This is a genomic window from Pseudomonas sp. 31 R 17 (assembly GCF_900004915.1).
GTDB classification, from domain to species: Bacteria; Pseudomonadota; Gammaproteobacteria; order Pseudomonadales; family Pseudomonadaceae; genus Aquipseudomonas; species Aquipseudomonas orientalis_A.
In genome coordinates this window covers 42,440-96,243 of sequence record NZ_CVTN01000083.1, presented here as the reverse complement: position 1 = coordinate 96,243, position 53,804 = coordinate 42,440, and the positions used below count along the sequence as shown (strand labels likewise).

Genomic DNA, 53,804 nt, shown 5'->3' with positions numbered 1-53,804 from the left:
CCGGCGAGCGTTCAGCGACGGACACCCGCCGTCACGAAGGGCGCCACATGCAATGGCTGAGGGAGGCTGAAGCAGGGGCCAACTTCGCACCGGTCAACGTGCTGGCGCTGGGCAGAGGTGAAGCGGGCGGGCCGACGGCTATCGCCTTTGCCTTGCCGGAAGTGTCGGCCAGGGTGAAATTCGACCGTGGGCAATCCCGAGCCGTCGATTTGTCCTTCAAGCCTGCGCAACCGGTAACGCAGGCTCAGATCGAGGATATCCACAAGCGTCTGTCGCAGTACTCACCGCAGTTCCGGCAGGACCTGGCCGTCATGGCACCGTCGGCTGACCTGCAGGAGCAGTTGGCGATGTTGCAGCGTTTCATGGCGGCGCATCCTCCTTCAGCGACGAAGCTGGATGACTATCACGCCATCGGCCAGTCGCTGGAAACATGCATGACCCAGCACACCCTGATGAAAGCCGGTTTGCGTCAGCTGGCGTCGGTCGAATCCAGCGTGACAAGGGTGGGGCTGCAGGACAACGGGCGATTTGCCTGGCTGGACGATGTCGCGCCGGGCAACAAGGCCGCCATCGTGCAGTGGCTCGGGGAGGACCCGCAGTTCGCGCGGATCATCCAACAACTGCAGCAGGGTGAAGGCACCTCTGTGACGCTCGGCATGGAGCTCAAACCGCAGGCTCTGCGCACGATCGAGCGTCGTCACCTGGCGGGCGAAAGCACCGAGCCGTTGATCAAGCGAGCGCTGAAAGATCCCGACAACCTGCGTGTGAAAAGCATGAGCATGAACTACACCGCGACCCAGACCCATGGCATGTCATTGCCGGCCCTGACCACGCTCAGTTTTTTCAGCAGCGCGTCGCTCAGTCACACGCAAAAGCACGTCAACGTCGACTTCGAATACGGAGCCAATGCGGACAAACCGTTGCGCATGAACCTGAACGATACGTTGAGCCCCCTGCCACGCCACGACCTGACCATCGACTTGGCGGACCAGCGTATAAGAACGCCGAATGCGGTGGCCTGAGGCAGCCAGGATGAAAGCGGCTTGACGTAAAGCAAGCCGCCTCGTTTACAGATAAATCACACCGTGCATATACAGCACGGCTTTACCGGAGATGATGACCCGGTCACCCTGCAGCTCGCAGCGCAATTGGCCTTTGCGCGTGCCGCCTTGCTCGGCGGTCAATTGCGACTTGCCCAGGCGCTCGGCCCAGAACGGTGCCAGCGACGTATGCGCGGAACCCGTGACCGGATCTTCATTGACCCCCACATTCGGGCCGAACCAGCGCGAAACAAAGTCAAAGCGCGTGCTCCTGGCGGTGACGGCAATCCCGCGTTTGGGCAGGCCCCTGAGCCTTGCGAAATCCGGCGCGAGTGCCGCCACTTGTGCTTCATCTTCCACCAGCACGATATAGTCATCGGTGCTGAATACCTCGGCGTTTTCGATCCCCAATGCACTAAGCATTCCGCTTGGCGGCTCGCAGCGCTCGGGTTGCCTGGCCGGGAAGTCCATGGCCAGTTCATCGCCATTGCGCGTCACCCGCAGCTCGCCGCTGCGCGTGGCAAAGCGCAACACGGCGGGCGCGTCCGGCAACTTGTGAATCAGCACCCACGCCGCTGCCAGAGTGGCGTGACCACACAGGTCCACTTCGACCTCCGGGGTAAACCAGCGCAGTTCATAAAGATCACCACGGGGCACGAAAAACGCGGTTTCCGACAGATTGTTTTCAGCGGCGATGTGTTGCAGTTGCTCGTCCGTCAGCCACTCGGTGAGCGGACATACCGCTGCGGGATTGCCGCCGAAGGCGTGCTGGCTGAAGGCGTCGACTTGGTAGATGTCCAGTTGCATCGGGAGCGCTCCGTGGTGGGGGGAGGCTGGACACTAACAGCGGCTCCCGGGGGCGTCAAAATACAGATGGGAAGTATTTTTGAGCGTAAGCACCTTGGCGAGACTTTCCTGCGGGCATAAAAAAACGGCCTACCTTTCGGTAAGCCGTTTTTAGTACTTGGTGGCTACACAGGGACTTGAACCCCGGACCCCAGCATTATGAATGCTATGCTCTAACCAACTGAGCTATGTAGCCAAGTGGCGCGCATTATTCGCGTAGAACGGGAATGCGTCAAGGGCTTTTGTTAAGTTTTTTTCTACGCTTTCAACTGTTTAACGAAAAACAGGCTAAATGGCGACGAGTGGCGGGGTGAACGGCGGGGGGCTTTTCAGGCTGCGGTCTTTTGCCGCCGCTTACGTAAAGCGTCGGTCGAGTTGGGCAGATATCCTTTTCGCCCAACGTTTTTTATAGCGGGGGCTTACGGCTGCGGCGGGTTGTGGGTCACGCGTTTAAGTTGTTCGCGCGCCCGTGACAAGCGTGAGCGTACGGTGCCGATGGGAATGTCCAGCGCATCGGCGGTGTCCTGATAGCTGCCATCGGTTTCGAGCGAAGCGTATAGCGTCTTGCGCATTTCCACCGGCAGGTGGTCGATGGCGTTCAGGGTTTTTTCCAGGCGTCGGTTGACTTCAAATTCCCAATCCAGGCTGTTGCGTTCCTCCTGACCATGCCACAACGATTCATCGAACTCGCAATGCACGGGTTTGGCATACATGCGCCTGAAGTGGTTGCGGATCAAATTCTGAGCGATCCCGCACATCCAGGTGCTGAGCGTGGCCTGGCCGCTGAAACGTTCTCGGTTGCGCCATGCTTCCAGGTAGGTCAGTTGCAGCAGGTCGTCCGCGTCTTCGGGGTTGAGCACGCGTTTATGAATGAAACGTCGCAGTTTCTTTTGCTGGTCGTCCGTCAGTTGAACCATGAACTGAGGCGAACTGCCGACGAGGTGAGCGAGATCACCAATAGGTATTTTCATGTTGTTTTTCCTCCGGAAAGGCTCGATCGAAATGGTTTCGATAGGAACCCCTTTTGCACTGGCTGTGCCAAACGGGAAAAACACATAACTAGTTGATTTGTATAAATATATATTATTGCTCGTACAGCTGTTTGTGCCGTAACTTGCAAAAGGTTCGATGTGGATGTGCAAGTATTTTCATGCCCATCGGCTTGAAACGTTTTGATGGAACTGGACCGCAGCGGCTTGCCACATAGGGACACAAACTTCCCATTCTGGCCCGCCCATGAAAGTCGAATCCTTCAACGATGTGCAGCAGATCCAACCCCTGGACAAGCCCAGTGTCAGCACTGTCGAAGCGCCAAGCCGTTCGCTGGCCCTGGATGACATTGCGCAGATTTTCGCCGAAGAAGTGACACTTAATGCGCAAGCCCTGGGCCTGCGATCCATTGGCGCGAAAGTTTCGCCTGTGGCGGAGTTCGTGCATCTGTATGAGCAACTGGGTCACCCTGGCCAAACCACGCTGGAAACCATTGTTCGCCGGCTTCGGTTCGAGTTGCTGCGCAAGCCCACGGTCGAAAAACTGGTCAGCCTTGCCGGCAGTGATCCCGCTCGTGCCTTCGTGGTGCTTGGGCTTATCGCCAGCGAAGCGAAGACCAATGGATTGAGGATCGAAGAGGACCTGGCACGCGGCGCGCTCAGAGAGCTCAAGCGTGATTTCGGCGGCCCGATCCAGGCAGGTCTGAATATCGCCCTGGCATTGAAACAAGCCAGCGCCGACCCGCAGGAGCGTCAGGACGTGCGTGCGCTCTATTACGCCTCTGTGGTCGTGCGCCAATCCTTGGCGTTGATGCTGCAAACGCTGTTGAAAATGTACGGCCCGACGGATTTTTCCAGGGGCGTCGGCCTGATGACTCAGGCGCTGAACGGTGACATAGCAGCCCACACACAATCTGTGCCCACGGAAAAATTGCGCCTCCTGCTCAAGGGGTTGGGCGAGTGTCGCGAGTTGCGCTCGGTGCTGGGCAACTGCGAGGCGTTGATCCAGCGCCTTAACGTTGAACAGAATGCGGTGGATCTGTTGCAGCGTTTTCTGGGCTACGCCAGTACCGGCATCGATTCGGCCGAGGTGCAAAGGCTGGCCAGTGAATTTGGCGGCACGCTGCTTGGTGCCAGGCTGCGTTCACTCAACGAATTGTCCAGGGAGATAAAGGCCCTGCCCCTGGCCTGGTGGCTTGATGCTCAATCCCAGGCCAGCGCCGTGAAAGCCTTCAAGGACGTGATGCTTGAGTGGGCACGCGAAGAACGCGGCCCCCTGAAATTCCCCGGCGAGACGAGGACGTACGGGTGACACTGCTGTCGTCGATCAATGGCGTGCTGCTCAAGGTGGCGCGGCGTGCCGAAGTGCTCGGCGCGGTGGTGGTCATGGCCATCGTGTTTATCTTCATTGTGCCGTTGCCCACCTGGCTGGTGGACATCCTGATCGCGTTGAATATCTGTATTTCCTGCCTGTTGATCGTACTGGCGCTCTACCTGCCGGGGCCGTTGGCGTTCTCGTCGTTCCCATCGATCCTGCTGCTGACCACCATGTTTCGCCTGGCGTTATCGATTGCCACCACGCGCTTGATCCTGCTGGAGCAGGACGCGGGTGACATTGTGGAAGCGTTCGGTAATTTCGTGGTGGGCGGCAATCTGGCGGTGGGCCTGGTGATCTTCATGATCCTGACCATCGTCAACTTCCTGGTGATCACCAAGGGGTCGGAGCGGGTCGCTGAAGTGGCCGCCCGCTTCAGCCTGGATGCGATGCCGGGCAAGCAGATGTCGATCGACAGTGACTTGCGCGCCGGGCTGATCGACGGTGCACAGGCGCGGGACAAACGTGAGCAGCTATCGCGCGAAAGCCAGTTGTTCGGGGCTATGGACGGGGCCATGAAGTTCGTCAAGGGCGACGCCATTGCCGGTTTGATCATCGTGGTCATCAACCTGCTGGGGGGCTTCTCGACCGGGATGTTCCAGCACGGCATGAGCGCAGGCGAGTCGATCGCGCTGTATTCGGTCCTGACCATCGGTGACGGCCTGATCGCGCAGATTCCCGCGCTGCTGATCTCCCTCACGGCCGGCATGATCATCACCCGCGTGGCGCCGGACGGGCGCAAGGGCGTCAGCAACATGGGCGCCGAAATTGCCCGGCAAATGACCAGCGAGCCCAAGAGCTGGATGATCGCGTCGGTGGGCATGCTGGCCTTTGCCACGCTCCCCGGCATGCCCACCGTGGTGTTCATTCTGATTTCGATGATGACCGGTGCCCTGGGCTACTACCTCATGCGCCAGCGTCAGCGCGAGGAGGCCCCTGCGGCGGCGGACGAGAAAGCGGTGCGTCCGGAAGAGAACGGCAGTGAAGACTTGCGTGGCTTCGACCCGTCACGGCCGTATCTGCTGCAATTCAACAGTCAGATGTTCGGGGCCCCGGAGGTCATCGACATCGTGCAAAAAATTCGTCAGGCCCGAAATGCGCTGGTTGCCAATATCGGCTTGACGCTGCCGCCGTTCGAAGCCGAGTTCAGTGAGTCACTGGCTGTCGATGAGATGCGCTTTTGCGTGCATGAAGTCCCGGTCGTGACGGCCACTTTCAGTGACCGTGTCGCGGTCGAGTACGCCGCCCTCGCGCAGCCTCCGGAGCGGGGTGAAAGAGGGCTGCCTGAACGGGACGAAGCCGATTGGCTGTGGCTCAGCCCTGATGATCCGTTGCTCGACGATCCGCAGGTCGAGCGTTTCAGTGCCCACAGCCTGGTCATCGAACGCATGAAGCGGGCGATGTTGCTTAGCGGGCCAAGGTTTCTTGGCATCCAGGAAAGCAAGTCGATCCTCAGCTGGCTTGAACACAACCAGCCGGAACTGGTGCAGGAGCTGCAACGCATCATGCCGCTTTCACGTTTTTCTTCAGTGCTGCAGCGCCTGGCGGCCGAGGGCGTGCCATTGCGTGCCGTACGGTTGATCGTCGAATCGCTGATCGAGTACGGCCAGCATGAGCGCGAGCCGGATGCCCTGGCCGATTACGCCCGTATCGCGCTCAAGTCGCAGATCTTTCACCAGTACAGCGAGGCCGATGGCCTGCACGCGTGGCTGCTGTCGCCGCACACCGAGAACATCCTGCGCGAAGCCTTGCGCCAAACCCAGAGCGGCGTGTTTTTCGCCCTCGATAACGACAGCAGTGCTGCGCTGGTCGGCCTGCTCAACCAGGCGTTTGCACTACGGCCGAAAACCAAGAGTGTGCTGCTGGTGGCCCAGGACCTGCGCAGTCCCTTGCGCGCGCTGTTGTTGGATGAATTCAACCATGTGCCGGTGATGTCATTCGCCGAGCTGGGGAGCAATTCCAAGGTAAAGGTCCTGGGCCGATTCGACCTGGGTCAGGACGAGCTGCTGCGCGGGGCCGTGGCATGAACCCTTTATTGATATGCCCGCCGAGGGTGGCCCCATGATGTTCGAGCTGCGAGTGCTGGATGGCTTGCACCAGGGCGCCGCGCTGCCGTTATTTGGCGAGCAGTGGAGCCTGGGCGCCAACCCGGACGCTGATCTGTTGTTGAGCGATCCCGAGGTCGTCGAGCATCACGCACGTTTGCGCTTGGCCAATGATCGTTGGTCGGTGCAGGCCGAAGCCGGACTCATCAGAGACAGCGATGGGCAGGTATTGGCGCAGATCGGCGAGCTGGCGCTGAACACGGTCTTCTTGATCGGCTCCGTTCGCTTGTGTGTCAGCCTTGCCGATCAGCCCTGGCCTCCGGCGCCCGTGGCTGTACCGCCGTCTTCCGAGCCTGGGGGGCAGGCCCCGCTGGCGTTGAAACTGTCATCGATTCCATCGTCCCAACAAAAGCGTTTGCTCAGCCTGGCCCTCGCGTTTGCCGTGCTCATGGCGGCGGTCGGCATTATTTTCAGTGGAGAGCGCAATGCTCAGGCATCGCTGATGCCGCCATTGATTCAAAAGCCTGAACTGGCCTCGCCGTTCGAGGTGCGCCAGCAGTTGTTGAAGATGCTCAACGATCGGGAATTAAGCCAGCGGATCACTTTGCAAGTGATCAATGGGCAAGTTGCGCTCAGTGGGGACGTTTCACAGGACGATGTGGATCTGGTCGCGCGCATGCTCAGCCGTTTCGGCGAGCAGTTCGATAGCGCAGTACCGGTGATCAGTCGTGTGCGCGTGCGGGATGGAGCCCTGCCCTTCAAAATCGTGCAGATCGTGGGCGGGCCCAATGGTCACGTGGTTCTGGAGGAGGGCAGCCGACTTTTTGTCGGTGATGAAGTGGACGGCTTGCGCCTGGTGCTGATCGACAACAGCAAGGTGGTCTTCGATGGCGTACAGCGTTATGAGGTGCGCTGGTGAACGCGCAGTTGCAAGCGCGCCTCGACGCCTGGCAGGAACGCCAGGCGCGCTCGTTGGCCAGTTTCTCGCCTGTAACAATGCGGGGCCGAATCCAGCGCGTAAACGGCATGTTGCTGCAATGCCGGCTGCCTCAGGCGCGCATCGGTGATTTGTGTCAGGTGGAAAAGAAGCCAGGCGACTACATGCTGGCGGAGATCATCGGGTTCGATCAACAGGACGCCGTGCTCAGTGCCTTGGGCAACCTTGAAGGCGTGCAGGTGGGGGCCGGCGTGGAGCGTCTTGGGGTCTCGCATCGGGTGCAGGTCAGCGCGGCATTGCTGGGACAGGTGCTGGATGGTTTCGGCCGGCCGATCACGGGAGAAGGTGTCAGTGCGTTTGTCCAGACGCACGTGTCTGACTCAAGCGCAGTGTTGTGCGAGGCACCGTTGCCCACCGAGCGACCACGCATCAACCGCGCGCTCGCCACCGGGGTGCGTTCGATCGACGGCTTGCTGACGCTGGGCGAAGGCCAGCGTGTAGGCCTGTTCGCCGGGGCAGGCTGCGGCAAGACCACACTATTGGCCGAGATCGCCCGTAACGTTGATTGCGATGTCATCGTGTTCGGCCTGATTGGCGAGCGGGGCCGGGAGCTGCGTGAATTCCTCGATCATGAACTCGACGAGCAACTGCGCGCCAAAGCGGTAATGGTGTGTGCAACGTCCGATCGTTCCAGCATGGAGCGGGCACGTGCAGCCTTTACGGCCACCGCGTTGGCTGAAGGCTTTCGGCGCAAGGGCAAACGGGTATTACTGCTGATTGACTCCCTGACCCGTTTCGCCCGCGCCCAGCGTGAAATCGGCCTGGCCGCCGGCGAACCCCTCGGACGCGGCGGCCTGCCGCCTTCGGTGTACAGCCTGTTGCCGCGCCTTGTAGAGCGCGCCGGGTTGACCCGCGAGGGTGTGATCACTGCGATCTATACCGTACTGATCGAGCAGGACTCCATGAACGATCCGGTAGCCGACGAAGTTCGCTCGCTCCTCGACGGGCATATCGTACTGTCCCGTAAGTTGGCCGAGCGTGGGCACTATCCGGCGGTGGATGTACTGGCCAGCCTTTCGCGAATCCTGAGCAACGTCGCCGAGCCTGCGGATATCCAGGCGGGTACGGCCTTGCGACGGTTGCTGTCGGCCTATCAGCAGATCGAACTGATGCTCAAGCTGGGCGAATACCAGCCTGGCAGCGATGCGCTGACTGACCTCGCCGTGGACAGTCGCCAGGCTGTCGATGGTTTTTTGCGCCAGGACTTGCGTGAGCCCGCACCGATGGAAACCACGCTGAGACACCTCAAGGAGCTGACCGCCGATGTCCCATTCTGACGTGCTGCTCGGTGAAGTCGAGACGCTGCGTCGCCTGCGCCGACACCGGGCTGACCGGGCCGAGCGTGCGCTGCGTGAAGCGAAGCGGGCCCAGCAGGCTCTACTTGCGCATATCCAGCAGGCTCAGGATGCGCTTGAGCGAACCCGGCAGGAGGAGGCGCAGCAGAGTGCTCAATTGCTCAACCAGCACCAGGGGCAGGTTATTACCTTGCAGGCCCTGAAATCCTGGGGAAGACAGGAGCGTTCATTGTCTGCCAATACCCAGCGCGAAATGGGGCAGCTAGAGGCATTGAGGGGGCAGCGCGAAGAAAAGCAAGCCAGCGTCGGCAGTGCCCAGAAACACGTCACTGAATGCCTGCGGCAGGTTGAAAAGCTCCAGGAATTATCCCTTTTACTGGTGCAGGAGCCGACATGACCCAGGTTTCTGATAAACCCGCTGAGCGTCCACGCCTGCGTGAAACACGAGAGGACCGTGAGTCTGGAACCGTAGGCGTGGCGCCTGCGGAGTTGACGCGGTTGTTTGCTCAGCTGTGGACTGATGCAGGTGACGGTGAGGGTGCTGGTGCGAAGGCCTCACGGTCGGCGACGCAGCGTTCAGGCAGTGCGGCCATGATCGAGGCGCTCACCGAACAACTGACGCCTCGTATGCAAGCCGTCTCGCAGTGGCCACTTCAAGCCACGTTGTATTTGCCTCGTCTGGGACGAATCAACGCCCGCGTGCGCCGCGAACAGGGCGCCTGGAGTATCGACCTGGAGGCGCAGGAGGATGCGACGGCGCGTTGGCTCAGCGGCGTGCGCAAACCCTGTGAAGATCAGCTCGCAGCGGCGCTGGGGCAACCGGTCAGCCTGCACCTGTCCACTGTCGGCTGCGCATGATAATGCGGCCGCTGAGTTTGCGTTCGGTCAAGAGCGACACGGTGGCGGCGCGTCATCAACTGGGCCGTGGCCTTTGCCTGCCGTTTCAGGTGGGCGGACAACGGGGGCAATTAAGACTCGAACCGGGCCGTGCTCCTGCGACGGGTGAGGTCACGTGCCTTGAAACCTCGTGTGGTGTGCTGGCGCTCGCTGAAGCGGCGCCGTTGCTCAGCCTGTTGGGTGAATGCCCGGTGACATTGGCCCCGTCCGGCAATGATCCGGACTCCTGGTTCTGGGCGCTGTTCCAGCATCACCTGAGCCCTCAGATAAGAGCGCTGCTGGGTTATGTGCGGTTGCTGGAGGCCCCGCGGCCCAAGGCATTTGGCTGCCGACTCACTGTGGCGCTGGGGGCGGCCCGGGTCGAGGGCTATGTGTGGCTGCTCCCCGAAAGCTTCCTGGCGCTGTGCGACGCCGGGCCATGGCGTACCACGGCCGGGCCGCTGCCGCCGGCGTTTCCATTGGTCATTGCGGTGACCCTCGGGCGTTTGCAGTTGCCCATTGAGCAAGCCCGCAGCCTGGGGGCCGGCGATGTGGTGCTGCTTGAGCAGACGTTTTTTCGTGCCCAGGGAGATGGCTACCTACAGGTGGGTACTCAGCGTTTGCATGGATGCATCGACGATAACAGCGGGCCGTTGTGCCTGACCCTTACTTCAATCGAGGACGCGTCTGTGGACGAAGAATTCATAACCCCCCACTATCCTGGGGACGAGGAGGGCGAGCCCGTGGTGGATGTATTCGGCCACGAACCGTTCGATGAGCTGAGCATGGCACTGAACGTGCGCTGCGGCACGCTGAGCCTGACCCTGGGCGAGTTGCGCAACCTCGCGCCCGGTGCGGTGCTGGGCATTGCCGGCTATGCGCCGGGGATGGCGGGTCTCTATTACGGTGATCGGCCGATTGGCCAGGGCCAGTTGGTGGAAGTCGACGGGCGCCTGGGTTTGCAGCTGTCCCGTGTGATGTTCGGACGATGACATTTCAGGGGATAGATCCCCTCGTCCTGGCTGTATTCGTCGCCGCGTTGTCGCTGATGCCCATGCTGTTGATCATCTGCACATCGTTCTTGAAGATCGTCATTGTGTTGATGATCACCCGCAATGCCATCGGCGTTCAGCAGGTGCCGCCGAGCATGGCCGTCAACGGCATCGCGCTGGCGGCCACGCTGTTCATCATGGCGCCGGTCGGTTTCGACATCGCCGAGACCGTCAAGGTCACCCCTCTGGACACGAGCAGCTTGACGATGTTTCTACAGACAGGGCATGAGGCCATCCAGCCGTTGCGCGCATTCATGCTGCGTAACGTGGACCCTGACGTGCTGACGCATCTGCTGGAAAATACGGCGCGCCTGTGGCCTCCAAAAATGGCGCAAGAGGTACAGCGCGAAGACCTGATCCTGGTGATCCCGGCATTTGTGCTGTCGCAACTGCAGGCGGGGTTCGAGATCGGCTTCCTGATCTATATTCCCTTCATCGTCATCGACCTTATTGTCTCCAACCTGCTGCTCGCGCTCGGCATGCAAATGGTCTCGCCGATGACCATCTCACTGCCGCTCAAACTGCTGTTGTTCGTTATGGTGTCCGGTTGGTCGCGCCTGCTGGACAGCCTGTTTCTTTCCTATCTCTGAGCGGCTTATGGAACCGATCGTACTGTTCAAGCAAGGCATGTTGCTGGTCGTGGTGTTGTCGGCACCGCCATTGATTGTGGCGGTGGTGGTGGGTGTCATGACGTCGCTCGTACAGGCGCTGATGCAGGTCCAGGACCAGACGTTGCCGTTTGGTATCAAGCTGGTGGCGGTGGGAATCACGCTGATCATGACCGGGCGCTGGATTGGCGTGGAGCTGATCCAGCTGATTAATCTGACCTTCGACATGATCGGCCGCTCGGCCCTGAACTGAGGTATCGCCAGTGCTGTTGTATCTTGAGTACCTGCCCAGCCTGCTCATCGGGATGGCGCGTATTTACCCCTGCGCCATCTTTGTGGCCGCGTTCTGTTTTCAACATATACGCGGCAGGCTTCGGGCCACCATTGTGATGGTCATGGCGCTGCTGCCGGCGCCGGGTATCCATGCGGCGTTGGAAGGGCGGGATTACTCGGCGTTGGTATTGGGCGGGCTGGTGCTCAAGGAAGTTGCCCTGGGATTGTTGCTGGGGGTACTGCTGTCCATGCCGTTCTGGTTGTTCGAGGCGGTGGGAGCGTTGCTGGACAACCAGCGCGGCGCTTTGGCCGGTGGCCAACTCAACCCTTCGCTGGGGCCGGACGCCACGCCGATGGGGCATTTGTTCAAGCAACTGGCGATCTTCCTGCTGATGACTACCCTGGGGTTGGGCGCGTTGACCCAGTTGATCTGGGACAGCTACCTTATCTGGCCTCCCACCGTGTGGTTCCCGCTGCCAGCGGCGAATGGCATGAGCCTGTTTGTCGACCTGCTGGGCGACACCTTCACGCACATGATGCTCTATGCCGCCCCCTTTATCGCGGTGTTGCTGTTGCTGGAATTCGGCATCGCGCTTTTGGGCGTCTACAGTCAGCAGCTACAAGTCAGTACGTTGGCGCCACCGGTCAAATGCCTGGCAGGCGTCGGTGTCCTGCTGCTCTACTTTGCGCTGCTGCAGGACCTGATCGTCGGACGCATGGGCCTGCTGGGCGACCTTAAACACTCGCTCGGATTTTTGTTCAAGGCGCCGTTGTCATGAGCGACTCGGGCGAAAAAAAACACCCGGCGTCAGCCAAGAAGCTGCGCGACCAACGCAAGAAAGGCCAGGTCGCGCAAAGTCAGGATATTGCAAAGCTGCTGGTGCTGACGGCCATCAGCGAGATTGCTCTATTCACCGCCGAGACCAGCCTGCAACGTTTCCAGCAATTGATCCTGCTGCCGATGTCGCGCCTGTCTCAGCCCTTTACGCGAACGTTGGAAGAGGTCCTGTTCGAAGGCCTGGTGGTGTTTTTCTCATTCGCCCTGTTGATGGTCGGCGTTGCGATTACCACGAAGCTGGTCAGCAGTTGGATGCAGTTCGGCATGCTGTTTGCGCCCGAGGCCTTGAAGTTGGATTTCAATCGACTCAATCCGCTCAGCCAGGTCAAGCAGATGTTCTCTGCCCAGCAGTTGATGAACCTGTTGATGAGTGTCGCCAAGGCCTGCTTCATTTCGCTGATCCTGTATGTGGTGATCCGCCCTTCATTGGGTACGTTGATCAACCTGGCCAACAGTGATCTGCAGAGTTACATCCTGGCGTTGATTGCGTTATTCCGCCACCTGTTGCATGTGTGCCTCGGCATGTTGCTGGTGCTGGCGCTCATCGACCTGGTGCTGGTGAAGCACTTTTTTGCCAAGCGCATGCGTATGACCCAGGTGGAGGTCGTAAAAGAGTACAAGGACATGGAGGGCGACCCTCACGTCAAGGGCCAGCGGCGTTCGCTGGCCTATCAACTGGCGCAGGAGGAGCCGAAGGTCAAGCTGCCCAAGCTGGAGGAATCCGACATGCTGGTGGTCAACCCGACACACTTCGCGGTCGCCCTGTATTACCGCCCGGGTAAAACCCCGCTGCCCTTGCTGGTCAGCAAGGGCACGGATACCGAAGCCCGCAAGCTGATCCTGCGCGCCAAGGCAGCCGACGTTCCGGTGATCCAGTGCGTATGGCTGGCCCGCACGCTTTACACGAAAAAGCTGGGGGCAAGCATCCCCCGCGAAACCTTGCAGGCGGTGGCACTCATCTACCGTACCCTGCGCGAGCTGGATGATGACGCCAAGCGTGAAACCCTTGAGTTGCCGGAGCTTGAGCGGCGTTGATCAGCGGTTTGAGACCCTGTCCAGGGCTTGCAGATTGGCCAGTGACAGCATCCGGCTGAGGATACTGTCGAGCGCGCTGTTTGTTGCGGGCAGCGCGTGCCAGATTACCAGGGCGTCCTGGGCGTCGAGGTAGACAAAACAACCATTGAACGCCAGTGCCTGCTCAAAACGCCGCTCCAACACACGCTGCAGTTGCCCGGCCTGCACGGCTTCGCAAGCCACCTGCAGGGCCAGCCCCGGCCGCGTTCCTACCTGCAGCGCGCAGACCTTGATCCCGGGCGCCAGTGGCAAGTGAGCGGCATTGCCGCTCACCAGAGAGTCCAGGAATACCTGGCGTTGATTGTCGGGCATGGGTTGAGGCCTCAGCGTTCCAGCGATACCGTCTGGTAATCCGACCGCTCGCCGGCGGGGCCGGGCTCGACACGCATCTGCGGTGGCCACCAGATCACCATCTTGTCCTTGGTCGATTGCGGGCGCGAGCATGAATCACCTTTGCAGGTGGGAACGCAGCCGGTGATGAGCATCGCTGCGCCGATCAGGGTCATGTACAAGAGTCTGAGTTTCATGGCGTAGCCTTCTGGGCAGGAGTAATCAAGGAAGGGCGCGGCACACTGAGGTGTTCGTCCTTCACCACGGGACGCATGGCGATAAAGACTTCGGCCTCTTCACCCGGCTTGAGCCAGGCGTGCGGCCACACGGTGACCGCCAGGGTCTGCGAGTTGCTGCATTCCTTTTCGTCGATACGTACATTGCGTTTGAACTGATTGCGCAGCACCACGACCGCCACGTTGTATTCCGGGCCGGCGAACCACTGGCTGCGTTCGTTGTTGAGTGCCAGCAAGTCACGGGTGCTGCACAAGGTGTTGAGCCCCAGCGGCATCGGCGCTGCTTTGAAGGCCTTGGGCACTTCCCCGCTGACCAGGCGTGCCAGGGTACCGATGATGTCACTGCGCTTGATCACCGGCTCATGGGGGGAATAGCGCCTGGCCAGTGGCGTGAGTGCGGCTTGCAATTCGGCCTGGTCGGCCTGCGGCAGATAGCGCGACGGGTCGTCCTGGTCGCCGATGACCCGCGGTGTGAGGATAAACAAGCGTTCACGCCGGTTGTTCTTGCGTTCGGTCGACGAAAACAGCGCCTTGCCCAACAGCGGAATATCCCCCAGCACAGGGATCTTGTTTTGTTTGTCGGCACTCTCGGTGACATGGAAACCGCCGACAACCAGCGAACGCTTTTCCTGTATCACGGCCTGGGTGCTGACCTTGCCTCGGCGTACGTCAAGGTTGTCAGGGTTGCGGTCGGGGTTGCTCTCGTCGAAATTACCGTCTTCTATATCCACCGCCAGATGGAGCTGGTTGACGCCGCGGCTGGTGGTGACCCTGGGCACGACCTGAAGACTGGTGCCCACGGTAATGGGCAAGATGGTTACGTAATCTCTGCCGGGGGTGAGGTATTGGGTGCGGTTGAAGTCGATCACCGCCGGTTGGTTTTCCAGCGTCAGCACCGAAGGGTTCGAAACCATGGTCGCCAGCCCCTTGGCTTCCAGTGCGCGGATATCAGCGTAGAAACGGTCACGGTTTCCGATCGACAGCTGCGATGAGCTGCCCGGCGCCATGTTCACGCCGCCCCGAAAGCGGCTGTTCTGGAAGCCCCAGTTCACGCCGAATTCGCGCAACTGCGTGCGCTCGATATCGAGAATGATTGCATCGATCTCGATCAGCTTGCGCGCAACGTCAAGCTGAGTGATCAGCTCACGGTACATGCCCTGGCGTTCCGGCGAGTCATAGATCAACACGGCGTTATTACGTACATCGGCTTCGACGCGTATACGGCTGTTGGACACCGGGGCGCGCGGGGTCAACGTCGGCCCCGGGTCCAACTGCCCTGGATTGCCATTGGCGCCGAACATTTGCCCCAGCAGCGGATTGGCCAACCGAGGTACGTTGGGTGTGAGAGGGGTTGGTTGGGACGTAGGGCGTTGGCTCAGTCCAGAGAGCGACGAGGTGGACCGGGGTTCCAATAGCTGCCGCAAAATCGTGGCAACCCCGGGGACGATGAGCTTCTCGCCGCGGTAATCCACATGACGGTCCGCCGCATTGGCAAACTTCAACGGATAACTCAGCACGCTCAGCTTTTCATCCGGCGAGCGGCGTTGGCTGCTGAACTGCTTGATCTGTTCGATATAGCGTTTGGGACCGGAAACCAGTACCACTCCGTCCTCCGGCAGCTCACCCCAGCCGAAACGGCTATCGAGCAGGCCGATATCGGTCAGCGCCTGCTTGAGATCTGAAATCGTCTCTGACGAGACCTCCAGGCGTGCGGACTCCTGTTGATCCAGGGTGCTGATGTGAAGGGTGTTGTTGTAGAGGTACCATTGAAAACGGTGTTCGACGCCCAGCCTGTCCAGCATGGATTGCGGGGTGTTAGCGCGGATCTTGCCGTTGACGTCCCCCTCCAGCAGGCCCTCGATCTGCAGTTGCGTGCCAAAGGTCTGGGCGAAGTCTTCGAGTACCTCGCGCAGAGGTTTGTGTTCGGCCTCGTAGGCGTAGGCGGTGTTTTTCCATTCGGCGGGGATGGCGGCAAGGGCACTTTGCACCGGGGCGAGCAAGCAGGCGAGCGCGAGCAGGCATGCCAGTTGGGGACGCCTGGATGAAGTTTCAGACAGGTTGGGGCCCAAGCTGTTGTGCTTGTAAATGTTGTTATACATAGGTGTTTCCCTGATTACGCAACAACGAACGTAGCGAAGTAGGTCTGAGTGGATGGGCCGGCTTGTTCAGGCGTGCGAAGGTGGCACGCCAGGTATCGCGTTGGTTGAGCAGAGATTCGATACTGCGCTGCAAATCCTGCTCGTCGCAGGGCTTATACAAGCAATGAATCAACCAGAGTTCACCACTGGCTGGGCATTGAGCGAGCGCACCCTGATAGTGAGCCAGGCTGATCGCTCCCTGTCGCATCCAAGTTGCCAGCGTTGATTTATTCGGCGCTTGATGGGTCAGTTGAGCACTTAGCAGTATGGCGTCGGAACAGTGACGTAAGATAATTTCGTCATCGCTCTCGAATAAACTGAGTTCCCCGGAGCCACTCTTCAAATACTCCGCAAGTGATTTTTTCACTTACTGTGCGCTGTCCAGGCCGGACTTAAGTAACATGAAATTTACGCGGGTTTGCTCATTGACGAGATATTCGGTTTTACGCTGTTTTGCGATAAGTTCGTAAAACAAAGCGGTGTCTTCTTCTGAACCCGAAAAGTTTTCGGCTGCATAGTTTACTTCCCTGTCAACGAATTTTGCGTCTCTAACAAGCTTGTCTTTAAGGCCATCGAAAAAGTTCATGTGAAATGCCTTTGTGGGTGTGTACTCCTTTATGGCTTTTATTTCGAAATGGTTCCATTTGTAGCTATTTATATGTCATGAAATGTGTCCCTGCCGCTTTCTACCGGGAGGCTTTCATCGTTTTTCATGACGGCGTTGACCATGGATATCCAGTCAATACGAAAATCCCCCTCGTCGGTATTCAATATCAGCGTTTGAGGCTTGATCGTATTTTCCGCGCGTAGCGTCCAGTGAACATCACCGCCGCTGTCGAGGTATTGCCTCACTGTCTCAAGTTCATGTGGATGACAAACCAGTGTCGCCTTAATCGCAGGAATATGGCAGGCCAGCAGTTGCTTGATCAGGGCTCCAATCCGTTGTGTGTGGGGCGTTTCTTCGAGCAAGAGCTGAATAGTCTGGTTGGCAATTGAAGTGGCGTAGTGTTCGAGGTTGTCACACAAGGCCTGGCGCTCGGCTTCCCAGCGCTTGAGCTGGGCATCGGCACGCTGCCATATTTCAAGCCCCGCCTTTTCAAGCAGGTGTTTGCGTTGTTCGTGTGCCTCTCTCAGCAATTGTTTGGCTCCAGCCCTTGCCTGCTCTATCACGTCGCCGGCCTGGGTATAACTTGCCAGGGCTTCGCGGGAGATCAGGCTTCCCGCCAAGGGGGGCGCTCCGCCAGGTGAGTTGATTGTGCGCCGACATAACATTGTTAATCTCCTTGCGCCCATGATTCGTAAGCGCCGTCGCTGTGGCTTGGCGCGCCTATTCGCCAGACCACTGCATGCCAGAGGGTATCGAGACGGCTACGCGAGCCATTGAGCATCAGGGGCTTTTCTTCCAGAAAAAGCACACGCTGGCGAGGGAAACGCAGTCTGATCCGTTGCCAGGTAGCAGCGGTTATCCAGGCGCGTAGCAACCGCAATGGGTCATTATCAGTCTGCACGATATCCAGGGGCAGAGCCTTGGACAGGCTTTTACACCACAGGAGATGGTGCTCATCCAACGCCGTTGCACTGGCAGGACGGCAGATCCCGTCAACCAGTGCCAGCCCCAGGTCCAGCTGGGCTGCTGGAGCAATTACGAGTTGAAGTAAGGCTGGGTCGGGCATGGGCGGCAGGCAGGGAGCGATACCGTAATGCGTGCCTGTGACTACCAGCCCGCTGCGATGAAGTTCTACAAGCGTTGTATATATATCTGTGTTTTTCCAGTCGTCATGTGCATATAACCAAGGGGCCGCCCACCACTGGGTCCATGCGAGATTACTCATTGCTTGAGTGAACAGGAGCGTCAAGGGATGGCCCATGTGTGCGAGCCGGCGTCATACGTTGCTTTCGCCTCTGCCAGAACATGCCTGCCGACACTATAAATACCAAAGCGAGCAACGAGACCGTCACACTGGTTTGCCAAAAACCCAGGTCATCCCCCGGAACCAGAAAAGGCCCGAAGTAAACCAAACGTTGTTGCTCCAGATAGGCTGTCGCAGGTACGAACACGACTGTTATTTTTTGCGGGTTATCGACCGCCGTGGCCATACCCGGAATGCTACTGGCAACCATCCTGCGAACACGTGCCCTGATGTTGTCGGGGTCGAGCCGCGGATCATGTTTGATGAACACCGACGCTGAGGCGGGTTGCACAGGTTCACCAGGCGCAACGCGTTCGGGTAGAACTACATGTACTCGGGCCACGATAACGCCATCAATGTTCGATAAAGTGGTTTCCAGTTCTTGGGACAAGGCATAGATATAGCGTGCTCTTTCTTCCAGCGGCGTAGAGATCACGCCTTCTTTACGAAAGGTGTCGCCCAACGTAGCGCGTGCTGTTCGAGGAAGCCCCACGGCCTCCAGCGTTCGTACGGCGCGCGCAATATCGGTGACATTGACGACCACGATAACGCCATCTTTTGCGGGAACCTTCGTGGCACGAATATGTTTGTCGGCCAGCTCTGCTATAACTTCATTGGCCTCTTGTTCCGTTAATTGGCGGTGAAGCTCGACACGGTCGCTGCAGGCGCTCAGTAGAAGTGCGAAAGACAGTGTTAAGACAGTAAGCAACGTGCGATTCATTTTTACCTACTGGAGGTTACTGATTTTATCGATGCTCTGAGCGGTTTTACCAACGCACTTCGTCAACATATGCTGAAGCAGCACCGCATTGGAAAGTTGATGCGGGTATTTTCGAGCCTCTATAGATTTATCTTTGCCAGCCAATGCGCGCAGGCTCCTGCTCATGCGATGGGTCAAGGAGTTCAGCGTGTCTGTTGCCTCGGATAACAGGTTCGGTGATTGTGCAGGGCTGGGCGTACTCGCCACTGGTGAGGGGAGCATCATTGAGTTAAAAAAATCTACATCCGAGCTTAAGTCGGGCGTGTCATGCGTCGTTTGAAGTGTACCGAGACCCTTGTCGCGTATGCTTTCTACGATCATAGAACTCCCCTTACTCCAAGCCATGAGTAAACTTATTCGTCGTTGGCAATGACGTTATTGCGTTTGAAGTGACTGTCCCGATGCTGCGCGCCGGGACAGTGTATAGGCATTACTTTATGAAAGCCGGATAGTATCGGTGACGCCTTTTTTACCGTTGGTCTTTTCCGCTTCTGCTTTTTCCATCGCGGTTTCTATGCCATCCCTCCGCTTTTTAGCGTCAATTTGCTTAAAGGCCGCTTGTGCGTCCGCGTCAGAGAGTCCGCCGCCGTAGCCGCCGAACGAGGAGGAACCATAGGGGTTAATTGGGGAAGTCATATTTTTCTCCGTACATAACGTTAGTTTCACTGAACTCGGCGATGCCTGGGTAGTCCGGAACCCTGCCAAAGCCGTTCCATAATTTATGTGGTTCAAAAAATTTATACGTTCCATGCATAGTTAGCGGTGGATTTTTAATATGTAACTTTTCTATACCGGGCGCATGACGGGTGCTCTCAGCTCAGCGATACACCCAAGTGTTTCATCCGGTGATAGAGCGTTCTTTTCGCCACCCCCAATTCTGTCGCCACACTGTCGACACAATGGCTGTTTTGACGAAGGGACTGCTCGATCAGCGACTTCTCCATCTGGTGCAGGCGGGCTTTCAGGTTCATCTCTATTGTCTGCCGGCTGGTCACGGTCGTTGAGAGTGGAGGCAGGCCCAATACAAAGCGCTTCGCCGTAGATCGCAGCTCGCGGACATTGCCGTTCCAGGGGTGACACAGCAACTGTTGTAACAAGTGGCTGCTGGGAGGGGGAGGGTAGACCAGTTTGAAGTGATCCGCTTCTTGCTCAATCATGTCGAGGAACATAGGGATGATTCTCTCTCGCCGATCCCGTAAGGACGGGAGGTGAATGCTGACGACATTCAAGCGGAAGTAGAGGTCGCGCCGAAAGGTGCCTTGCTCGACCATCTCATGCAGGGCGCGTTGGGCGGATGCTATGACGCGCATATCCACTGGGATGAACCGGGTCGAGCCCAAACGCTCGACTCCACGAGATTCCAACACGCGTAACAGCTTGGCTTGCAGCGTCAGCGGCATGCTGTCGATTTCATCGAGATACAAGGTGCCCAGATGGGCCGCTTCAACGAATCCAGCCCGGGATTGCATGGCCCCCGTATAAGCGCCGCTGTTTACGCCGAACAACTGGCTTTCGGCAAGGCTTTCCGGAATGGCGGCGCAGTTAACGGCAATGAAGTTTCCCTTACGATGGGACAAGTGATGAATATGTTGCGCCAACGTATCTTTACCCGTTCCTGTTTCTCCCAGCAGCAGAATATCTATATCGAGAGCGGCTGTGTTGCTTACAGTCGTTTCGATGCTCGGGTAATCAGAGAAGTTGATGTCTGCTATAAGACTATTCTGATTGAGCGTCGACATATTGATTTTCTCCAATGCGGTGGCCGCAGGATGAGGGCTATTTCCATATGAACTCAGTTAAACAGGATTTTTTTGGAGTGTCATGAACTAGTCAGGACGTTGAATAGCGGGCGGGATCTACATTGCAGGTAATGAAAAAAAGTTCAAGTCTTACTGTGCGAGTTTGGCCGCTTTAGGTGTAGGGCGAGGCTTAACGTTGCAGGGAATTGTTTTAAAGAGGCGTTTTTTCACTAAGATTTTTGATCGAATAGTTTCAATTGAATTTTTAAAATTTATGAGCAAATTTCTCATTCATGGAATTTTTTAATTTTATCGTTAGCGAAATTCAGTCGCCCACAAAAAAGCCGATGCAATGCATCGGCTTTAGGTGCGGTATAAACCGCAGGTAACCTTTACACGTTGAAGCGGAAATGCATCACATCGCCATCTTTAACGATGTATTCCTTGCCTTCCAAGCGCCACTTACCTGCTTCCTTGGCGCCCGCTTCGCCCTTGTACTGGATGAAGTCGTTGTAAGCGATCACCTCAGCACGGATAAAGCCTTTTTCAAAGTCGGTGTGAATCACACCAGCGGCCTGCGGCGCGGTGGCGCCGACCTTGACGGTCCAGGCGCGGACTTCTTCTACGCCGGCGGTGAAATAGGTCTGCAGGTGCAGCATTTCGTAGCCGGCGCGGATCACGCGGTTCAGGCCAGGCTCTTCCAGGCCCAGGGCCTCAAGGAACATGTCCTTTTCTTCGCCGTCATCGAGCTCGGCGATTTCCGCTTCGATCTTGTTGCACACCGGGACCACGATGGCGCCTTCTTCGTCGGCGATGGCCTTGACCACGTCGAGCAGCGGGTTGTTCTCGAAGCCGTCTTCAGCGACGTTGGCGATGTACATCACCGGCTTGGTGGTCAGCAGGTGGAAGCCCTTGATCACCGCTTTTTCGTCGGAGCTCATATTCTTCATCAAGCTGCGCGCAGGCTTGCCTTCGGTGAAGTGAGCGATCAACTGCTCCAGCAGGCCCTTCTGGACCACTGCATCCTTGTCACCACCCTTGGCGTTGCGCGCGACTTTCTGCAATTGCTTCTCGCAGCTGTCGAGGTCGGCGAAGATCAGTTCCAGGTCGATGATTTCGATGTCGCGTTTCGGGTCGACGCTGTTGGAAACGTGAATCACGTTCTCGTCTTCAAAGCAGCGGACCACGTGAGCGATGGCATCGGTCTCACGGATGTTGGCGAGGAACTTGTTGCCCAGGCCCTCACCTTTCGAGGCGCCGGCGACCAGGCCGGCGATGTCGACGAATTCCATGGTGGTCGGCAGGATGCGCTTGGGGTTGACGATGGCCGCCAACGCGGCCAGGCGCGGGTCAGGCATGGCCACGATACCGCTGTTGGGCTCGATGGTGCAGAAGGGGAAGTTCTCCGCTGCAATACCGGACTTGGTCAGGGCGTTGAACAGGGTGGATTTGCCGACGTTGGGCAGGCCGACGATGCCGCAATTGAATCCCATGGTGTTTCCCCTCGGTAAAAGTCAGGCCTTCTGGCTGTGCAGGTTTTTCATCGCACGGTTCCATTCACCGGCGAAGATATCCGGCAGCACGCCGAGGGCAAAGTCGATGCTGGCATCGAGTTTTTCCTGTTCGGCGCGTGGCGCACGACCCAGGACGAAATTTGAAACCATACTGGCAACGCCTGGGTGGCCGATGCCGAGCCGCAGACGGTAGAAATTATTCTGATTGCCCAGCTGCGCGATGATGTCGCGCAGACCATTGTGCCCGCCATGCCCGCCGCCCAACTTGAGTTTGGCAACGCCGGGTGGCAGGTCCAGTTCGTCATGGGCCACCAGGATTTCTTCGTGCTTGATCCGGAAAAATCCCGCAAGTGCCGCGACGGCCTGGCCGCTGCGGTTCATGTAGGTGGTGGGAATCAGCAGACGAACATCCTGACCCTGGTGCGAAAAGCGCCCGGTCAGGCCAAAATATTTGCGATCGGCCACAAGATTGATGCCTTGGGCGTGGGCGATGCGCTCAACAAAAAGGGCCCCCGCGTTATGCCGGGTCTGTTCGTATTCGGCGCCTGGATTTCCCAGGCCAACGATCAGTTTTATGGCAGTCACGACAGGGGCCCTTCCTTTGGAGTTGTGGATAACATCGCCAGACCAGCGTGCGGCGAAAGTGGACAACATTACATCATTTACTCAAGAGTAAACGCCGCGTTATCGCCCGCTTTCTCGCTACGTTTCGGTCCGCGATGTTTCCTCAAGCTCCTTCGTTACAGAGCGTATTACTCTGCAGCGGGTTCTTCAGCTTCATCTTCAGCTACAACACGTGGCGCGTGGACGTTGGCAACAGCCTTGTCGTCGTTGTGAGCCAGTGCAACGAACTCAACGCCTTTAGGCGCCTTGAGGTCGGAGAGGTGAATGATGGTGCCGATTTCAGCGTTCGACAGGTCGACTTCGATGAACTCAGGCAGGTCTTTCGGCAGGCAGCTGACTTCGATCTCGGTGGTGGTGTGGGAAACAACACCGCCTTTCTTGACCGGAGCTTCTTCACCCACAAAGTGCACAGGCACGATAGCGGTCAGTTTCTGGCCAGCTACAACGCGAACGAAGTCAGCGTGCATGATGAACTGCTTGGAAGGGTGACGCTGCATCGCTTTAACGATCACGTTCTGCTTGGCGCCATCGACGTTCAGTTCGATAACGTGGCTGTAGGCCGCTTCGTTTTCGAACAGCTTGGCGATTTCCTTGGCCAGAATGGTCACGGATTCAGCAGGCTTGTTACCACCGTAGACAACGGCTGGGATGTTGGCGGCGTGACGCAGGCGGCGGCTCGCACCTTTCCCCAGGTCAGTACGCGCTTGGGCGTTCAGAGTAAAATCGTTCATGTTGTATCTCCAAAATAGCCATCATCGAGGGGCGTTTGCGACCAGCGCCGAACTCGATATGGGCAAAAAAGCCCCGCCCCAGCGGAATGCTGGGGCGGGGCGCTTTTCGTCAGTGGATGGTCCGCAGGTCTGACCCTTAGCGGAACATCGCGCTGATCGATTCTTCGTTGCTGATGCGGCGAACCGCTTCGGCAACTACCGGTGCGATATCCAGTTGACGGATACGCGAACAGGCTTGAGCTGCAGCGGACAACGGGATGGTGTTAGTCACCACCAGTTCGTCCAGCATGGAGTTCTCGATGTTTTCGATCGCTCGGCCCGACAGCACAGGGTGTGTGCAGTAGGCGAAGACTTTTGCGGCACCGTGCTCTTTCAAGGCTTTCGCCGCGTGGCACAGGGTGCCGGCGGTGTCGACCATGTCATCAACCAGAATACAGGTACGCCCTTCGACATCACCGATGATATGCATCACTTCAGAGTGATTGGCTTTCTCACGGCGTTTGTCGATGATACCGAGGTCCACGCCCAGGGATTTGGCAACTGCTCGTGCACGCACGACGCCACCAATGTCCGGGGACACGATCATCAGGTTTTCAAAGCGCTGGTCTTCGATGTCATCCACCAGAACGGGGGAGCCGTAGATGTTATCTACTGGAATATCGAAGAATCCCTGGATCTGGTCAGCGTGCAGGTCAACCGTGAGCACACGGTCGATACCTACCACGGTCAGCATGTCAGCAACGACTTTCGCGCTGATGGCCACACGTGCGGAACGCGGACGGCGATCCTGACGGGCATAACCAAAGTAAGGGATTACAGCTGTGATTCGAGTCGCTGAGGAGCGGCGGAAGGCATCAGCCATCACGACGAGTTCCATCAGGTTATCGTTGGTCGGAGCGCAGGTCGGCTGGATAATGAAGACGTCTTTACCGCGGACATTTTCATTGATCTCGGCTGTAATTTCGCCGTCGGAGAATTTACCGACAGAGATGTCACCGAGAGGGATATGCAGCTGACGTACGACACGTCGAGCCAGATCGGGGTTGGCATTCCCCGTAAAGACCATCATCTTGGACACGCGCAGTACCTAGAGGCTGAGGGTAACCTGGATGAGTATTAGAAAATGGCAGGGGCGGCTGGATTCGAACCAACGCATGGCAGGATCAAAACCTGCTGCCTTACCGCTTGGCGACGCCCCTGTATCTGTTGCAACGAGTGCCTAACACTCGATTCCTTTTTAGAGCAGATTTTGCAGCTTGCGATGCAACATCGAAACGTTGCTTCCCTTTGCTACAAACCCTGTAAGGGTCTCTGTAAGAAGGGCCGAGACTTTATCAGCTTCAGCTTTGCTTGGGAAGCCCCCAAACACACAACTTCCAGTTCCGGTTAATTTTGCTTCGGTAAATTTACCTAACAAATTCAAAGCGTTACGTACCTCTGGATAACGCCTTGCTACAACCGGTAAGCAGTCATTTCGACTGTTTCCCTTGGGAACGGGGCGCACTTTAATGGGAGAAGAGTTACGTGTCAACAACGGATCTGAAAAAATTTCTGCTGTACTTACAGATACTTGCGGCACCAGTACGAGATACCACGGCTCTTCGGGGTCTACAGGGGTCAGTTTCTCCCCCACACCCTCGGCAAATGCGGCATGCCCGCGCACGAAAACCGGGACGTCGGCACCGAGCGTCAGGCCCAGCGCGGCCAGGCGATCCTGGTCCCAGCCCAGCTTCCACAAGTGGTTGAGCCCGAGCAATGTCGTGGCGGCATTTGAGCTGCCGCCGCCGATACCGCCGCCCATGGGCAGGATTTTATCGATCCAGATATCGATGCCGAGTGGGCAGCCCGATTGCTGCTGAAGATTTTTCGCCGCTTTCACGATCAGGTTGCTGTCGTGGGGCACACCTGGAAATTCGGTGTGCAGCTTGATCACGCCATCGTCACGCACGGCGAACGTCAGTTCATCGCCGTAGTCGAGAAATTGAAACAGCGTCTGCAACTCGTGGTAGCCGTCTTCACGGCGACCAAGGATGTGCAGCATCAGATTGAGTTTGGCGGGGGAGGGCAGCGTGAGTTTTGCGACTGTCACGTTATTGCCCCAGCTTGCGCGGTTGCCAGTCCTTGATCACCAGCGTGACGTCAAGGTCGGTGCCGTGCAGTTTGATGCGCTCGGGCAGCCAGTAACCGTTCTGTTGCACGTAGCTCAGGTACTCGACCTGCCAGCCATCCTGCTCCAGGGAGGCCAGGCGGCTGTCGCCATTGAGGCTCAAGCGGCTTTTGCTGTCCGGCGCCGGGAGTCCGCGCACCCACCACACCAGGTGCGAGACCGGCAGTTTCCAGCCGATCTGCTGCTCCAGCAGTTCTTCCGGGGAGGTCGCTTCGTAGCGGCCCTGGTTGGCCACTTCAAGGCTCACTTGTCCGGGGCGCCCGGTCAAGCGGGCCGCACCGCGACCCAGCGGGCCGGAGAGGCGAATATCGTAGTAATCCTGGCGCTGCAGCCAGAACAAGGTGCCGCTGCCGGAATCTTTCGGCGCGCGCACCCCGACCTTGCCTTCGATCTGCCAGCCGTCGATGCTGCTGAGCTGGCCCTTGTGCTGTTGCCATTGTGCCGGGTTGCCCTGGCCTTCAACGGATTCGCGGGAACCAAAACCCGCGCAACCGGCGAGCAGGGCGATGAAACTGAAAACGATAACGTGGCGCAAAAACATAAGCTTATAGGGTCTCGGATCCGGTCAGGCGCTTGATGGTGCTGCGCAGGATAGGGCTTTCGGGTTGTTCCTTGAGGAATTTTTCCCAGATCTGTCGCGCTTCGCGTTGCTTGCCGTTGGCCCACAACACTTCGCCCAGGTGAGCGGCGACTTCATGGTCGGGGAAGCGCTCCAGGGCCTGGCGCAGCAAGCGCTCGGCCTCGTCGAGGTTGCCCAGGCGATAATTGACCCAGCCCAGGCTGTCGAGCACGGCCGGGTCTTCCGGGTTGAGCTTGTGGGCCTGTTCGATCAGCACCTTGGCTTCGGCGTAGCGCGTGGTGCGGTCGGACAGGGTGTACCCCAGGGCGTTGAGGGCCATGGCGTTGTCCGGGTCGCGCTTGATGATCAGGCGCAGGTCTTTTTCCATCTGCGCCAGGTCATTGCGTTTTTCCGCCTGCATGGCGCGGGTGTAGAGCAGGTTCAGGTCGTCGGGGTATTGCAGCAACGCCTGTTGCAGCAATTTCCAGGCGCGTTCGCCCTGTTTGTTGGCCGACAAGGTTTCGGCCTGGATCAGGTACAGCTGGATCGCGTAGTCCGGTTCGGCATCGCGGGCGGCAGCCAGGCGTTTCTCCGCTTCGTCCGTACGACCGTTGCTGATCAGGATATCGGCCTGGCGCAACTGGGCCGGCAGGTAGTCATTGCCCGGGCCGACCTGGGCGTACTCAAGCAGAGCCGCTTGCGGGTCGTTGCGCTCTTCAGCGATGCGGCCCAGGTTCAGGTGCGCCGAATCGACATGGCTTTCGCGTGCGACCAGCTCTTCCAGGTAGCCCTTGGCCTCGTCCCAGGCCTTGGCTTCCAGGCACACCAGTGCGAGGGAGTAGCGCAGTTCGTCGTCGTCCGGGTACTGCTGGACCAGGTTGGCGAACTGCACTTTGGCGTCTTCCATGCGGTCCTGCTCTACCAGCATCCGCGCATAAGTCAGGCGCAGGCGCTTGTCGTCCGGATACTTCTTGATACTTTTTTCCAGCAGCGGAATCGCTTCCTTGCCGCGGTTGAGGTTCTGCAGCAGGCGTGCACGCAGCAGGATCGGTGCGATTTCACCGTCTTCCGGCGGGTTCTGCTCCAGCAGCTTGAGGGCGGCGTCGGCTTCATCGTCCTGTTGCAGCAACAGCGCTTTGCCGAAAATCAGCTGGCTGTTCTTCGGATGCTTTTGCAGCAGGCGGTCGAAACTCTTCATCAGGCCATTGCGCGTGTCCGGGTCGGTATCGGCAGCCGACAGCGCCAGGAAGTCGAAATGCGTGTCGCCCTTGCCCTGCAAGACTTTTTCCATGTAGACCATGGAGTCGTCATAGCGCCCGGCGCGTGCCAACTGCACGGCGGCTGCACGCTGAGCCTCCAGGTCGTCCGGGGCGTTTTTTGCCCAGATCAACGAGGCGTCCAGCGCGGCCTGGTCGGCCCCCAGGTACTCGGCGATGCGAAACGCGCGCTCCGAGATACCGGGGTCCTGGGTATTGATGGCCTGGGTGACGTAGTTGTCCAGCGCAATATCGAAGCGATTACGCTGGCCGGCCAGTTCTGCGGTCAGCAGGCTGTAGACCGTTTCTTCGCTGAACGAGGAATAAACCTTGGGCTTTTCAGGGACGGGGGTGCTGTCTTCCACCGGCTGTGCAGCGTCCGGCGGCACGGGGGCCATGGCCTGGCAGCCGCTGAGGAAGACAAAAGCAAGGAGCAACGCGGAAGATCTATTCATATAGGAAGAGGACGACTAACCTGCGGTCGGATCATCATGACACAAGCCTTCGGCCAAACATAACCGGGGCACTCGGAATACGACTATTGCTGCCTTTTGCCTTTCCTTTGTAGGAGCGAGCTTGCTCGCGAAAAACCTGAGAGCGGCGCTGAGCCCCAGGCTTCCCGCGTTATCGTTGCCGATTTTCGCGAGCAGGCTCGCTCCTGCAAAGTGGCATTGATAGGCATAAGGTATAGGGACAATAGACGACGGTGGTTGTTCTGGATCTTTCGAAGTAGGACAATTGTCGGCTTCCCGACATCATCAGCGATATTGAATGGCCTTCCTCGCACTCGGTATTAACCACAAGACTGCCTCAGTAGACGTGCGCGAGCGCGTGGCGTTTACGCCGGAGCAGTTGGTTGAGGCCTTGCAGCAGCTCTGCCGGCTCACCGACAGTCGCGAAGCTGCGATCCTTTCGACCTGCAATCGCAGCGAGCTTTATATAGAGCAGGAGCATCTTTCGGCGGATGTCGTGCTGCGCTGGCTGGCCGATTATCACCATTTGGACCTCGACGACCTGCGCGCCAGCGCTTATGTGCATGAAGAGGATGCGGCCGTTCGTCACATGATGCGCGTGGCGGCCGGTCTCGACTCGCTGGTGTTGGGCGAGCCGCAGATTCTGGGCCAGATGAAGTCAGCCTATGCCGTGGCCCGCGAGGCCGGCACGGTCGGCCCGCTGCTGGGGCGTCTGTTCCAGGCCACCTTCAATTCCGCCAAGCAGGTGCGCACCGATACGGCCATCGGCGAGAACCCGGTGTCCGTGGCGTTTGCCGCCGTCAGCCTGGCCAAGCAGATTTTCAGCGACTTGCAGCGCAGCCAGGCGCTGCTGATCGGTGCCGGCGAAACCATTACCCTGGTCGCCCGCCACCTGCATGAGCTGGGCGTGAAGCGTATCGTGGTGGCCAACCGCACGCTTGAGCGCGCGAGCATCCTCGCCGAGCAGTTCGGCGCGCATGCCGTGCTGCTGTCGGACATCCCGGCCGAACTGGTGCGCAGCGACATCGTCATCAGTTCCACCGCCAGCCAATTGCCGATCCTGGGCAAAGGCGCGGTCGAGAGTGCGTTGAAGCTGCGCAAGCACAAGCCGATCTTTATGGTGGATATTGCCGTTCCCCGGGATATCGAGCCTGAAGTTGGCGAGTTGGACGACGTTTACCTCTATAGCGTCGATGATTTGCACGAAGTGGTCGCCGAAAACCTCAAGAGTCGCCAGGGTGCTGCCCAGGCCGCCGAGGAAATGGTCAGCATCGGCGCTGATGATTTCATGGTGCGCCTGCGCGAGCTGGCGGCGGTGGATGTGCTCAAGGCGTATCGTCAGCAGGGCGAACGCCTGCGCGATGAGGAACTGATCAAGGCCCAGCGGCTGTTGGCCAATGGCAGCAGCGCCGAGGAGGTGCTGATGCAGCTGGCCCGTGGCCTGACCAACAAGCTGCTCCACGCGCCCAGCGTACAGTTGAAAAAGCTTACCGCCGAAGGCCGCCTCGATGCGCTGGCCATGGCCCAGGAACTCTTTGCCCTCGGTGAGGGCGCGTCAGATAGCTCTTCGGATAAAAAACCGCAATGAAAGCGTCACTGCTCAATAAACTGGACGTGCTCCAGGACCGTTTCGAAGAACTGACCGCCTTGCTCGGCGATGGCGAGGTCATCTCCGATCAAAACAAATTCCGCGCTTATTCCAAGGAATACGCCGAAGTTGAACCGGTCGTGACCACCTACAAAGACCTGCTGAAAGTGCAGGCCGACCTCGAGGGCGCCCAGGCGCTGCTCAAGGACAACGACCCGGACATGCGCGAAATGGCCGTGGAAGAAGTGCGCGAGGCCAAGGAAAAACTCGCCGAACTGGAAGGCGACCTGCAACGCATGTTGCTGCCCAAAGACCCTAACGATGGGCGCAACGTGTACCTCGAAATCCGCGCCGGCACCGGCGGCGACGAGGCGGCGATTTTCTCCGGCGACCTGTTTCGCATGTACTCGCGTTACGCCGAGCGTCGCGGCTGGCGTGTGGAAATCCTTTCCGAGAACGAAGGTGAGCACGGCGGCTATAAAGAAGTCATCGCGCGTGTTGAAGGCGATAACGTCTACGGCAAGCTCAAGTTCGAGTCCGGCGCGCACCGTGTGCAGCGTGTCCCGGCGACGGAGTCCCAGGGCCGTATCCACACGTCGGCCTGTACCGTGGCGGTGTTGCCCGAGCCGGACGAGCAGGAAGCGATCGAGATCAACCCGGCGGACTTGCGCGTCGATACCTACCGCTCGTCGGGCGCGGGCGGCCAGCACGTCAACAAGACCGACTCGGCGATCCGGATCACCCACTTGCCGTCGGGCATCGTGGTGGAATGCCAGGAAGAACGTTCCCAGCACAAGAACCGTGCGCGGGCGATGTCCTGGCTGTCGGCCAAGTTGAATGACCAGCAGACCAGCGCCGCCGCCAACGCGATTGCCAGCGAGCGCAAGCTGCTGGTGGGCTCGGGCGATCGCTCCGAACGCATCCGCACCTACAACTTTGCCCAGGGCCGGGTCACCGACCATCGGGTCAACCTCACCCTGTATTCCCTGGATGAAATCCTGGCCGGTGGCGTGGATGCGGTGATCGAGCCGCTGCTCGCCGAATACCAGGCCGATCAATTGGCGGCGATAGGTGAATAAATGACCATCATTGCCAGCCTGTTGCGCGCCGCCGACCTGCCCGACTCGCCCTCCGCGCGCCTGGATGCCGAGCTGCTGCTGGCCGCTGCCCTGGGCAAGTCCCGCAGCTACTTGCACACCTGGCCGGAAAAAATCGTCAGCAGCGAGCACGCCCTGACGTTTGCCGACTATCTGCAACGCCGTCGCGGCGGTGAGCCGGTGGCCTATATCCTCGGCCAGCAAGGCTTCTGGAAGCTGGACCTGGAGGTCGCGCCCCACACGCTGATCCCGCGTCCGGACACCGAACTGCTGGTGGAAGCCGCCCTGGAATTGTTGCCGGCCCTGCCCGCCAAGGTCCTGGACCTGGGCACCGGCAGCGGTGCCATCGCCCTGGCCCTGGCCAGTGAGCGTGCGATGTGGCAGGTCACGGCGGTCGACCGCGTGCTGGAGGCCGTGGCCTTGGCCGAGCGCAACCGCCAGCGGCTGCACCTCAATAATGCGGTGGTGCTCAACAGCCATTGGTTCGATGCGCTGCAAGGCCATACCTATGACCTGATCATCAGCAACCCGCCGTATATCGCCGCCAACGACCCGCACCTGGCCGCAGGCGATGTGCGCTTCGAGCCGGCCAGCGCACTGGTGGCCGGCCATGACGGGCTGGACGACCTGCGCCTGATCATCCAGCAGGCCCCGGCCCACTTGAATGCCGGCGGCCGTCTGTTGCTGGAACATGGCTACGACCAGGCCGCTGCCGTGCGTGACCTGTTGCTCAGTGAAGGCTTTGAACAGGTGCACAGCCGTATCGACCTCGGCGGCCATGAACGCATCACCCTGGGACGCCGCCCGTGCTGAGCGACCACGAGCTGTTGCGCTACAGCCGGCAGATTCTGTTGCAGCAGGTCGACATCGACGGTCAGTTGCGCCTGAAAAACAGCCGCGCGTTGATCGTCGGCCTGGGAGGGCTGGGGGCGCCGGTCGCGCTGTACCTGGCCGCCGCCGGGGTCGGCGAGCTGCATCTGGCGGATTTCGACACAGTCGACCTGACCAACCTGCAACGCCAGATCATCCATGACACCGACAGCGTCGGGCAGACCAAGGTTGATTCGGCCCTGCGTCGGCTGAGCGCGATCAACCCCGAAGTCACGCTGGTCGCCCATCGCGCCACGCTGGATGCCGACTCATTGGCCGCGGCCGTTGCAGCGGTGGATGTGGTACTCGATTGCAGCGACAATTTTTCCACCCGCGAAGCGGTCAACGCGGCCTGTGTTGTCGCCGGCAAGCCGTTGGTCAGTGGCGCGGCGATTCGCCTTGAAGGGCAGTTGTCGGTCTTCGACCCACGGCGCTTTGAAAGCCCCTGCTACCACTGCTTGTACGGGCACGGCAGCGACACCGAACTGACCTGCAGCGAAGCCGGCGTCGTCGGCCCGCTGGTGGGGCTGGTCGGCAGCCTGCAAGCATTGGAAACCTTGAAGCTGCTGGCCGGCTTTGGTGAGCCGCTGGTAGGGCGCTTGTTGCTGATCGATGCGCTGACCACGCGGTTTCGTGAGTTGCGCGTCAAACGCGACCCGGCTTGCAGCGTGTGCGGGACGCACCATGCTTAAGGATGCGCCCATCGGTGTGTTCGATTCCGGGGTCGGCGGCTTGTCGGTACTGGACGAAATCCAGCAGTTATTGCCCCATGAGTCACTGTTGTACGTGGCCGATTGCGGGCATATCCCCTATGGCGAGAAAACCCCGGCCTTCATCCGCGAGCGTTCGCGGCGGGTTGCCGAGTTTTTTCGCGGGCAGGGCGCCAAGGCGTTCGTGATTGCCTGTAACACGGCGACGGTTGCCGCCGTCGCCGATTTGCGCCAGGACTACCCCGATTGGCCCTTGGTCGGCATGGAGCCTGCGGTAAAACCGGCGGCTGCCGCGACGCGCAGTGGCGTGGTCGGCGTGCTGGCCACCACCGGCACCCTGCAAAGCGCCAAGTTCGCCGCCTTGCTCGACCGCTTCGCCACTGACGTGCGGGTGATTACCCAACCCTGTCCGGGCCTGGTGGAACTGATTGAAACCGGCGACCTGAACAGCCCGGCCCTGCGCCAGTTATTGCAGGGCTACATCGAACCGCTGCTCAGCGCCGGTTGCGACACCATCATCCTCGGCTGCACCCACTATCCCTTCCTCAAGCCACTGCTGGCGCAGATGCTGCCCGCAAGCATCATCCTGATCGACACCGGCGCCGCCGTCGCGCGCCAACTCAAGCGTCTACTGGGTGAGCGGGACTTGCTGGCCGGCTGTGCACCTCGCCCAGCGCAGTTCTGGACCAGCGGTGATGTCAGTCACCTCGGAAATATCCTACCGACACTTTGGAAATATCCTGGAGTTGTGCGAAGCTTCGCCTCGTGAAAATTTCGTGAAATCTCGCTGAACTTCTGGCTCTACGCTGGCTTCTATTGCGAGATGGCCTGTAAATAATCAATAACTTCGTTCGCAAAGGTAGTTTCTATGAAGCGCTTGTTCTGTATGGCCGCGATTGCGGCTGTGATGGTGGGACACTCTATTACCACCCAGGCCGCCGGCCTGGAGTTCGGGCTGGGCAGCACCAGCGATTCAACGCTGACGTACCGTCTGGGCCTGACCTCCGATTGGGACAAAAGCTGGATGCAGAGCAATGTCGGTCGCCTGACGGGCTACTGGAGCGGCGCTTATACGTATTGGGAAGGTGATGACCGTGCAGGCGCCAGCAGCCTGTCGTTCTCGCCGGTGTTTGTGTATGAGTTTGCCGGGGAATCGGTCAAGCCGTACATCGAGGCCGGGATCGGGGTGGCGTTGTTCTCCCGCACCAAGCTGGAAGACAACAACATCGGCCAGTCCTTCCAGTTCGAAGACCGCCTGGGTTTCGGCCTGCGGTTTGCCGGCGGGCATGAAGTGGGTATTCGTGCCACGCACTACTCCAACGCCGGTATCAGCAGCAATAACGATGGGGTAGAGAGCTACGCGCTGCACTACACCATGCCGCTGTAAAAGCACACCGAAAAACTAATGTGGGAGGGGGCTTGCCCCCGATTGCGGTGGGTCAGTTGTACATCTATTAGCTGACACTCTGCTATCGGGGGCAAGCCCCCTCCCACATTTGGATCTGGAGCTGGCCAGCCAGCTACGTTACTCATTTGAATATCAGCGATACACCGTGGCAATGCCTGCACGCTCTTCAAGGCACTCCGGTGCCCCCATCTCGAATTCCCTGCATATCAACGGCCGAAGCTCATAGATCGTGCACATCATCGTGTCCCGGTCCAACGCCGCACACCAGCCATCATCCAGGCGCAGCATCACTTCGCCGCCCCAGTCATCGGTGTCGATATAGCGCTGCGGCACGCCGGTGTCGGTGATCAGCATGACTTCCAGCTGGCAGCAGCAGGCTGCGCACGTCGAGCAGGTGACGGCGGGTTCAGTGATTTGGGTGTGAGGGATGTTGGTCATAGGCCGGCAGCTTCAAGCTTTAAGCGGCAAGCTGCAAGCAGAAGCCGACCGGCTTCATCTTTTAAGCGCTGTTGGAAGTTCGCCGCTTGTGGCTGCCGCTGCCAGCAGCGGGAAAACCACGGCCCAGAGTACCGCCAGCCCGACCATTGTTGGCCCCAGGCCATAGCCGAACTGCACGCCGGCCAGTTGGCTGCCGGCGTAATACGACAGCGGTCCGCCTACTGCGCCCAATAGCGCGGCGCGCCACCAGGGGCGAGCGCTCCAGGCCAGGCAATGGCGCAAGGTAGTGCCCAGCAAGGCCCACAGCAACATCAGCCAGAAGGGAATCAACGGCCCCGGCTCGCTGAAGTGGAAAACCCCGAGGGTGCGCAACAGCGTGTCGAGCAACGTGCCGGCGAGTGTCACGCCGATGATCAGCGCGCCTTCATCGGTCAATGAGCTGATCCACAGCAGATGGATGAGCAGCACCGCCAACCCTGCCAGCAACCATGGGCTGTCGCCGCCGAGCACACAGGCAAACCAGCCGCATTGAAACAGCGCGGCGTTGGCCAGGGATTTAAGCATTAAAGCGCCCGAGTAACGGCGGGTTGATGGCTGCGGGCTTGGCCAGCAGCAACTGCGCGGTGCCGATCGTACGCTCCATGAAGCCGCCTTCGCAGTAGCACAGGTAGAACTCCCACAAGCGCAGGAAGTACTCGTCGTAGCCAAGCTCCGCCAGGCGGCCATGGGCGCGGCGAAAGTTGTCATGCCACAGGCGCAGGGTGCGCGCGTAGTGCAGCCCGAAATCCTCCATGTGCAGCAGGTTCATGTCGGTGTCGCGGCAGACGATCTGCAGCATGTTCTGCACGCTGGGCAGGGCGCCGCCGGGAAAGATGTAGCGCTGGATAAAGTCGACGCTGTTCCTGGCCTGCTCATAACGTTGTTCGCGGATGGTGATGGCTTGCAGCAGCATCAGGCCGTCGGGTTTGAGCAAGTGCGCGCACTGTTTGAAATACGTGGGCAGGAAGCGATGGCCCACCGCTTCGATCATTTCGATGGACACCAGCTTGTCGTACTTACCGGTCAGGTCGCGGTAGTCCTGCAGCAACAATGTCACCTGCTCTTGCAGGCCCGCCGCTTCGATGCGTTGCGCGGTGTAGGCGAACTGTTCCCTGGACAGGGTCGTGGTGGTGACCTTGCAACCGTAATGCTGCGCCGCATACAGCGCCATGCTGCCCCACCCGGTGCCGATTTCCAGCAGATGGTCGGTAGGCTTGAGCGACAGTTTCTGGCAGATGCGTTCCAGCTTGTTCAGTTGCGCCTGTTCCAGGGTGTCGTCGGCGCTGAGAAATTGCGCCGCCGAATACATCATGGTCGGGTCGAGAAACTCCTTGAACAGCTCGTTGCCCAGGTCGTAATGGGCTTCGATGTTCTTTCGCGAGCCCTTGCGTGTGTTGCGGTTGAGCCAATGCAGGCCCTGGGTGAACGGCCGCGCCAGGCGGGCCAGGCCGCCCTCCATGGCATCGAGCACCTCCAGGTTGCTGACCATTACACGCACCACGGCGGTCAGGTCGGGGCTGCTCCAGTAGCCATGGATAAACGCTTCGCCGGCGCCGATCGAACCGTTGGCGGCCACCAGGCCCCACACCGCCGAATCGAGGATCTGAATTTCCCCCAGCAGATGCGCTTCCCGTGCGCCGAACACGTGTCGCTCGCCGTCCTCGACGATCACCAATTGGCCGTGGCGCAATTGGCCGAGTTGGCGCAACACGCCCTTGCGCAGCAGCGCAGCGGTGATGCCATTGACGTTCAGGCGATGGGTCTTGACCGATAAGCTAGGGGATTTCATGGCGGCGATCCTTGGTATACCCGACGGCGGTGCTGGAGGCGCCATCGGCGGCCCGGTGGGAAAAAATCGGTGTGCGTTTGAGCAACAGGCGCAGGGCCTGCCAGTAAATCGCCAGGCAGGTCTTGGCGGTCATCCACGGAAAGCGCCATAGATAGCGATGCAGGCTGGCGCGGTTCAAGGCTTCTTTTTGCAGGCTCAAGGTGGCGTCGAAGACTTTATCCGCGCCCTGCCAATCGGCCATGTGCACGCCGAGCCTGGCGCCGGGCGGGCTGAAGCTCATGCGGTATTCCAGGTCGCGCGGCAGGAAGGGCGACACATGGAACGCCTTGGCCACGGCGAAGTGCTGGTGCTCATCGGCGCCCAGTGCCTGGGCCGGCAGCACGTAGTGATAGCGCTCGCGCCACGGGGTGTTGGTGACTTCGCACAGGATCGCCGCCAGTTGCCCGTCGGCTCCGAAGCAATAGAAGAAGCTCACCGGATTGAACGCCAGGCCCCAGCTGCGGGCCTGGGTCAGCAGGCAGATAGCACCCTGTGGCGTGCGTCCCAGCGCCTTGCCGACTGCATGGCGCACCGCATCGCTCAAGGACATGCCGTGGCGAGTGAACGCGCGCAGGTAGTCCTGCTGGCGAAAGCCGAAGGGCGCCAGGCGGCTGCTGCCTGCCAGGGGCGAGAGCGCGAGCACGGCGTCCTGCTCGCTGAGGTCCAGGTACAGCAGGCCGATGCGGTAGCGAAAGGCATGGGCCTTGGGCGCAAACCGGCGATGGGCGATCCAGCCGCTGTACAGGGCGCTGTTCACAGGGTTTCTCCAAACGCCTGGGCCACGCGCAGGGCGCTGACCACGCCGTCCTCATGGAAACCATTGGCCCAATAGGCGCCGCAGTAGAACGTGTTGCGCGCGCCGTGCAATTCTTCCCAGCGCGCCTGTGCGGCCACCGCCGCCAGGCTGTATTGCGGATGGGCGTAGGTGTAGCGCGCCAGGATCTTCAGCGGGTTGATCACCGATGTCTGGTTGAGGCTCACGCAAAAGGTGGTGGCGCTGTCGATGCCTTGCAGGATGTTCATGTCATAGGTGACGGCGGCCTGCTGCTGTTGATTGCCGCCCAGCCGGTAATTCCAACTGGCCCAGGCCAGCTTGCGGTCGGGCAGCAGTCGTGTGTCGGTGTGCAGCACCACGTCGTTGTCGGCATAGGGCAGGGCGCCGAGGATCTGCCGTTCGGCCTCGCTGGGGTCGGCGAGCAATGCCAGGGCCTGGTCGCTGTGGCAGGCGAACACCACGCGGTCGAACGTCTCGCTGCCGGCCGGGCTGTGGATAACCACGCCGGCGTCGGTGCGTTGCACGTTTTGCACCGGGCAGTTGAGGCGTATTCGTTCGCGAAAGTTGCGGGTCAAGGGCTCTATATAGCTGCTGGAGCCCCCGTCGATCACGCACCATTGCGGACGGTTGCTCACAGAAAGCAGGCCGTGGTTCTTGAAGAAGCGCACGAAGAACTGCAGCGGAAACTTGAGCATGTCGGCCAATGACATCGACCAGATCGCCGCGCCCATCGGCACGATGTAATGCCGGATAAATCGCGGGCCGTAGCCGCCGGTGTCGAGATAATCGCCCAGGGTCATGTCGGCATTGATGCGCTGCTCTTGCAGATCCAGCGGTGCCTGGCGATTGAAGCGCAGGATATCGCGCAGCATGCCCCAGAACCCCGGCGACAAAATATTGCGGCGCTGGGCAAACAAACTGTTGAGGTTATTGCCGTTATATTCGAACCCGGTACTTTCGTCGCACACCGAAAAACTCATTTCGGTGGGTTTGAACGTGACCCCGATCTGCCCCAGCAGGCGGATAAAGTTCGGGTAGGTCCAGTCGTTGAACACGATGAAACCGGTGTCCACCGCATAGCGCTCGCCGTCGACTGTCACGTTGGCGGTGTGGGTATGCCCGCCGAGGCAATCGCCCGCTTCGAACAGTGTGATGTCGTGGCGACGACTGAGCAGGTAGGCGCTGGTCAGCCCGGCGATGCCGCTGCCGATAATGGCGATCTTCACAGGTCGTCCTTTTGCGGCGGCGGGCTGCGCAACATGCGTTTGCCGATGATCAGCTGTGCGCGGTTAGGCAGCTTCGACAACGGCCACAGGGTAGCGATGAACAAGGCCGGAAAGGCGATCTCCAGGGGGCGCTTTTCCAGCTTGGCGAAGATATGCCTGGCGGCCTTGTCGGCTGGCCAGCTCAAGGGCATGGGGAAGTCATTGCGTTCGGTCAGCGGCGTGTCGACAAAGCCCGGGCTGATCACGGTGACGTCGATGTTCTCCGGCGACAGGCCGATGCGCAGAGACTCGAACAAATAGCGCAGCCCCGCCTTCGAAGCGCCGTAGGCTTCAGCGCGGGGCATGGGCAGGTACGTCACGGCGCTGGCCACGCCCACCAGGTGCGGCGTACGCCCGGCACGCAACAGCGGCAGTGCCGCTTCGATGCAATAACTGCTGGCCAGGAGGTTGGTGCGCACCACGTGTTCGATGATCGACGCATCGAATTGCCTGGCGTCGACATATTCACAGGTGCCGGCGTTGAGGATCACCGTATCCAGCGAGCCCCAGGCCTCGCTGATGCGCTCACCGATTTCGCGCACGGTCTGGCTGTTGGTCAAGTCGCCGGCCACCACCAGCACTTGCCCCGGATAACGCTGGGCGAGCGCCTCGAGTGGGCCCTTGGTGCGGGAACTGAGCGCCACATGGGCGCCGCTGTTGAGCAACTCCACAGCGAGCGCTGCACCGATGCCACTGCTGGCGCCGGTCAACCAATAACGACGGGGCGGTGTCAGGCTCATCCCATTCTCCTTTTCAGCCAACTGATGACGCCGCCGAGGACCGGCAGGTGTTCATAAAGCAGAGCGCCGGCATCGAAATAATCGCGGTGTCGGTAAACCTTGTCGCGCCACATCAGGTGGGAACAACCTTGCACACTGATCAGCTCGCCGCCGTCCAGGCGCGGGTGACGAAAGTTCATGGTCCAGCGCAGGTAGCCTTCGCCTTCGGCCGTTTGATCGAAGCCGTGGAACTCGAAGTCCAGCTGGTTGACGTTGCTGTACAGCTGCGCGAAGTAGCGATGCAGTTCGGGCAGGCCGTGGACTTCATGCAGCGGGTCGGCAAACAGGATGTCGTCGCTGTACAGGCTGTCGAGCAGGTGCAGGTTGTGCTTGTTCAGCGTGGCAAAGGTGTGGCCGAAATGGCGCAGGAAGTCACTCATGATCGGCCATCTCCTGACGCGAAGGCAGGCTGCGAAAGGCGGCGAGGGCACGTTCGCGGGATTTCTTCAGGTCGACAATGGCGCGCGGGTAGTCGGCCACACCGAACAGCCCGCCGGCCGCTTCGGGGTTGTGCACTTCTTTTTTATTCAACGCGGCCAGTTCCGGCAGCCAGTGCTTGATGAACAACCCTTCGCTGTCGAATTTTTCCGACTGGCTCAGCGGGCTGAAAATCCGGAAATACGGCGCCGAGTCGGTGCCCGTCGAGGAACTCCACTGCCAGCCGCCGTTGTTGGCCGCCAAGTCGCCGTCGATCAGGTGTCGCATAAAGAAGCGCTCGCCTTCGCGCCAATCGATCAGCAGGTTCTTGGTCAGGAACATCGCCACCACCATGCGCAGGCGGTTGTGCATCCAGCCGGTTTCCAGCAGTTGGCGCATGGCCGCATCGATGATCGGCAAGCCGGTGCGCGCCTGTTGCCAGGCGGCCAGGTCCTCGGGGGCGTCGCGCCAGGCCACCGCCTCGGTTTCGGGGCGGAACGCACGGTGGCGGGAGACGCGCGGGTAGCCCACGAGGATGTGTTTGTAGAATTCGCGCCACAGCAGTTCGTTGATCCAGGTGATCGTGCCGATGTCACCGCTTTCGAACTCGCCCTGATTGGACTGCAGCGCGGCGTGCAGGCACTGGCGCGGCGACACGACCCCGGCGGCAAGGTAGGCGGACAACTGGCTGGTGCCGGGCTTGGCGGGAAAGTCGCGCTCGTCCTTGTAGTAACTGATCTGCTCATCGGCGAAGGCGTCGAGGCGCCGGCGTGCTTCGTTTTCACCGGCGGGCCAGAGGGCGCGCAAGCTTTCACTGGGGGGCGCGAAACCTTCGACGGTGGTGGGGATGGCATCGCTTTGCAGGTCGAGCGCGGCCTGGGCCTTGGGGCTTGCCACCAAAGGCGGCAAGGCGCTGTGCAGACGGGTGTAGCAGACCTTGCGGAACTGGCTGAACACTTGAAAGTAGGTGCCGGACTTGGTCAATACACTGCCCGGCTGGAAGAACAGCTGGTCGAGGTAGCTGTGGAAGGTCACGCCGTCTTCTTCCAGGGCCTGGGCCACGGCGCGGTCGCGACGGCTCTCGTGGATCCCGTATTCCTCGTTGACGTGCACCGACTCGACCTTGAGCTCCCGGCATAGCTGGCTCAATACGCCTGGCGCCTGGTCCCAGGTGTCGGCGTGGCGGATCAGCAGCGGGATGTTCACGTCTGCGAGCGCTTGCTCTAACGCGTGCAGGTTGCGCAGCCAGAAATCCACCTTGCACGGCGCATCATCGTGGGCCAGCCATTGTTGCGGGGTGATCAGGTAAATGGCCGCGACCGGGCCTCGCTGGCTGGCGGCAGTCAGGGCGGTGTTGTCGTGAAGGCGCAGGTCGGTGCGCAGCCAGATCAAGTGCATTTAGACGATTCCACGCTGGATCAATATCTGGTGGGCCGCCAACGGGTCTTCGGCGACGAGCAACTCGGGGATGTCACGGGTTAATACGGCCAACTCGGCGTGGTGGATGCAGACCGCCGGTCCGGCAATCAATATCGGGCAACCAATGCCCGCCAGCAGTTTTGTGAGTGCCGCGACCTGCAGCGCCTTGCTGGAATACAGCAATACGGCGCGCGGTTGCAGGTGTTCCACCGCCAGCGCCAATTCGCCGGGGGGCAGCGGCCAGTCGAACACCTCTACCGGGCAGTCGGCGCTGCTGGCCAGCCAGGCGCTGAGCCACAGGTGCGGCTCCAGGAGCAAATCGGAGTGGTTGACCAGCAGCAGCGGGGCGCCGTGGAGTTGCCGGTTGTTGTGGTAAATGCGCGCGCCGAACTTGCTGCGCAACCAGGACAGGAAAAATACCCGCTCCATCTGTGCGCCGAACTGACCCTGCCACTTCTGTTCCAGCTCGCTGAGTAGAGGCAGCATCAATTGCTCGCACAAGGTGCGTGGCGGGTAGAGCGCCATGGCCTGATTGAAGGCATCGTCGACCCGCCGTTCGGCCAGCTCAGCGATGGCCGTCAGCAAGGTTTGGCGCAAGGTGTGCCATTCGTTTTCCATCGGTTCGGGGGAGGCTTGGGCGGAGTCGATCAAGCCTTTTACCTGGCTGACCGGCACGCCGCGATTGAGCCAGGTGAGGATGGCATGGATGCGTTGCACGTGGTCGGCGCTGAACAAGCGATGCCCCTTGGGCGTGCGCTGGGGCACGATCAGGCCGTAACGGCGCTCCCAGGCGCGCAGGGTCACGGCATTGACGCCGGTCTGGCGCGCCACCTCGCGGATCGGCAGCCAGCCATTTTGCAGGGCTTGGGCGATGTCTTCGCCGGGTTCGTCTTGCAGGGCAACTGTCATGGTCTAGATCGCATTGCGCAGGCTGAGGTTTTCCGGGTGCGGTTGCAGGTACGCCTGCTGCGCAATGTAGCGGTCCGGGTGTTGACGAAAGTGATGCTTGAGCAGCGTGAGCGGCACCACCAGCGGCACGATGCCCTGGCGGTACTGGCTGATGACGGTTTGCATTTCCTGTTTGTCATCGGCGCTGATCGCCTGCTTGAGGTAGCCACTGATGTGTTGCAGCACATTGGTGTGGGTGCCACGGGTAGCGCACTTGGTCAGGCCGGTCATCAGGTCGCTGAAGTAGCAACTGGCCAACTCGTCCAGGTGGGTGTCCCTGGTCATGCTGCCCAGCAGGTGGCCGAGGCTTTTGTAATGCGCCGGGCTGTGGGCCATCAACAAGTATTTGTAGCGCGAATGGAAGGCCAGCAGGCGGTGACGCGTCAGGCCTTCGGCGAGCAATTGCTGCCAGTTGGCGTAGACGAATACGCGGGTGAGGAAATTTTCGCGCAATACCGGATCATTCAGGCGACCGTCCTCTTCCACCGGCAGGTTGGGGTGGCGCGCGCAGAACGCCTGGGCGTAGATACCGCGCCCGCCGCCATCCACTGGTGCGCCGTTCTCACGGTACACCTTGACCCGCTCCAGGCCACAGGAGGGCGACTTCTGCATAAAGATGTAGCCGCACAGGTCGGTGTGTTCGGCCGCCATCTGCTGGCCGTATTCATCCAGCGGCTGGGTCACGTTGAGTTCGCGGTGTACGGTGCCCACGGCCTGCGGGTTGGCCGCGTCGCCGACCAGGCGAATGGTTTCACGGGGAATGCCCAGGCCGATGGCGACTTCGGGGCACAGCGGCACGTAGTCGAAGTAGTCGGCCAGGGTCTGGGTGCACAGGAGGGACTGCTTATGCCCGCCGTTGAAACGCACGTTTTCGCCCAGCAGGCAGGCGCTGATGCCGATCTTGGGTTTCACGGAAGGGGGCATGGGTAAACCTCTGCGAAATTCCTGTACAGTTTTTTATCCCTGTACAACTAAATCTCATCATAGATTTGATCTTGTACAAGTCAATAATTTTGTATAGGTATTTTCGCCCGGATTTACGTCCAGCCCATTTTCCAGCGTTCAGGGTTCTGCAGGGCCTGCCATGGGAGGCGTTCGCTGCGCCGCGTCATCACCGCTTGCAGTTCGATTTCCAGCACAGTGCCTTCCTCGTCACGGAACAGTTCGGTGACGAGGAAGTGTTTTTCCTTGTTTTTCGGGGCGGCCGCGGTCCATTTCGACAGCAGCAATTTGGCCGGATTCAAGCGGTTCATTGCAGGTGCTCGATCAACCGTCGCGCCGCCTCCTGGCCGCTGAGCCAGGCGCCTTCGACGCGCCCGGACAGGCACCAGTCGCCGCAGACGAACAGGCCCAGGTCGGCATCGGCCAGCACCCCGAACTCATGACTGCTGGACGGCCTGGCGTAGAGCCAGCGGTGGGCCAGGCTGAATGACGGCGCGGGCATGGCGCAGTGCAGCAATTCGGCGAAGGCGCCGTGCAGGTGTTCGATCACGGCTTCCCTGGGCAGGTCCAGGTGCGCCTTGCTCCAGGTGCTGGTGGCATGCAGCACCCAGGTGTCGAGGCTGACGTCACGCCCGGGTTTGCTGCGGTTGCGTGCCAGCCAGTCGAGGGCGCTGTCTTGTACGAAGCAGCCTTCCATCGGCGTATCCAGAGGCATGTCGAAGGCCAGGGCGATGGCCCAGGTCGGCTCCATTTTCACCCCGGCCACGGCGCTCGCCAGCTTCGGTGCGGCGGCCAGCAGGGGGGTGGCCTGGGGCGCCGGCGTGGCGATGATCACATGGCTGAACGGACCGTGACTGCCGCCATCGGCATCGAGCAGGTTCCAGTGCCGGGTGCCCTGGAATACTTCGGTAATGCGGCAACCGAACTCCACCGGCAGGTCATCGAGCAGGGCGCGGGTAATGGCGCTCATGCGCGGGGTACCGACCCAGCGGATCTGTTCATCGGGGGAGGGCGTCAGCTGGCCGGCCTTGAAGTTGTACAGCTGGGGTTTCCACTGTTCGGCCCAGCCATGGCTTTGCCAGCGCTGCACCTCGTTGACGAAGCGCCGGTCGCGGGCGGTGAAATATTGAGCACCCATGTCCAGCGCGCCGGCGTCGCTGCGCTTGCTGGACATACGGCCGCCGCTGCCGCGGCTTTTATCGAAGAGGTGTACAACGTGCCCCGCGTCTCGTAACGCTCGGGCGGCGGAGAGACCGGCAATGCCGGCACCTATGATCGCGATGGGGACAGTCATGGGAGGCCTCGTTTACCTTTGGGTACAGACTACGCCGACACCAATAGCTGTACAATATTGTTTTTTGGTATAAGTTTTGGCGTGCCTGATTGTGTGGCGTGACCTATGGTTAAGCCAACAGGCTAAACGATCGTCACGCTCGAATATCAAATCGATCCCTGCTTATAAAATAGACCAGTGAGCGGCGGCGAACGTTACATGAGGAGAGTCCCATGCATATTTTGCTGACCGGCGGTACCGGCTTGATCGGCCGTCAACTGTGCCGGCACTGGCTTGCCCAGGGCCATCGCTTGACCGTGTTGAGCCGCACACCCGAATCCGTGGCGCGTATTTGCGGCGCGCAGGTGCTGGGCGTTGGGCGCCTGCAGGACGTGATCGGCGCGGTGGACGCGGTGGTCAACCTGGCCGGTGCGCCGATTGCCGACCGTTCCTGGACTCACAAGCGCAAGGCATTGCTGTGGAGCAGTCGCATCAGCCTGACCGAAAGTCTGCTGGCGTGGCTGGAACGCCTGGAGCAGAAACCGGCGGTGCTGATCTCGGGTTCCGCCGTGGGCTGGTATGGCGACGGCGGCGAGCGCGAACTGACTGAAGACAGCGGCCCGGTGCAGGATGATTTTCCCAGTCAGTTGTGTATCGCCTGGGAAGAAACCGCCGCGCGTGCCGAGGCCTTGGGCATTCGTGTGGTGCTGGTGCGTACCGGCCTGGTGCTGGCGGCCGAGGGCGGCTTTTTGTCGCGCCTGTTGCTGCCGTTCAAACTGGCGCTGGGCGGGCCGATCGGCAATGGCCGCCAGTGGATGCCATGGGTGCATATCCGCGATCAAATCGCCCTGATTGATTTTCTTCTGCACAAGGCTGACGCCCGTGGTCCTTATAATGCCTGCGCGCCACACCCGGTGCGCAACCGCGAGTTTGCCAAGACGCTGGGCCAGGTGCTGCACCGTCCCGCGTTCATGCCGATGCCGGCCTTTGCGCTGAAGGTCGGGTTGGGCGAGTTGTCGGGTTTACTGCTTGGCGGGCAAAAGGCGCTGCCTGAGCGGCTGCTGGCCGCAGGTTTCACTTTCCAGTTCACTGAATTGCGTGCGGCCCTGGACGACTTGTCCAGCCGCCTCTAAAGATAGGATGTTGCATGACCGATCACGCGTTGTTACTGGTCAACCTGGGCTCGCCAAAGTCCACTTCGGTGGCCGATGTGCGCAGCTACCTCAATCAGTTCCTGATGGACCCTTATGTCATCGACCTGCCGTGGCCGGTACGTCGCTTGCTGGTGTCGCTGATCCTGATCAAACGCCCCGAGCAGTCGGCCCATGCCTATGCGTCCATCTGGTGGGACGAAGGCTCACCGCTGGTAGTCCTCAGCCGTCGCCTGCAGCAGCAGATGACCGCGCAATGGACCCAGGGCCCGGTAGAACTGGCGATGCGTTATGGCGAGCCATCCCTTGAAACGGTGCTGACGCGCCTGGCCGCCCAGGGCATTCAGAAAGTGACGTTGGCGCCGCTGTACCCGCAGTTTGCCGACAGCACCGTGACCACGGTGATAGAGGAAGCCAGGCGCGTGGTGCGTGACAAGAAACTGAAGGTGCAATTCTCGATCCTGCAGCCGTTCTATGACCAGCCTGAGTACCTCGATGCCCTGGCCGCCAGTGTACGACCGCATGTGGAACAGGCTTACGATCACCTGTTGTTGAGTTTCCACGGCTTGCCCGAGCGTCACCTGACCAAACTCGACCCGACCGGCCAGCATTGTTTCAAGGATGCCGATTGCTGCAAAAATGCCTCGCCTGAGGTGCTTGCCACCTGTTATCGCGCGCAATGCTTCAGCGTTGCCCGCGACGTGGCCGAGCGGTTGGGGCTGCCGGATGGCAAGTGGTCGGTGGCGTTCCAGTCACGCCTGGGCCGCGCCAAGTGGATCGAACCCTACACCGAGGCGCGTCTTGAGGCATTGGCGCAGCAAGGCGTGAAAAAACTGCTGGTGATGTGCCCCGCGTTTGTCGCCGATTGCATCGAGACCCTGGAAGAAATCGGTGATCGCGGGCTGGAACAGTTCCGTGAGGCGGGAGGCGAGGAGTTGATATTGGTGCCGTGCTTGAACGATGACCCGCAGTGGGCGGCGGCACTCAATACCCTCTGCGAAAGAGCGCCGGTTACGCTGTAATCACGCCTTGCGGTGATCCAATTGTGGGAGGGGCGGTGCGACGATTCGACTTGCCCCCGATGGCGGCCTTTGGGCCGACCAGGGTGTTGGATTGGACCGAGTACATATCCGTTCTGCGGTAACGGCTGCTATGGGTTCCGCTTTTACAGCGGCTCACTTTTGAAAAGCGCAAAAGTAAGCAAAACGCTCTTGCCCCACCACTCGGCACCTCGCCTGGGCTCGGTGTGCCCTCTCTCCGGCTTGAATCCGTGGGCCGCCGCAATGGGCCATCCCTGGCCCAGTGCGGCTAACCCGGCGTCCTGCCGGGTTACCCACGGATTCAAGCCTGCGTTCGGCCAGCGTGGTTTAACGGGGCGCCTGAGATCAAAAGCAAAAGCGCGGCGGCCTTAGAGCCGACCGGTATTTTGTGTCGACCCCGGTCCAAATGTGGGAGGGGGCTTGCCCCCGATGAGGGAGAGTCAGTAAGTACATCAGTGACTGACACACCGCCATCGGGGGCAAGCCCCCTCCCACATTTAGCCCCATATCTGTCAGAGGTTTAGGCTCAGGCTGACGGTGACGTTGCGCGGCTCGCCCGGGTTGACCCAGTAGCTGCTGTAGGACCGCTCGTAGTACTTCTCGTTGAACAGGTTGTTGAGGTTCAGCCCCACGGTGACATTCTCCGTCGCCTTGTAATGCGCCAGCAGGTCGACGGTGTGGTAAGCGGGCAGTTCAAAACCTGTCCCCGCCTCACCGGAGCGATCACCCACATAGGTAAACGCCGCTCCCAGGTCCGAACCGCGCAATGCGCCGTCCTGGAATTGGTACACCCCCAACAGGCTGCCGCTGCGTTTGGCGACGCCGAGGATACGGCTGCCGGCAGGAATGGTTTTATCGCCCTTGGTCACTTCGGCGTCGATGTAGGCCAACGCGCCGATCACGCGGATGGCGTCGGTGACCTGCCCGGTCAGTTGCAGGTCCAGGCCCTGGCTGCGCGCCTTGCCCATGGCGCGGTTGGTGTTGGTCGCCGGGTCCAGGGTCAGCACGTTTTCCTTTTCGATATGGAAGGCGGCGAGGGTGGCGCTGAGGCGGTCGTCAAACAGCTCGCTCTTGACCCCGACTTCATACCCCACACCTTCTTCGGGCTTGAAGGTCTTGCCAGCGGCATCCAGGCCGCTGTTGGGCTTGAATGAGGTGGAGGCGTTGGCGAATACCCCAACCTGCGGTGTGAGTTGATAGAGCAGACCGGCGCGTTGGGTGAAGGCGTCGTGGGTTTGCCGGCTTTTGGCGTGGTTGCGGGTGAAGTCGTTGGTGCTCTGGTCGAAATGCTCGAAGCGCGCGCCCACCATGCCCCGCAGGCGGTCGGTGAAAATGATCTGGTCTTGCAGATTCAACGCGTGGCTTTTGGTCTGTTCGAAAAAGTCGGTGCCGGAGCGTTTGCCATTGGGTTTGGGCTGACCATAGATCGGCTTATAGATGTCGATCGGGTAGTCGCCGCCGATGGCGGTCACACGTTCCTTCTTGCGGTAGTCCTCGTACTCGGTGCCGACCAGCAGTTCATGCTGCCAGCTGCCGATATCGAACAGCCCGCGCAGTTCCAGTTGGGTGATGCTGTCGTGCCAACCGGTAGAGCGCTCGCGGTAGCGGCGGTTGACGGAGTGGCCATCGGCGTTCAGCGCACGGCTTTCCGAGGCGTCGCCCCACAGGCTGCCTTGTTTGTAATGACTGGCCAGGCGCAGCTTCCAGGCATCGTTAAGGTGATGTTCCAGCGCGGCCTGGATGCGGTTGTTGTGGTTGCGGATATTGCCGTCGTCCGGCTCGCCAAGGAACGTGGAGTGGGACATGCCGGTGTTGGCGACAATGCCGCGGTCGAAGGTGGAGGCATGGCGCACGAATTCGCTTTCCACCAGCAGAGTGGTATCCGGGTCCAGTTCCCAACTGAAGGACGGCGCGACGAACACTCGCTTGGCGTCCACGTGATCGCGGAAACTGTGGTTGTCTTCAACCGCCAGGTTCACACGCGACAGCACGCGGCCTTCACTGTCGAGCGGCGTATTCACGTCCAGCGCGGTGCGGTAGCGGTCCCAACTGCCCGCGCTGGTTTGCAGCGTGGTGAAGGCCTCGGGCTGGGGTTTCTTGCTGACGATATTTACCGTGCCGCCTGGATCGCCACGTCCGTACAGGCTGGCGGCCGGCCCCTTGAGCACTTCGATGCGTTCGATGTTCGCCGCGTCCGGCGTGCTCGGGTAGCCGCGGTTGGCGCTGAAGCCGTCCTGGTAGAACTCGGAGGTGGTGAAGCCGCGCACGCTGTATTCGTAAAGGGTCAGGCCGCCGAAATTGTTTTGCTTGGAGACGCCGCCGGCAAATTCCAGGGCACGCTCCACACTGGTGCTGCCCAGGTCCTTGAGCACCGTGGCGGGAATCACGCTGATCGATTGCGGGATATCGCGCAGGGCGGTGTCGGTCTTGGTGGCGCTGGCGGAGCGGGTCGCGCGGTAACCCTGCACCGGGCCGGTTGCCGACTCATAGGCGTCGGTGGTGACGCTGATGGTGTCCAGTTCCAGGGTGTTTTCTTCGGCGTAGGCAGGGTCGAGCAGCAAACCCAGGGCCAGGCCGGCCAGGGGGGCAAATTTTCGAGACGGCATGATAGAGCGTTCCAATGTCGATATTGAAACAATATAACATGTCTAATGAGAGAGATTGCTATGTCATATCAGTGCACCAGCGCCCGCGAACGGGCGCGGGTGCACTGCCGCTTATTCCTCTTCCTTCACCGGTGCCGTGGCCGGCGGCGGGCGCAGGCCGATTTCCGCCGACAGCTTGATTTCCTTGCCGTTGCGCATCACCTGGATCGCCACCTTGTCGGTCGGCTTGATCCGCGCCACCTGGTTCATTGACTTGCGGCCATCACCGGCGGGTGCGCCGTCGATGCTGAGGATCACATCGCCCAGTTGCAGGCCGGCTTTCTGCGCCGGGCCGTCGCGGAAGATCCCCGCGACCACGATGCCCGGGCGCCCGGTCAGGCCAAAAGACTCGGCCAGCTCTTTGGTCAAAGGCTGGACTTCAATGCCCAGCCAGCCACGAATCACTTGGCCGTGTTCAATGATCGACTTCATCACCTCCATCGCCAGCTTCACCGGGATCGCAAAGCCGATGCCCTGGGAGCCGCCGGACTTGGAGAAAATCGCCGTGTTGATCCCCGTCAGGTTGCCATTGGCATCCACCAGCGCGCCGCCGGAGTTGCCGGGGTTTATCGCCGCGTCGGTCTGGATGAAGTCTTCGTAGCTGTTAAGGCCCAGTTGGTTACGCCCGGTGGCGCTGATGATGCCCATGGTCACCGTCTGGCCGACGCCGAACGGGTTGCCGATGGCCAGCGCCACGTCACCCACGCGCAGGCCGTCGGAGCGGCCGAGGGTGATCGACGGCAAATCCTTCAGGTCGATCTTCAGTACCGCAAGATCGGTTTCCGGGTCGCTGCCCACGACGCGGGCCAGGGTCTCGCGGCCGTCACGCAGGGCCACCACGATCTGGTCGGCGCCGGTGGTCACGTGATTGTTGGTGAGGATGTAGCCTTCGGGGCTCATGATCACCCCGGAACCGAGGCTGGACTCCATGCGGCGCTGCTTGGGCCCGTTGTCACCGAAATAGCGGCGGAACTGCGGGTCTTCGAACAGGGGATGCGCCGGCTTGTTGATGACCTTGGTGGTGTACAGGTTGACCACGGCGGGGGCGGCGATGACCACGGCGTCGGCATAGGTCACCGGGCCTTGCACCACGGTGCTGGTTTGCGGGGCCTGCTGCAGGTTCACATCCAGGCTGGGCAGGCCGACCCACTGGGGATAACGCTGAATAATCAGCATCGCGATCAGCACGCCAGCCAGCAATGGCCATCCAAAAAAACGCAGCGCCTTGAGCATCAAGTAAGTCCTGACAGGTTGCAGGGGGCGCGGGAGCGCCCATAATGTCGCGCATTATACGAGGCTGTGACGCCTGCGAACCGGATATTTAGGAGTCTTTTATGGCCGTCCCCCTTACCACCCTCGTCGAGGAAGCGGACCGCTACCTTGGCAGCCTGAAAATCGCCGATTATTGCCCCAACGGCCTGCAAGTCGAGGGCCGGCCCCAGGTGATGCGCATCGTCAGCGGCGTCACCGCCAGCCAGGCCCTGCTGGACGCCGCCGTCGAAGCCCAGGCCGACCTGATCCTGGTGCACCACGGGTATTTCTGGAAGGGTGAAAACCCCTGCATCACCGGCATGAAGCAGCGTCGCCTGAAAACCTTGCTCAAGCACGACATCAGCCTGCTGGCCTATCACCTGCCCCTGGATCTGCACCCCGATGTCGGCAATAACGTGCAGCTTGCCAGGCGACTCGACATTACCGTCGAAGGCCCGCTGGACCCCGGCAACCCCAAAGTCGTCGGCCTGGTCGGCTCGCTCGCCGAGCCGCTGTCACCGCGCGACTTTGCCCGTCGCGTGCAGGACGTGATGGGCCGCGAGCCGCTGTTGATCGAAGGCAGCGAGATGATCCGCCGCGTCGGCTGGTGCACCGGGGGCGGCCAGGGCTATATCGACAATGCGATTGCCGCGGGCGTCGACCTGTTTATCAGCGGCGAAGCGTCCGAGCAGACCTTCCACAGCGCCCGCGAAAACGACATCAGCTTCATCGCTGCCGGCCATCACGCCACCGAGCGTTATGGCGTGCAGGCACTGGGCGATTACCTGGCGCGACGCTTTGCCCTGGAACACCTGTTCATCGATTGCCCGAACCCGATCTGAGCCATACAGCGGGACTCAATGTGGGAGGGGGCTTGCCTCCGATTGCGGTGTGTCAGTCAGTACCTATTTCACTGATCCACCGCTATCGGGGGCAAGCCCCCTCCCACACTTGACCGCATTGCAGGCCAAACTCAGGGGTATATTCATATACCGTTTCGATCTAGTTGGCGCCCTGAATAGAAGCAGGTGCTGTGCTAGCATGCCCCGCTCGAACACGGCCCGCTGGCCGTCCACAAGATCGTTTTTCCGTGAGTAGCCATGGTCGACAAACTGACGCATCTGAAACAGCTGGAGGCGGAAAGCATCCACATCATCCGCGAGGTCGCCGCCGAGTTCGACAACCCGGTGATGCTCTACTCGATCGGTAAAGACTCCGCCGTGATGCTGCACCTGGCACGCAAGGCCTTCTTCCCGGGCAAACTGCCGTTCCCAGTGATGCACGTCGACACCCGCTGGAAATTCCAGGAGATGTACACGTTCCGCGACAAGATGGTCGAGGAGCTGGGCCTGGACCTGATCACCCACGTCAACCCGGACGGTGTGGCGCAGGGCATCAACCCCTTCACCCACGGCAGCGCCAAGCACACCGACATCATGAAGACCGAAGGCCTCAAGCAGGCCCTGGACAAGCATGGTTTCGACGCTGCCTTTGGCGGCGCGCGTCGCGATGAAGAGAAATCCCGTGCCAAAGAGCGCGTGTACTCGTTCCGCGACAGTAAGCACCGCTGGGACCCGAAGAACCAGCGCCCGGAGCTGTGGAACGTCTACAACGGCAACGTCAACAAGGGCGAGTCGATCCGTGTGTTCCCGCTGTCCAACTGGACCGAGCTGGACATCTGGCAGTACATCTACCTGGAAGGCATCCCGATCGTGCCGCTGTATTTCGCCGCCGAGCGCGATGTGATCGAGAAGAACGGTACGTTGATCATGATAGACGACGACCGCATCCTCGAGCACCTGTCCGACGAAGACAAAGCCCGCATCGTCAAAAAGAAAGTCCGTTTCCGTACCCTTGGCTGCTACCCGTTGACGGGCGCGGTGGAGTCCGAAGCCGAGACGCTGACGGACATCATTCAGGAAATGCTCCTGACGCGAACTTCCGAGCGCCAGGGCCGTGTCATCGACCACGATGGTGCAGGCTCGATGGAAGATAAAAAACGTCAAGGCTATTTCTAAGGGGCTGTCATGTCGCATCAATCTGATTTGATCAGCGAGGACATCCTCGCCTACCTGGGCCAGCACGAGCGCAAGGAAATGTTGCGCTTCCTGACCTGTGGCAACGTCGACGACGGCAAGAGCACCCTGATCGGGCGCCTGCTGCACGACTCCAAGATGATTTACGAAGATCACCTGGAAGCCATCACCCGCGATTCGAAAAAATCCGGCACCACCGGTGATGACATCGACCTGGCCTTGCTGGTCGACGGCCTGCAGGCCGAGCGTGAGCAGGGCATCACCATCGATGTGGCCTACCGCTACTTTTCCACCGCCAAGCGCAAATTCATCATCGCCGACACCCCGGGCCATGAGCAGTACACCCGCAACATGGCCACCGGTGCCTCCACCTGTGACCTGGCGATCATCCTGATCGACGCCCGCTACGGCGTGCAGACCCAGACCCGTCGCCACAGCTTCATCGCCTCGCTGCTGGGTATCAAGCACATCGTGGTCGCCATCAACAAGATGGACATCAACGGCTTTGACCAAAGCGTGTTCGAGTCGATCAAGGCCGATTACCTGAAGTTTGCCGAGGGCATCGCCTTCAAGCCGAGCACCCTGGCCTTTGTGCCGATGTCGGCGCTCAAGGGCGACAACGTGGTGAACAAGAGCGAGCGTTCGCCCTGGTACACCGGCCAGTCGCTGATGGAGATCCTCGAAACCGTCGAGATCGCCAACGACCGCAACTACACCGACCTGCGTTTCCCGGTGCAGTACGTCAACCGTCCGAACCTGAACTTCCGTGGTTTTGCCGGCACCCTGGCCAGCGGCATCGTGCACAAGGGCGACGAAGTCGTGGTGCTGCCGTCGGGCAAGAGCAGCCGCGTCAAATCCATCGTCACGTTCGAGGGCGAGCTGGAGCACGCAGGTCCCGGTCAAGCGGTGACGCTGACCATGGAAGACGAGATCGATATCTCCCGTGGCGACCTGCTGGTACACGCCGACAACGTGCCGCAAGTGACCGACGCCTTCGACGCCATGCTGGTGTGGATGGCCGAGGAGCCGATGCTGCCGGGCAAGAAATACGACATCAAGCGCGCCACCAGCTACGTACCGGGTTCCATCACCAGCATCGTGCACCGTGTGGACGTGAACACCCTGGCCGAAGGCCCGGCCAGTTCCCTGCAGTTGAACGAGATTGGCCGGGTCAAGGTCAGCCTGGACGCCGCCATCGCCCTGGACGGTTACGACAGCAACCGCACCACCGGCGCCTTTATCGTCATCGACCGTTTGACCAATGGCACCGTTGCGGCGGGCATGATCATTGCCCCGCCCGTGACCCATGGCAGCGCGGCGCAGCACGGCAAGTTGGCCCATGTGGCCACCGAAGAACGTGCCCTGCGCTTCGGCCAGCAGCCGGCTACGGTGTTGTTCAGCGGCCTGTCCGGCGCCGGCAAGAGCACCTTGGCTTACGCGGTTGAGCGCAAGCTGTTCGACATGGGCCGTGCGGTGTTCGTACTGGACGGCCAGAACCTGCGTCATGACCTGAACAAGGGGCTGCCGCAGGACCGCGCCGGGCGTACCGAAAACTGGCGGCGTGCCGCTCACGTGGCGCGCCAGTTCAACGAAGCCGGCCTGCTGACCCTGGCCGCGTTCGTCGCCCCGGATGCCGAAGGCCGTGAACAGGCCAAGGCGCTGATTGGCAGCGATCGCCTGCTGACGGTGTACGTGCAAGCGTCGCCATTGGTGTGCGCCGAGCGTGATCCGCAAGGGCTGTACGCTGCCGGTGGGGATAACATCCCGGGTGAGTCGTTCCCGTACGACGTGCCATTGAATGCCGACCTGGTGATCGACACCCAGGCCCTGTCGCTGGAAGACAGCGTCAAGCAAGTGCTGGAACTGTTGCGCCAGCGCGGCGCGATCTAAACCAGTACTCGGTCAAATGTGGGAGGGGGCTTGCCCCCGATAGCGGTGTGTCAGTCAAAAGATGCAGTGACTGACACTCGGTAATCGCGGCATAGGTATCTAAACAACCCAGCAGCGCCCAACCGTAACCACGATGCGAAGCGAGCCGCTCTTGATCTGCTTTTGATCTCAGGCGCCCCGTTAAACCACGCTGGCCGAACGAAGGCTTGAATCCGTGGGTAACCCGGCAGGACGCCGGGTTAGCCGCACT

At 60.3% G+C, this 53,804-nt stretch carries 57 protein-coding genes and 2 tRNA genes; 23 read left to right on the top strand and 36 right to left on the bottom strand.

Annotation, left to right across the window (positions count from 1 at the left end):
- Window positions 1–1,022, top strand: a 1,022-nt coding sequence (locus BFP89_RS29490; RefSeq protein WP_256097381.1) for an AvrE-family type 3 secretion system effector, incomplete at its 5' end; no start/stop codon positions are given.
- Window positions 1,023–1,067: 45 nt separating this feature from the next.
- Here the strand turns inward: BFP89_RS29490 and BFP89_RS24660 are convergent.
- The 3 genes from BFP89_RS24660 to BFP89_RS24650 all read right to left on the bottom strand — a co-directional run bounded on the left by BFP89_RS24660 (window position 1,068) and on the right by BFP89_RS24650 (window position 2,857).
- The gene (locus BFP89_RS24660) at window positions 1,068–1,847 is read right to left on the bottom strand and encodes a PhzF family phenazine biosynthesis protein (protein ID WP_065888064.1); all 780 of its coding nucleotides are present in this window, start codon (window positions 1,845–1,847) and stop codon (window positions 1,068–1,070) included.
- A 158-nt stretch (window positions 1,848–2,005) separates the two neighbouring features.
- Window positions 2,006–2,082: transfer RNA gene (locus BFP89_RS24655), tRNA-Met, on the bottom strand.
- Window positions 2,083–2,305: 223 nt separating this feature from the next.
- Window positions 2,306–2,857 (bottom strand): RNA polymerase sigma factor, encoded by a 552-nt coding sequence (locus BFP89_RS24650; RefSeq protein ID WP_065888063.1) that lies wholly within the window; start codon window positions 2,855–2,857, stop codon window positions 2,306–2,308.
- Between the two features lie 265 nt (window positions 2,858–3,122).
- Between BFP89_RS24650 and BFP89_RS24645 the strand changes: the two genes are divergently transcribed.
- The 11 genes from BFP89_RS24645 to sctU are packed head-to-tail and all read left to right on the top strand — an operon-like array spanning window position 3,123 to window position 13,269.
- Window positions 3,123–4,187: an HrpJ domain-containing protein gene (locus BFP89_RS24645; protein ID WP_065888062.1), complete on the top strand. Its 1,065-nt coding sequence runs from the start codon at window positions 3,123–3,125 to the stop codon at window positions 4,185–4,187.
- Window positions 4,184–6,277, top strand: a complete 2,094-nt coding sequence (gene sctV / locus BFP89_RS24640; RefSeq protein WP_065888061.1) for a type III secretion system export apparatus subunit SctV — start codon at window positions 4,184–4,186, stop codon at window positions 6,275–6,277. The genes BFP89_RS24645 and sctV overlap by 4 nt, the downstream gene beginning before the upstream one ends.
- 37 nt (window positions 6,278–6,314) lie before the next feature.
- Window positions 6,315–7,214, top strand: coding sequence for an FHA domain-containing protein (locus BFP89_RS24635; RefSeq protein WP_176718441.1), 900 nt, complete (start codon window positions 6,315–6,317; stop codon window positions 7,212–7,214).
- The gene (locus BFP89_RS24630) at window positions 7,211–8,569 is read left to right on the top strand and encodes a FliI/YscN family ATPase (protein ID WP_065888060.1); all 1,359 of its coding nucleotides are present in this window, start codon (window positions 7,211–7,213) and stop codon (window positions 8,567–8,569) included. The genes BFP89_RS24635 and BFP89_RS24630 overlap by 4 nt, the downstream gene beginning before the upstream one ends.
- Window positions 8,556–8,984, top strand: a complete 429-nt coding sequence (locus tag BFP89_RS24625) for a type III secretion system stalk subunit SctO (protein ID WP_065888059.1) — start codon at window positions 8,556–8,558, stop codon at window positions 8,982–8,984. Before BFP89_RS24630 ends, BFP89_RS24625 begins: the two co-directional genes overlap by 14 nt.
- Window positions 8,981–9,445, top strand: a complete 465-nt coding sequence (locus BFP89_RS28005; RefSeq protein ID WP_083208145.1) for a type III secretion system HrpP C-terminal domain-containing protein — start codon at window positions 8,981–8,983, stop codon at window positions 9,443–9,445. The genes BFP89_RS24625 and BFP89_RS28005 overlap by 4 nt, the downstream gene beginning before the upstream one ends.
- Complete coding sequence (locus BFP89_RS24615) at window positions 9,442–10,455, top strand: FliM/FliN family flagellar motor switch protein (protein WP_065888057.1); 1,014 nt, start codon at window positions 9,442–9,444, stop codon at window positions 10,453–10,455. Before BFP89_RS28005 ends, BFP89_RS24615 begins: the two co-directional genes overlap by 4 nt.
- Complete coding sequence (sctR, locus tag BFP89_RS24610; protein WP_065888056.1) at window positions 10,452–11,105, top strand: type III secretion system export apparatus subunit SctR; 654 nt, start codon at window positions 10,452–10,454, stop codon at window positions 11,103–11,105. Before BFP89_RS24615 ends, sctR begins: the two co-directional genes overlap by 4 nt.
- A 7-nt stretch (window positions 11,106–11,112) precedes the next feature.
- Window positions 11,113–11,376, top strand: coding sequence for a type III secretion system export apparatus subunit SctS (gene sctS / locus BFP89_RS24605; RefSeq protein ID WP_065888055.1), 264 nt, complete (start codon window positions 11,113–11,115; stop codon window positions 11,374–11,376).
- 10 nt (window positions 11,377–11,386) lie between these two features.
- Window positions 11,387–12,175: a type III secretion system export apparatus subunit SctT gene (gene sctT / locus BFP89_RS24600; RefSeq protein WP_065888054.1), complete on the top strand. Its 789-nt coding sequence runs from the start codon at window positions 11,387–11,389 to the stop codon at window positions 12,173–12,175.
- Window positions 12,172–13,269, top strand: a complete 1,098-nt coding sequence (gene sctU, locus BFP89_RS24595) for a type III secretion system export apparatus subunit SctU (RefSeq protein WP_065888053.1) — start codon at window positions 12,172–12,174, stop codon at window positions 13,267–13,269. Before sctT ends, sctU begins: the two co-directional genes overlap by 4 nt.
- Here sctU and BFP89_RS24590 read toward each other — a convergent pair whose 3' ends face one another.
- The 19 genes from BFP89_RS24590 to BFP89_RS24505 all read right to left on the bottom strand — a co-directional run bounded on the left by BFP89_RS24590 (window position 13,270) and on the right by BFP89_RS24505 (window position 27,727).
- The gene (locus BFP89_RS24590; protein WP_065888052.1) at window positions 13,270–13,620 is read right to left on the bottom strand and encodes a transcriptional regulator; all 351 of its coding nucleotides are present in this window, start codon (window positions 13,618–13,620) and stop codon (window positions 13,270–13,272) included.
- Window positions 13,621–13,631: 11 nt separating this feature from the next.
- A complete protein-coding gene (gene hrpT, locus BFP89_RS24585) occupies window positions 13,632–13,835 on the bottom strand; it encodes an HrpT family type III secretion system protein (protein ID WP_065888051.1) in 204 nt (67 codons plus the stop codon).
- Window positions 13,832–15,973 carry a type III secretion system outer membrane ring subunit SctC gene (gene sctC, locus BFP89_RS24580; RefSeq protein WP_065888050.1) on the bottom strand — a complete coding sequence of 714 codons (2,142 nt, stop codon included), beginning with the start codon at window positions 15,971–15,973 and terminating at the stop codon, window positions 13,832–13,834. Before sctC ends, hrpT begins: the two co-directional genes overlap by 4 nt.
- Complete coding sequence (locus BFP89_RS28000; RefSeq protein WP_083208144.1) at window positions 15,966–16,379, bottom strand: hypothetical protein; 414 nt, start codon at window positions 16,377–16,379, stop codon at window positions 15,966–15,968. The genes sctC and BFP89_RS28000 overlap by 8 nt, the downstream gene beginning before the upstream one ends.
- Window positions 16,380–16,598, bottom strand: a complete 219-nt coding sequence (locus BFP89_RS24575; RefSeq protein ID WP_065888049.1) for a hypothetical protein — start codon at window positions 16,596–16,598, stop codon at window positions 16,380–16,382.
- A 68-nt stretch (window positions 16,599–16,666) separates the two neighbouring features.
- Window positions 16,667–17,284, bottom strand: coding sequence for a type III secretion system stator protein SctL (gene sctL, locus BFP89_RS24570; protein WP_065888048.1), 618 nt, complete (start codon window positions 17,282–17,284; stop codon window positions 16,667–16,669).
- Window positions 17,285–17,286: 2 nt separating this feature from the next.
- Window positions 17,287–17,868, bottom strand: a complete 582-nt coding sequence (locus tag BFP89_RS24565) for a type III secretion protein (RefSeq protein ID WP_256097380.1) — start codon at window positions 17,866–17,868, stop codon at window positions 17,287–17,289.
- Window positions 17,837–18,643: a type III secretion system inner membrane ring lipoprotein SctJ gene (gene sctJ, locus BFP89_RS24560; protein ID WP_065888046.1), complete on the bottom strand. Its 807-nt coding sequence runs from the start codon at window positions 18,641–18,643 to the stop codon at window positions 17,837–17,839. Before sctJ ends, BFP89_RS24565 begins: the two co-directional genes overlap by 32 nt.
- A 6-nt stretch (window positions 18,644–18,649) precedes the next feature.
- Window positions 18,650–19,003, bottom strand: coding sequence for an EscI/YscI/HrpB family type III secretion system inner rod protein (locus BFP89_RS29485; protein ID WP_256097379.1), 354 nt, complete (start codon window positions 19,001–19,003; stop codon window positions 18,650–18,652).
- A gap of 114 nt (window positions 19,004–19,117) precedes the next feature.
- Window positions 19,118–19,318 (bottom strand): hypothetical protein, encoded by a 201-nt coding sequence (locus BFP89_RS24550; RefSeq protein ID WP_065888045.1) that lies wholly within the window; start codon window positions 19,316–19,318, stop codon window positions 19,118–19,120.
- Window positions 19,319–19,494: 176 nt separating this feature from the next.
- Window positions 19,495–20,421 (bottom strand): sigma 54-interacting transcriptional regulator, encoded by a 927-nt coding sequence (locus tag BFP89_RS24545; protein WP_065888044.1) that lies wholly within the window; start codon window positions 20,419–20,421, stop codon window positions 19,495–19,497.
- A 392-nt stretch (window positions 20,422–20,813) separates the two neighbouring features.
- A complete protein-coding gene (gene ychF / locus BFP89_RS24540) occupies window positions 20,814–21,914 on the bottom strand; it encodes a redox-regulated ATPase YchF (RefSeq protein WP_065888043.1) in 1,101 nt (366 codons plus the stop codon).
- 21 nt (window positions 21,915–21,935) lie between these two features.
- Window positions 21,936–22,520, bottom strand: coding sequence for an aminoacyl-tRNA hydrolase (gene pth / locus BFP89_RS24535; RefSeq protein ID WP_065888042.1), 585 nt, complete (start codon window positions 22,518–22,520; stop codon window positions 21,936–21,938).
- 167 nt (window positions 22,521–22,687) lie between these two features.
- On the bottom strand, window positions 22,688–23,290 hold the full coding sequence (locus BFP89_RS24530; RefSeq protein WP_065888041.1) for a 50S ribosomal protein L25/general stress protein Ctc: 603 nt from the start codon (window positions 23,288–23,290) through the stop codon (window positions 22,688–22,690).
- Window positions 23,291–23,426: 136 nt separating this feature from the next.
- A complete protein-coding gene (locus BFP89_RS24525) occupies window positions 23,427–24,368 on the bottom strand; it encodes a ribose-phosphate pyrophosphokinase (RefSeq protein ID WP_003208392.1) in 942 nt (313 codons plus the stop codon).
- Window positions 24,369–24,414: 46 nt separating this feature from the next.
- Window positions 24,415–24,489 (bottom strand) — tRNA-Gln (locus tag BFP89_RS24520).
- Between the two features lie 38 nt (window positions 24,490–24,527).
- A complete protein-coding gene (gene ispE, locus BFP89_RS24515; RefSeq protein ID WP_256097383.1) occupies window positions 24,528–25,331 on the bottom strand; it encodes a 4-(cytidine 5'-diphospho)-2-C-methyl-D-erythritol kinase in 804 nt (267 codons plus the stop codon).
- Between the two features lie 49 nt (window positions 25,332–25,380).
- Complete coding sequence (gene lolB, locus BFP89_RS24510) at window positions 25,381–25,998, bottom strand: lipoprotein insertase outer membrane protein LolB (protein ID WP_065888039.1); 618 nt, start codon at window positions 25,996–25,998, stop codon at window positions 25,381–25,383.
- 4 nt (window positions 25,999–26,002) lie between these two features.
- Window positions 26,003–27,727, bottom strand: coding sequence for a tetratricopeptide repeat protein (locus BFP89_RS24505; protein WP_065888038.1), 1,725 nt, complete (start codon window positions 27,725–27,727; stop codon window positions 26,003–26,005).
- A 316-nt stretch (window positions 27,728–28,043) separates the two neighbouring features.
- Between BFP89_RS24505 and hemA the strand changes: the two genes are divergently transcribed.
- The 6 genes from hemA (at window position 28,044) to BFP89_RS24475 (ending at window position 33,397) form a co-directional block, all read left to right on the top strand.
- Window positions 28,044–29,333 carry a glutamyl-tRNA reductase gene (gene hemA / locus BFP89_RS24500; RefSeq protein WP_065888037.1) on the top strand — a complete coding sequence of 430 codons (1,290 nt, stop codon included), beginning with the start codon at window positions 28,044–28,046 and terminating at the stop codon, window positions 29,331–29,333.
- Window positions 29,330–30,412 (top strand): peptide chain release factor 1, encoded by a 1,083-nt coding sequence (gene prfA, locus BFP89_RS24495; protein ID WP_065888036.1) that lies wholly within the window; start codon window positions 29,330–29,332, stop codon window positions 30,410–30,412. Before hemA ends, prfA begins: the two co-directional genes overlap by 4 nt.
- Complete coding sequence (gene prmC / locus BFP89_RS24490; RefSeq protein ID WP_065888035.1) at window positions 30,413–31,243, top strand: peptide chain release factor N(5)-glutamine methyltransferase; 831 nt, start codon at window positions 30,413–30,415, stop codon at window positions 31,241–31,243.
- Window positions 31,237–31,992 (top strand): molybdopterin-synthase adenylyltransferase MoeB, encoded by a 756-nt coding sequence (locus BFP89_RS24485; RefSeq protein ID WP_065888034.1) that lies wholly within the window; start codon window positions 31,237–31,239, stop codon window positions 31,990–31,992. The genes prmC and BFP89_RS24485 overlap by 7 nt, the downstream gene beginning before the upstream one ends.
- On the top strand, window positions 31,985–32,779 hold the full coding sequence (gene murI, locus BFP89_RS24480) for a glutamate racemase (RefSeq protein ID WP_065888033.1): 795 nt from the start codon (window positions 31,985–31,987) through the stop codon (window positions 32,777–32,779). The genes BFP89_RS24485 and murI overlap by 8 nt, the downstream gene beginning before the upstream one ends.
- 99 nt (window positions 32,780–32,878) lie before the next feature.
- Window positions 32,879–33,397 carry an acyloxyacyl hydrolase gene (locus BFP89_RS24475; protein ID WP_065888032.1) on the top strand — a complete coding sequence of 173 codons (519 nt, stop codon included), beginning with the start codon at window positions 32,879–32,881 and terminating at the stop codon, window positions 33,395–33,397.
- 153 nt (window positions 33,398–33,550) lie between these two features.
- On the opposite strand, the gene BFP89_RS24470 is transcribed toward BFP89_RS24475, so the two are convergent.
- From BFP89_RS24470 to BFP89_RS24415, 12 genes are all read right to left on the bottom strand, one after another.
- Window positions 33,551–33,856 carry a YkgJ family cysteine cluster protein gene (locus BFP89_RS24470; protein ID WP_065888031.1) on the bottom strand — a complete coding sequence of 102 codons (306 nt, stop codon included), beginning with the start codon at window positions 33,854–33,856 and terminating at the stop codon, window positions 33,551–33,553.
- Between the two features lie 54 nt (window positions 33,857–33,910).
- Window positions 33,911–34,420 carry a DUF2878 domain-containing protein gene (locus BFP89_RS24465; RefSeq protein ID WP_065888030.1) on the bottom strand — a complete coding sequence of 170 codons (510 nt, stop codon included), beginning with the start codon at window positions 34,418–34,420 and terminating at the stop codon, window positions 33,911–33,913.
- Entirely contained in the window at window positions 34,413–35,684 is a 1,272-nt protein-coding gene (locus BFP89_RS24460) for an SAM-dependent methyltransferase (RefSeq protein WP_065888029.1), read from the bottom strand. The genes BFP89_RS24465 and BFP89_RS24460 overlap by 8 nt, the downstream gene beginning before the upstream one ends.
- Window positions 35,671–36,480 carry a DUF1365 domain-containing protein gene (locus BFP89_RS24455; protein WP_065888028.1) on the bottom strand — a complete coding sequence of 270 codons (810 nt, stop codon included), beginning with the start codon at window positions 36,478–36,480 and terminating at the stop codon, window positions 35,671–35,673. The genes BFP89_RS24460 and BFP89_RS24455 overlap by 14 nt, the downstream gene beginning before the upstream one ends.
- Window positions 36,477–37,724, bottom strand: coding sequence for an NAD(P)/FAD-dependent oxidoreductase (locus tag BFP89_RS24450; RefSeq protein ID WP_065888027.1), 1,248 nt, complete (start codon window positions 37,722–37,724; stop codon window positions 36,477–36,479). Before BFP89_RS24450 ends, BFP89_RS24455 begins: the two co-directional genes overlap by 4 nt.
- On the bottom strand, window positions 37,721–38,503 hold the full coding sequence (locus BFP89_RS24445; protein ID WP_065888026.1) for an SDR family NAD(P)-dependent oxidoreductase: 783 nt from the start codon (window positions 38,501–38,503) through the stop codon (window positions 37,721–37,723). The genes BFP89_RS24450 and BFP89_RS24445 overlap by 4 nt, the downstream gene beginning before the upstream one ends.
- Window positions 38,500–38,922, bottom strand: coding sequence for a nuclear transport factor 2 family protein (locus BFP89_RS24440; RefSeq protein WP_065888025.1), 423 nt, complete (start codon window positions 38,920–38,922; stop codon window positions 38,500–38,502). The genes BFP89_RS24445 and BFP89_RS24440 overlap by 4 nt, the downstream gene beginning before the upstream one ends.
- A complete protein-coding gene (gene phrB, locus BFP89_RS24435; RefSeq protein WP_065888024.1) occupies window positions 38,915–40,357 on the bottom strand; it encodes a deoxyribodipyrimidine photo-lyase in 1,443 nt (480 codons plus the stop codon). Before phrB ends, BFP89_RS24440 begins: the two co-directional genes overlap by 8 nt.
- Complete coding sequence (locus BFP89_RS24430) at window positions 40,358–41,287, bottom strand: MerR family transcriptional regulator (RefSeq protein ID WP_065888023.1); 930 nt, start codon at window positions 41,285–41,287, stop codon at window positions 40,358–40,360.
- 3 nt (window positions 41,288–41,290) lie between these two features.
- On the bottom strand, window positions 41,291–42,250 hold the full coding sequence (locus BFP89_RS24425; RefSeq protein WP_065888022.1) for a YbgA family protein: 960 nt from the start codon (window positions 42,248–42,250) through the stop codon (window positions 41,291–41,293).
- 113 nt (window positions 42,251–42,363) lie between these two features.
- On the bottom strand, window positions 42,364–42,579 hold the full coding sequence (locus BFP89_RS24420; RefSeq protein ID WP_065888021.1) for a TIGR02450 family Trp-rich protein: 216 nt from the start codon (window positions 42,577–42,579) through the stop codon (window positions 42,364–42,366).
- On the bottom strand, window positions 42,576–43,562 hold the full coding sequence (locus BFP89_RS24415; protein ID WP_065888020.1) for an NAD(P)/FAD-dependent oxidoreductase: 987 nt from the start codon (window positions 43,560–43,562) through the stop codon (window positions 42,576–42,578). Before BFP89_RS24415 ends, BFP89_RS24420 begins: the two co-directional genes overlap by 4 nt.
- A gap of 212 nt (window positions 43,563–43,774) precedes the next feature.
- On the opposite strand from BFP89_RS24415, the gene BFP89_RS24410 reads away from it, so the two are divergent.
- Together BFP89_RS24410 and hemH are read left to right on the top strand one after the other, a co-directional pair.
- A complete protein-coding gene (locus tag BFP89_RS24410) occupies window positions 43,775–44,674 on the top strand; it encodes a TIGR01777 family oxidoreductase (protein ID WP_065888019.1) in 900 nt (299 codons plus the stop codon).
- A gap of 14 nt (window positions 44,675–44,688) precedes the next feature.
- Window positions 44,689–45,714: a ferrochelatase gene (hemH, locus tag BFP89_RS24405; RefSeq protein ID WP_065888018.1), complete on the top strand. Its 1,026-nt coding sequence runs from the start codon at window positions 44,689–44,691 to the stop codon at window positions 45,712–45,714.
- 530 nt (window positions 45,715–46,244) lie between these two features.
- Here hemH and BFP89_RS24400 read toward each other — a convergent pair.
- Both BFP89_RS24400 and algW read right to left on the bottom strand, forming a co-directional pair.
- Entirely contained in the window at window positions 46,245–48,338 is a 2,094-nt protein-coding gene (locus tag BFP89_RS24400; protein WP_065888017.1) for a TonB-dependent siderophore receptor, read from the bottom strand.
- Window positions 48,339–48,449: 111 nt separating this feature from the next.
- The gene (gene algW / locus BFP89_RS24395) at window positions 48,450–49,610 is read right to left on the bottom strand and encodes a Do family serine endopeptidase AlgW (RefSeq protein WP_057725862.1); all 1,161 of its coding nucleotides are present in this window, start codon (window positions 49,608–49,610) and stop codon (window positions 48,450–48,452) included.
- Window positions 49,611–49,711: 101 nt separating this feature from the next.
- Between algW and BFP89_RS24390 the strand changes: the two genes are divergently transcribed.
- From BFP89_RS24390 to cysN, 3 genes are all read left to right on the top strand, one after another.
- Complete coding sequence (locus BFP89_RS24390) at window positions 49,712–50,470, top strand: Nif3-like dinuclear metal center hexameric protein (RefSeq protein ID WP_065888016.1); 759 nt, start codon at window positions 49,712–49,714, stop codon at window positions 50,468–50,470.
- A 258-nt stretch (window positions 50,471–50,728) separates the two neighbouring features.
- Window positions 50,729–51,646 carry a sulfate adenylyltransferase subunit CysD gene (cysD, locus tag BFP89_RS24385; RefSeq protein ID WP_012722132.1) on the top strand — a complete coding sequence of 306 codons (918 nt, stop codon included), beginning with the start codon at window positions 50,729–50,731 and terminating at the stop codon, window positions 51,644–51,646.
- A 9-nt stretch (window positions 51,647–51,655) separates the two neighbouring features.
- Window positions 51,656–53,554 (top strand): sulfate adenylyltransferase subunit CysN, encoded by a 1,899-nt coding sequence (cysN, locus tag BFP89_RS24380; RefSeq protein ID WP_065888015.1) that lies wholly within the window; start codon window positions 51,656–51,658, stop codon window positions 53,552–53,554.
- The last annotated feature ends 250 nt before the right edge of the window (window positions 53,555–53,804 follow it).

Coding starts and splice junctions, on each gene's coding strand:
- BFP89_RS24635 (WP_176718441.1), top strand. CDS start 6,315: ATGTTCGAGCTGCGAGTGCTGGATGGCTTGCACCAGGGCGCCGCGCTG.
- sctC (WP_065888050.1), bottom strand. CDS start 15,973: ATGTATAACAACATTTACAAGCACAACAGCTTGGGCCCCAACCTGTCT.
- BFP89_RS24650 (WP_065888063.1), bottom strand. CDS start 2,857: ATGAAAATACCTATTGGTGATCTCGCTCACCTCGTCGGCAGTTCGCCT.
- ispE (WP_256097383.1), bottom strand. CDS start 25,331: ATGCTGCACATCCTTGGTCGCCGTGAAGACGGCTACCACGAGTTGCAG.
- hrpT (WP_065888051.1), bottom strand. CDS start 13,835: ATGAAACTCAGACTCTTGTACATGACCCTGATCGGCGCAGCGATGCTC.
- lolB (WP_065888039.1), bottom strand. CDS start 25,998: ATGTTTTTGCGCCACGTTATCGTTTTCAGTTTCATCGCCCTGCTCGCC.
- BFP89_RS24415 (WP_065888020.1), bottom strand. CDS start 43,562: ATGACTGTCCCCATCGCGATCATAGGTGCCGGCATTGCCGGTCTCTCC.
- sctJ (WP_065888046.1), bottom strand. CDS start 18,643: ATGAATCGCACGTTGCTTACTGTCTTAACACTGTCTTTCGCACTTCTA.
- cysN (WP_065888015.1), top strand. CDS start 51,656: ATGTCGCATCAATCTGATTTGATCAGCGAGGACATCCTCGCCTACCTG.
- sctU (WP_065888053.1), top strand. CDS start 12,172: ATGAGCGACTCGGGCGAAAAAAAACACCCGGCGTCAGCCAAGAAGCTG.
- BFP89_RS24615 (WP_065888057.1), top strand. CDS start 9,442: ATGATAATGCGGCCGCTGAGTTTGCGTTCGGTCAAGAGCGACACGGTG.
- BFP89_RS24475 (WP_065888032.1), top strand. CDS start 32,879: ATGAAGCGCTTGTTCTGTATGGCCGCGATTGCGGCTGTGATGGTGGGA.
- BFP89_RS24445 (WP_065888026.1), bottom strand. CDS start 38,503: ATGAGCCTGACACCGCCCCGTCGTTATTGGTTGACCGGCGCCAGCAGT.
- BFP89_RS24460 (WP_065888029.1), bottom strand. CDS start 35,684: ATGAAATCCCCTAGCTTATCGGTCAAGACCCATCGCCTGAACGTCAAT.
- BFP89_RS24410 (WP_065888019.1), top strand. CDS start 43,775: ATGCATATTTTGCTGACCGGCGGTACCGGCTTGATCGGCCGTCAACTG.
- BFP89_RS24465 (WP_065888030.1), bottom strand. CDS start 34,420: ATGCTTAAATCCCTGGCCAACGCCGCGCTGTTTCAATGCGGCTGGTTT.
- BFP89_RS24505 (WP_065888038.1), bottom strand. CDS start 27,727: ATGAATAGATCTTCCGCGTTGCTCCTTGCTTTTGTCTTCCTCAGCGGC.
- BFP89_RS29485 (WP_256097379.1), bottom strand. CDS start 19,003: ATGATCGTAGAAAGCATACGCGACAAGGGTCTCGGTACACTTCAAACG.
- BFP89_RS24645 (WP_065888062.1), top strand. CDS start 3,123: ATGAAAGTCGAATCCTTCAACGATGTGCAGCAGATCCAACCCCTGGAC.
- BFP89_RS24625 (WP_065888059.1), top strand. CDS start 8,556: ATGTCCCATTCTGACGTGCTGCTCGGTGAAGTCGAGACGCTGCGTCGC.
- BFP89_RS24440 (WP_065888025.1), bottom strand. CDS start 38,922: ATGAGTGACTTCCTGCGCCATTTCGGCCACACCTTTGCCACGCTGAAC.
- BFP89_RS24530 (WP_065888041.1), bottom strand. CDS start 23,290: ATGAACGATTTTACTCTGAACGCCCAAGCGCGTACTGACCTGGGGAAA.
- sctS (WP_065888055.1), top strand. CDS start 11,113: ATGGAACCGATCGTACTGTTCAAGCAAGGCATGTTGCTGGTCGTGGTG.
- murI (WP_065888033.1), top strand. CDS start 31,985: ATGCTTAAGGATGCGCCCATCGGTGTGTTCGATTCCGGGGTCGGCGGC.
- prmC (WP_065888035.1), top strand. CDS start 30,413: ATGACCATCATTGCCAGCCTGTTGCGCGCCGCCGACCTGCCCGACTCG.
- sctL (WP_065888048.1), bottom strand. CDS start 17,284: ATGTTATGTCGGCGCACAATCAACTCACCTGGCGGAGCGCCCCCCTTG.
- BFP89_RS24575 (WP_065888049.1), bottom strand. CDS start 16,598: ATGAACTTTTTCGATGGCCTTAAAGACAAGCTTGTTAGAGACGCAAAA.
- algW (WP_057725862.1), bottom strand. CDS start 49,610: ATGCTCAAGGCGCTGCGTTTTTTTGGATGGCCATTGCTGGCTGGCGTG.
- cysD (WP_012722132.1), top strand. CDS start 50,729: ATGGTCGACAAACTGACGCATCTGAAACAGCTGGAGGCGGAAAGCATC.
- BFP89_RS24400 (WP_065888017.1), bottom strand. CDS start 48,338: ATGCCGTCTCGAAAATTTGCCCCCCTGGCCGGCCTGGCCCTGGGTTTG.
- BFP89_RS24470 (WP_065888031.1), bottom strand. CDS start 33,856: ATGACCAACATCCCTCACACCCAAATCACTGAACCCGCCGTCACCTGC.
- BFP89_RS24545 (WP_065888044.1), bottom strand. CDS start 20,421: ATGTCGACGCTCAATCAGAATAGTCTTATAGCAGACATCAACTTCTCT.
- BFP89_RS24425 (WP_065888022.1), bottom strand. CDS start 42,250: ATGCCCCCTTCCGTGAAACCCAAGATCGGCATCAGCGCCTGCCTGCTG.
- phrB (WP_065888024.1), bottom strand. CDS start 40,357: ATGCACTTGATCTGGCTGCGCACCGACCTGCGCCTTCACGACAACACC.
- BFP89_RS24390 (WP_065888016.1), top strand. CDS start 49,712: ATGGCCGTCCCCCTTACCACCCTCGTCGAGGAAGCGGACCGCTACCTT.
- hemH (WP_065888018.1), top strand. CDS start 44,689: ATGACCGATCACGCGTTGTTACTGGTCAACCTGGGCTCGCCAAAGTCC.
- hemA (WP_065888037.1), top strand. CDS start 28,044: ATGGCCTTCCTCGCACTCGGTATTAACCACAAGACTGCCTCAGTAGAC.
- sctR (WP_065888056.1), top strand. CDS start 10,452: ATGACATTTCAGGGGATAGATCCCCTCGTCCTGGCTGTATTCGTCGCC.
- BFP89_RS28005 (WP_083208145.1), top strand. CDS start 8,981: ATGACCCAGGTTTCTGATAAACCCGCTGAGCGTCCACGCCTGCGTGAA.
- BFP89_RS24550 (WP_065888045.1), bottom strand. CDS start 19,318: ATGACTTCCCCAATTAACCCCTATGGTTCCTCCTCGTTCGGCGGCTAC.
- BFP89_RS24590 (WP_065888052.1), bottom strand. CDS start 13,620: ATGCCCGACAATCAACGCCAGGTATTCCTGGACTCTCTGGTGAGCGGC.
- BFP89_RS24420 (WP_065888021.1), bottom strand. CDS start 42,579: ATGAACCGCTTGAATCCGGCCAAATTGCTGCTGTCGAAATGGACCGCG.
- BFP89_RS24660 (WP_065888064.1), bottom strand. CDS start 1,847: ATGCAACTGGACATCTACCAAGTCGACGCCTTCAGCCAGCACGCCTTC.
- BFP89_RS24430 (WP_065888023.1), bottom strand. CDS start 41,287: ATGACAGTTGCCCTGCAAGACGAACCCGGCGAAGACATCGCCCAAGCC.
- prfA (WP_065888036.1), top strand. CDS start 29,330: ATGAAAGCGTCACTGCTCAATAAACTGGACGTGCTCCAGGACCGTTTC.
- ychF (WP_065888043.1), bottom strand. CDS start 21,914: ATGGGATTCAATTGCGGCATCGTCGGCCTGCCCAACGTCGGCAAATCC.